The 53,725-nt window shown below is 63.5% G+C and carries 59 protein-coding genes, 1 tRNA gene and 1 other RNA gene (2 of these 61 only partly in view); 36 read left to right on the forward strand and 25 right to left on the reverse strand.

What is annotated here, in order from left to right; genetic code table 11:
• A protein-coding gene (locus tag ACGYLO_RS13160) for an MFS transporter (RefSeq protein WP_271689556.1) crosses the window boundary here: on the reverse strand, nt 1–1,089 show its 5' portion. It extends 135 nt beyond the left edge of the window; the window shows 1,089 of its 1,224 coding nt (coding positions 1–1,089); it begins with the start codon at nt 1,087–1,089; its stop codon lies beyond the left edge, outside the window.
• Nucleotides 1,090–1,244: 155 nt separating this feature from the next.
• Here ACGYLO_RS13160 and ACGYLO_RS13165 point away from each other — a divergent pair, with 155 nt between their 5' ends.
• Genes ACGYLO_RS13165 through ACGYLO_RS13175 form a run of 3 tightly spaced genes read left to right on the forward strand, consistent with a single transcriptional unit; the run spans nt 1,245 to nt 3,801 of the window.
• Nucleotides 1,245–2,288: an aldo/keto reductase gene (locus tag ACGYLO_RS13165; RefSeq protein WP_276154442.1), complete on the forward strand. Its 1,044-nt coding sequence runs from the start codon at nt 1,245–1,247 to the stop codon at nt 2,286–2,288.
• Between the two features lie 38 nt (nt 2,289–2,326).
• Complete coding sequence (locus tag ACGYLO_RS13170) at nt 2,327–2,833, forward strand: lipocalin family protein (protein WP_271689558.1); 507 nt, start codon at nt 2,327–2,329, stop codon at nt 2,831–2,833.
• A gap of 47 nt (nt 2,834–2,880) precedes the next feature.
• Nucleotides 2,881–3,801 (forward strand): DMT family transporter, encoded by a 921-nt coding sequence (locus tag ACGYLO_RS13175; RefSeq protein ID WP_271689559.1) that lies wholly within the window; start codon nt 2,881–2,883, stop codon nt 3,799–3,801.
• On the opposite strand, the gene ACGYLO_RS13180 is transcribed toward ACGYLO_RS13175, so the two are convergent.
• Nucleotides 3,798–4,493, reverse strand: coding sequence for an NUDIX hydrolase (locus tag ACGYLO_RS13180; protein WP_067264743.1), 696 nt, complete (start codon nt 4,491–4,493; stop codon nt 3,798–3,800). The genes ACGYLO_RS13175 and ACGYLO_RS13180 overlap by 4 nt on opposite strands.
• A gap of 42 nt (nt 4,494–4,535) precedes the next feature.
• Entirely contained in the window at nt 4,536–4,952 is a 417-nt protein-coding gene (locus ACGYLO_RS13185; protein ID WP_247744700.1) for a DUF983 domain-containing protein, read from the reverse strand.
• 218 nt (nt 4,953–5,170) lie between these two features.
• Here ACGYLO_RS13185 and ACGYLO_RS13190 point away from each other — a divergent pair, with 218 nt between their 5' ends.
• The 5 genes from ACGYLO_RS13190 to ACGYLO_RS13210 all read left to right on the forward strand — a co-directional run bounded on the left by ACGYLO_RS13190 (nt 5,171) and on the right by ACGYLO_RS13210 (nt 7,913).
• Nucleotides 5,171–5,782, forward strand: coding sequence for a calcium sensor EFh (locus ACGYLO_RS13190; RefSeq protein WP_271689563.1), 612 nt, complete (start codon nt 5,171–5,173; stop codon nt 5,780–5,782).
• Between the two features lie 46 nt (nt 5,783–5,828).
• Complete coding sequence (locus ACGYLO_RS13195; protein WP_271689565.1) at nt 5,829–6,425, forward strand: RNA polymerase sigma factor; 597 nt, start codon at nt 5,829–5,831, stop codon at nt 6,423–6,425.
• Entirely contained in the window at nt 6,418–6,774 is a 357-nt protein-coding gene (locus ACGYLO_RS13200; protein WP_271689566.1) for a hypothetical protein, read from the forward strand. Before ACGYLO_RS13195 ends, ACGYLO_RS13200 begins: the two co-directional genes overlap by 8 nt.
• A 1-nt stretch (nt 6,775) precedes the next feature.
• A complete protein-coding gene (locus ACGYLO_RS13205; protein ID WP_271689567.1) occupies nt 6,776–7,294 on the forward strand; it encodes a periplasmic heavy metal sensor in 519 nt (172 codons plus the stop codon).
• Between the two features lie 112 nt (nt 7,295–7,406).
• The gene (locus ACGYLO_RS13210) at nt 7,407–7,913 is read left to right on the forward strand and encodes a hypothetical protein (protein ID WP_271689568.1); all 507 of its coding nucleotides are present in this window, start codon (nt 7,407–7,409) and stop codon (nt 7,911–7,913) included.
• Here ACGYLO_RS13210 and ACGYLO_RS13215 read toward each other — a convergent pair.
• Genes ACGYLO_RS13215 through ACGYLO_RS13225 form a run of 3 tightly spaced genes read right to left on the reverse strand, consistent with a single transcriptional unit; the run spans nt 7,910 to nt 10,424 of the window.
• Nucleotides 7,910–8,458, reverse strand: a complete 549-nt coding sequence (locus ACGYLO_RS13215) for a TadE/TadG family type IV pilus assembly protein (protein ID WP_271689569.1) — start codon at nt 8,456–8,458, stop codon at nt 7,910–7,912. The genes ACGYLO_RS13210 and ACGYLO_RS13215 overlap by 4 nt on opposite strands.
• Nucleotides 8,458–8,997 carry a TadE/TadG family type IV pilus assembly protein gene (locus ACGYLO_RS13220; RefSeq protein ID WP_394376856.1) on the reverse strand — a complete coding sequence of 180 codons (540 nt, stop codon included), beginning with the start codon at nt 8,995–8,997 and terminating at the stop codon, nt 8,458–8,460. The genes ACGYLO_RS13215 and ACGYLO_RS13220 overlap by 1 nt, the downstream gene beginning before the upstream one ends.
• Nucleotides 8,994–10,424 (reverse strand): pilus assembly protein TadG-related protein, encoded by a 1,431-nt coding sequence (locus ACGYLO_RS13225; RefSeq protein ID WP_394376857.1) that lies wholly within the window; start codon nt 10,422–10,424, stop codon nt 8,994–8,996. The genes ACGYLO_RS13220 and ACGYLO_RS13225 overlap by 4 nt, the downstream gene beginning before the upstream one ends.
• A gap of 346 nt (nt 10,425–10,770) precedes the next feature.
• Here ACGYLO_RS13225 and ACGYLO_RS13230 point away from each other — a divergent pair, with 346 nt between their 5' ends.
• The 11 genes from ACGYLO_RS13230 to ACGYLO_RS13280 all read left to right on the forward strand — a co-directional run bounded on the left by ACGYLO_RS13230 (nt 10,771) and on the right by ACGYLO_RS13280 (nt 23,423).
• Nucleotides 10,771–12,201: a Glu/Leu/Phe/Val dehydrogenase gene (locus ACGYLO_RS13230; RefSeq protein WP_168612392.1), complete on the forward strand. Its 1,431-nt coding sequence runs from the start codon at nt 10,771–10,773 to the stop codon at nt 12,199–12,201.
• 151 nt (nt 12,202–12,352) lie between these two features.
• Complete coding sequence (locus ACGYLO_RS13235) at nt 12,353–13,606, forward strand: sarcosine oxidase subunit beta family protein (RefSeq protein ID WP_271689573.1); 1,254 nt, start codon at nt 12,353–12,355, stop codon at nt 13,604–13,606.
• A gap of 12 nt (nt 13,607–13,618) precedes the next feature.
• Nucleotides 13,619–13,891 carry a sarcosine oxidase subunit delta gene (locus ACGYLO_RS13240; protein ID WP_271689574.1) on the forward strand — a complete coding sequence of 91 codons (273 nt, stop codon included), beginning with the start codon at nt 13,619–13,621 and terminating at the stop codon, nt 13,889–13,891.
• Nucleotides 13,888–16,824: a sarcosine oxidase subunit alpha family protein gene (locus ACGYLO_RS13245; protein ID WP_394376858.1), complete on the forward strand. Its 2,937-nt coding sequence runs from the start codon at nt 13,888–13,890 to the stop codon at nt 16,822–16,824. The genes ACGYLO_RS13240 and ACGYLO_RS13245 overlap by 4 nt, the downstream gene beginning before the upstream one ends.
• Nucleotides 16,817–17,353, forward strand: coding sequence for a sarcosine oxidase subunit gamma (locus tag ACGYLO_RS13250; RefSeq protein ID WP_271689576.1), 537 nt, complete (start codon nt 16,817–16,819; stop codon nt 17,351–17,353). The genes ACGYLO_RS13245 and ACGYLO_RS13250 overlap by 8 nt, the downstream gene beginning before the upstream one ends.
• A gap of 51 nt (nt 17,354–17,404) precedes the next feature.
• Nucleotides 17,405–17,713 carry a hypothetical protein gene (locus ACGYLO_RS13255; protein WP_271689577.1) on the forward strand — a complete coding sequence of 103 codons (309 nt, stop codon included), beginning with the start codon at nt 17,405–17,407 and terminating at the stop codon, nt 17,711–17,713.
• A 114-nt stretch (nt 17,714–17,827) separates the two neighbouring features.
• On the forward strand, nt 17,828–19,822 hold the full coding sequence (dnaG, locus tag ACGYLO_RS13260; protein WP_271689578.1) for a DNA primase: 1,995 nt from the start codon (nt 17,828–17,830) through the stop codon (nt 19,820–19,822).
• A 135-nt stretch (nt 19,823–19,957) separates the two neighbouring features.
• Nucleotides 19,958–21,940 carry an RNA polymerase sigma factor RpoD gene (gene rpoD, locus ACGYLO_RS13265; protein WP_271689579.1) on the forward strand — a complete coding sequence of 661 codons (1,983 nt, stop codon included), beginning with the start codon at nt 19,958–19,960 and terminating at the stop codon, nt 21,938–21,940.
• 101 nt (nt 21,941–22,041) lie between these two features.
• On the forward strand, nt 22,042–22,455 hold the full coding sequence (locus tag ACGYLO_RS13270; protein WP_271689580.1) for a hypothetical protein: 414 nt from the start codon (nt 22,042–22,044) through the stop codon (nt 22,453–22,455).
• 70 nt (nt 22,456–22,525) lie between these two features.
• Nucleotides 22,526–23,005, forward strand: a complete 480-nt coding sequence (locus tag ACGYLO_RS13275) for a hypothetical protein (protein ID WP_271689581.1) — start codon at nt 22,526–22,528, stop codon at nt 23,003–23,005.
• Nucleotide 23,006: 1 nt separating this feature from the next.
• Nucleotides 23,007–23,423, forward strand: coding sequence for a secondary thiamine-phosphate synthase enzyme YjbQ (locus tag ACGYLO_RS13280; RefSeq protein WP_271689582.1), 417 nt, complete (start codon nt 23,007–23,009; stop codon nt 23,421–23,423).
• A gap of 18 nt (nt 23,424–23,441) precedes the next feature.
• Here ACGYLO_RS13280 and ACGYLO_RS13285 read toward each other — a convergent pair whose 3' ends face one another.
• A complete protein-coding gene (locus ACGYLO_RS13285) occupies nt 23,442–24,113 on the reverse strand; it encodes an SDR family oxidoreductase (protein ID WP_271689583.1) in 672 nt (223 codons plus the stop codon).
• A gap of 186 nt (nt 24,114–24,299) precedes the next feature.
• On the opposite strand from ACGYLO_RS13285, the gene nrdR reads away from it, so the two are divergent.
• Together nrdR and ribD are read left to right on the forward strand one after the other, a co-directional pair.
• The gene (gene nrdR, locus ACGYLO_RS13290; RefSeq protein WP_067264800.1) at nt 24,300–24,767 is read left to right on the forward strand and encodes a transcriptional regulator NrdR; all 468 of its coding nucleotides are present in this window, start codon (nt 24,300–24,302) and stop codon (nt 24,765–24,767) included.
• 29 nt (nt 24,768–24,796) lie between these two features.
• On the forward strand, nt 24,797–25,876 hold the full coding sequence (gene ribD, locus ACGYLO_RS13295) for a bifunctional diaminohydroxyphosphoribosylaminopyrimidine deaminase/5-amino-6-(5-phosphoribosylamino)uracil reductase RibD (protein WP_271689941.1): 1,080 nt from the start codon (nt 24,797–24,799) through the stop codon (nt 25,874–25,876).
• 3 nt (nt 25,877–25,879) lie between these two features.
• On the opposite strand, the gene ACGYLO_RS13300 is transcribed toward ribD, so the two are convergent.
• The 3 genes from ACGYLO_RS13300 to ACGYLO_RS13310 form a co-directional block, all read right to left on the reverse strand.
• The gene (locus tag ACGYLO_RS13300) at nt 25,880–27,904 is read right to left on the reverse strand and encodes a capsular polysaccharide biosynthesis protein (protein ID WP_271689584.1); all 2,025 of its coding nucleotides are present in this window, start codon (nt 27,902–27,904) and stop codon (nt 25,880–25,882) included.
• 9 nt (nt 27,905–27,913) lie between these two features.
• A complete protein-coding gene (locus ACGYLO_RS13305; RefSeq protein ID WP_197470901.1) occupies nt 27,914–29,044 on the reverse strand; it encodes a polysaccharide biosynthesis/export family protein in 1,131 nt (376 codons plus the stop codon).
• A gap of 114 nt (nt 29,045–29,158) precedes the next feature.
• The gene (locus ACGYLO_RS13310) at nt 29,159–30,451 is read right to left on the reverse strand and encodes a capsule biosynthesis protein (protein WP_271689585.1); all 1,293 of its coding nucleotides are present in this window, start codon (nt 30,449–30,451) and stop codon (nt 29,159–29,161) included.
• Between the two features lie 130 nt (nt 30,452–30,581).
• On the opposite strand from ACGYLO_RS13310, the gene ACGYLO_RS13315 reads away from it, so the two are divergent.
• From ACGYLO_RS13315 to nusB, 4 genes are all read left to right on the forward strand, one after another.
• Nucleotides 30,582–31,169 (forward strand): riboflavin synthase, encoded by a 588-nt coding sequence (locus ACGYLO_RS13315; RefSeq protein WP_271689586.1) that lies wholly within the window; start codon nt 30,582–30,584, stop codon nt 31,167–31,169.
• A gap of 81 nt (nt 31,170–31,250) precedes the next feature.
• Nucleotides 31,251–32,375: a 3,4-dihydroxy-2-butanone-4-phosphate synthase gene (ribB, locus tag ACGYLO_RS13320; protein ID WP_271689587.1), complete on the forward strand. Its 1,125-nt coding sequence runs from the start codon at nt 31,251–31,253 to the stop codon at nt 32,373–32,375.
• A gap of 5 nt (nt 32,376–32,380) precedes the next feature.
• Complete coding sequence (locus ACGYLO_RS13325) at nt 32,381–32,932, forward strand: 6,7-dimethyl-8-ribityllumazine synthase (protein WP_271689588.1); 552 nt, start codon at nt 32,381–32,383, stop codon at nt 32,930–32,932.
• Entirely contained in the window at nt 32,929–33,405 is a 477-nt protein-coding gene (nusB, locus tag ACGYLO_RS13330) for a transcription antitermination factor NusB (protein ID WP_067264814.1), read from the forward strand. Before ACGYLO_RS13325 ends, nusB begins: the two co-directional genes overlap by 4 nt.
• 58 nt (nt 33,406–33,463) lie before the next feature.
• Here the strand turns inward: nusB and ssrS are convergent.
• From ssrS to ACGYLO_RS13345, 3 genes are all read right to left on the reverse strand, one after another.
• Nucleotides 33,464–33,618: non-coding RNA, 6S RNA (gene ssrS, locus ACGYLO_RS13335), on the reverse strand.
• A gap of 76 nt (nt 33,619–33,694) precedes the next feature.
• Nucleotides 33,695–34,471: a hypothetical protein gene (locus tag ACGYLO_RS13340; RefSeq protein ID WP_271689589.1), complete on the reverse strand. Its 777-nt coding sequence runs from the start codon at nt 34,469–34,471 to the stop codon at nt 33,695–33,697.
• The gene (locus tag ACGYLO_RS13345; RefSeq protein ID WP_271689590.1) at nt 34,468–35,793 is read right to left on the reverse strand and encodes a hypothetical protein; all 1,326 of its coding nucleotides are present in this window, start codon (nt 35,791–35,793) and stop codon (nt 34,468–34,470) included. The genes ACGYLO_RS13340 and ACGYLO_RS13345 overlap by 4 nt, the downstream gene beginning before the upstream one ends.
• 89 nt (nt 35,794–35,882) lie before the next feature.
• Here ACGYLO_RS13345 and ACGYLO_RS13350 point away from each other — a divergent pair, with 89 nt between their 5' ends.
• On the forward strand, nt 35,883–36,359 hold the full coding sequence (locus ACGYLO_RS13350; RefSeq protein ID WP_271689591.1) for an MmcB family DNA repair protein: 477 nt from the start codon (nt 35,883–35,885) through the stop codon (nt 36,357–36,359).
• A gap of 62 nt (nt 36,360–36,421) precedes the next feature.
• On the opposite strand, the gene ACGYLO_RS13355 is transcribed toward ACGYLO_RS13350, so the two are convergent.
• Nucleotides 36,422–36,610, reverse strand: a complete 189-nt coding sequence (locus ACGYLO_RS13355; RefSeq protein ID WP_209219317.1) for a DUF6324 family protein — start codon at nt 36,608–36,610, stop codon at nt 36,422–36,424.
• 336 nt (nt 36,611–36,946) lie between these two features.
• Between ACGYLO_RS13355 and ACGYLO_RS13360 the strand changes: the two genes are divergently transcribed.
• Nucleotides 36,947–37,023: transfer RNA gene (locus ACGYLO_RS13360), tRNA-His, on the forward strand.
• 173 nt (nt 37,024–37,196) lie between these two features.
• Entirely contained in the window at nt 37,197–37,652 is a 456-nt protein-coding gene (locus ACGYLO_RS13365; protein ID WP_271689592.1) for a PRC-barrel domain-containing protein, read from the forward strand.
• A 79-nt stretch (nt 37,653–37,731) separates the two neighbouring features.
• Here ACGYLO_RS13365 and ACGYLO_RS13370 read toward each other — a convergent pair whose 3' ends face one another.
• Both ACGYLO_RS13370 and ACGYLO_RS13375 read right to left on the reverse strand, forming a co-directional pair.
• Entirely contained in the window at nt 37,732–38,214 is a 483-nt protein-coding gene (locus tag ACGYLO_RS13370; RefSeq protein ID WP_271689593.1) for a PaaI family thioesterase, read from the reverse strand.
• A gap of 81 nt (nt 38,215–38,295) precedes the next feature.
• Nucleotides 38,296–39,162 carry a methylenetetrahydrofolate reductase gene (locus tag ACGYLO_RS13375; RefSeq protein WP_271689594.1) on the reverse strand — a complete coding sequence of 289 codons (867 nt, stop codon included), beginning with the start codon at nt 39,160–39,162 and terminating at the stop codon, nt 38,296–38,298.
• A gap of 94 nt (nt 39,163–39,256) precedes the next feature.
• Here ACGYLO_RS13375 and ACGYLO_RS13380 point away from each other — a divergent pair, with 94 nt between their 5' ends.
• Nucleotides 39,257–40,162, forward strand: coding sequence for a LysR family transcriptional regulator (locus ACGYLO_RS13380; RefSeq protein ID WP_271689596.1), 906 nt, complete (start codon nt 39,257–39,259; stop codon nt 40,160–40,162).
• A 220-nt stretch (nt 40,163–40,382) separates the two neighbouring features.
• Here ACGYLO_RS13380 and ACGYLO_RS13385 read toward each other — a convergent pair whose 3' ends face one another.
• A complete protein-coding gene (locus ACGYLO_RS13385) occupies nt 40,383–41,423 on the reverse strand; it encodes an NADP-dependent oxidoreductase (RefSeq protein WP_271689597.1) in 1,041 nt (346 codons plus the stop codon).
• Nucleotides 41,424–41,590: 167 nt separating this feature from the next.
• On the opposite strand from ACGYLO_RS13385, the gene ACGYLO_RS13390 reads away from it, so the two are divergent.
• Nucleotides 41,591–42,376 (forward strand): inositol monophosphatase family protein, encoded by a 786-nt coding sequence (locus ACGYLO_RS13390; RefSeq protein ID WP_067264836.1) that lies wholly within the window; start codon nt 41,591–41,593, stop codon nt 42,374–42,376.
• Here the strand turns inward: ACGYLO_RS13390 and ACGYLO_RS13395 are convergent, their stop codons facing one another.
• Entirely contained in the window at nt 42,377–42,667 is a 291-nt protein-coding gene (locus ACGYLO_RS13395; protein WP_271689598.1) for a DUF6476 family protein, read from the reverse strand.
• On the opposite strand from ACGYLO_RS13395, the gene ACGYLO_RS13400 reads away from it, so the two are divergent.
• Together ACGYLO_RS13400 and rpoH are read left to right on the forward strand one after the other, a co-directional pair.
• On the forward strand, nt 42,666–43,712 hold the full coding sequence (locus ACGYLO_RS13400) for an RluA family pseudouridine synthase (RefSeq protein WP_271689942.1): 1,047 nt from the start codon (nt 42,666–42,668) through the stop codon (nt 43,710–43,712). The genes ACGYLO_RS13395 and ACGYLO_RS13400 overlap by 2 nt on opposite strands.
• A 173-nt stretch (nt 43,713–43,885) precedes the next feature.
• Entirely contained in the window at nt 43,886–44,782 is an 897-nt protein-coding gene (rpoH, locus tag ACGYLO_RS13405; RefSeq protein ID WP_209219310.1) for an RNA polymerase sigma factor RpoH, read from the forward strand.
• A gap of 56 nt (nt 44,783–44,838) precedes the next feature.
• Here the strand turns inward: rpoH and ACGYLO_RS13410 are convergent, their stop codons facing one another.
• Nucleotides 44,839–45,474: a GntR family transcriptional regulator gene (locus ACGYLO_RS13410; RefSeq protein ID WP_271689599.1), complete on the reverse strand. Its 636-nt coding sequence runs from the start codon at nt 45,472–45,474 to the stop codon at nt 44,839–44,841.
• 87 nt (nt 45,475–45,561) lie between these two features.
• Between ACGYLO_RS13410 and ACGYLO_RS13415 the strand changes: the two genes are divergently transcribed.
• From ACGYLO_RS13415 to ACGYLO_RS13425, 3 genes are all read left to right on the forward strand, one after another.
• Entirely contained in the window at nt 45,562–46,122 is a 561-nt protein-coding gene (locus ACGYLO_RS13415) for a hypothetical protein (RefSeq protein WP_276154441.1), read from the forward strand.
• A 200-nt stretch (nt 46,123–46,322) separates the two neighbouring features.
• Nucleotides 46,323–46,709, forward strand: a complete 387-nt coding sequence (locus tag ACGYLO_RS13420; RefSeq protein ID WP_271689601.1) for a hypothetical protein — start codon at nt 46,323–46,325, stop codon at nt 46,707–46,709.
• Nucleotides 46,710–46,875: 166 nt separating this feature from the next.
• Complete coding sequence (locus tag ACGYLO_RS13425) at nt 46,876–47,145, forward strand: DksA/TraR family C4-type zinc finger protein (RefSeq protein WP_067262455.1); 270 nt, start codon at nt 46,876–46,878, stop codon at nt 47,143–47,145.
• 2 nt (nt 47,146–47,147) lie between these two features.
• Here the strand turns inward: ACGYLO_RS13425 and ACGYLO_RS13430 are convergent, their stop codons facing one another.
• From ACGYLO_RS13430 to ACGYLO_RS13455, 6 genes are all read right to left on the reverse strand, one after another.
• Nucleotides 47,148–47,390, reverse strand: a complete 243-nt coding sequence (locus ACGYLO_RS13430) for a hypothetical protein (protein WP_271689602.1) — start codon at nt 47,388–47,390, stop codon at nt 47,148–47,150.
• Nucleotides 47,390–49,210, reverse strand: coding sequence for a M3 family oligoendopeptidase (locus ACGYLO_RS13435; protein ID WP_271689603.1), 1,821 nt, complete (start codon nt 49,208–49,210; stop codon nt 47,390–47,392). The genes ACGYLO_RS13430 and ACGYLO_RS13435 overlap by 1 nt, the downstream gene beginning before the upstream one ends.
• 56 nt (nt 49,211–49,266) lie before the next feature.
• A complete protein-coding gene (locus ACGYLO_RS13440; protein WP_394376859.1) occupies nt 49,267–50,865 on the reverse strand; it encodes an ATP-dependent DNA ligase in 1,599 nt (532 codons plus the stop codon).
• Nucleotides 50,862–51,866: a ligase-associated DNA damage response exonuclease gene (locus ACGYLO_RS13445; protein WP_271689605.1), complete on the reverse strand. Its 1,005-nt coding sequence runs from the start codon at nt 51,864–51,866 to the stop codon at nt 50,862–50,864. The genes ACGYLO_RS13440 and ACGYLO_RS13445 overlap by 4 nt, the downstream gene beginning before the upstream one ends.
• A gap of 70 nt (nt 51,867–51,936) precedes the next feature.
• The gene (locus tag ACGYLO_RS13450) at nt 51,937–52,884 is read right to left on the reverse strand and encodes an alpha/beta fold hydrolase (RefSeq protein ID WP_271689606.1); all 948 of its coding nucleotides are present in this window, start codon (nt 52,882–52,884) and stop codon (nt 51,937–51,939) included.
• Complete coding sequence (locus tag ACGYLO_RS13455) at nt 52,884–53,174, reverse strand: SCP2 sterol-binding domain-containing protein (RefSeq protein ID WP_067262473.1); 291 nt, start codon at nt 53,172–53,174, stop codon at nt 52,884–52,886. Before ACGYLO_RS13455 ends, ACGYLO_RS13450 begins: the two co-directional genes overlap by 1 nt.
• Nucleotides 53,175–53,248: 74 nt before the next feature.
• Between ACGYLO_RS13455 and ACGYLO_RS13460 the strand changes: the two genes are divergently transcribed.
• Nucleotides 53,249–53,725, forward strand: partial view of a hypothetical protein gene (locus ACGYLO_RS13460; RefSeq protein ID WP_067262476.1) — the 5' portion only. 81 nt of this gene lie beyond the right edge of the window; only the first 477 of its 558 coding nucleotides appear in the window; its start codon is at nt 53,249–53,251; the stop codon falls past the right edge of the window.

Below are 53,725 nucleotides of genomic sequence, written 5' to 3' on the forward strand. Positions count from 1 at the left end.
ATGCGCCGCCGCGATCATCGCGAATAGCGCCGCCGCGCCGAAATTGTCGATCAGGACCGAGGCGAGATAGGGCGCGCCGATGGCACCCAGAGCGAAAAAGAACATCAGGGCGGCGGAAAGCTCTACCCGCTCGTCGGAACTGGCAAAGTCATGGGCATGGGCGGCAGAGACCGAATAGATTGGAAAGGTCGTGGCGCCGAAGAGCCCGGCCGAGAGCATGATCCCCGCCGTGCCATAGCCCGCGCCCATCACGGTGACCGCACAGCCGCCCATCGCGGCGACCGAGAGCCAGATCAGCACCCAGCGGCGGTCGAACTTATCGGCCAGCATCCCCATGGGATATTGCGCGAGCGCGCCACCCAGCACGAAAGCGGCAAGGAACCACGCGATCTGCGGCGCGCTGAGGCCGACTTCTTGGCCGTAGATCGGCCCGACCATGCGGAAAGATGCGCTTGAGACGGCGGCCACGATGACCCCCGCCGCCGCCAGCGGCGAGCGGTCAAAGGCGAGGCGTGGGCGCAGCCGTGGCTGGCTGGGTGTTTCGGGCGGGCGGACCTTGGTCAGCGTCAGCGGCAAGAGGGCAGCACAGCAGCCGATGGCCAGCAGGTTGTAAGAGACGTAAGACGCCGGGGCGAGCACGCCCACGATCAACTGCGCGGCAAGCGAGCCGCTCATGTCGACCACCCGGTAAACGCCCATGGTGCGCCCGCGGGTCTCATTGGTAACCTTGGCCTGCATCCATGCTTCGATCACCGTGTAGCAGCCCGCCACGCACATGCCTGACGCGACACGCATCAGCCCCCATGCGTAGGGGTCCACCACCATCATATGCGCCATCAGGCCGATTGATCCGGCGGCGGTGAAGGCGGCAAAGGCGCGGCTGTGGCCGACGCTGCCCATCAACCGAGGCGCCCACCAGCAGCCGATGAAGAACCCCAGAAAATGCGCCGAGCCAAGCATACCGATTTCCTGTCGGCTGAACCCAAGCTGCACGCCCGACAACACGTCGATCGGCCCCACACCTCCGGTGGAGAGTTGCAGGAGAATGACCGAGAAGAACAGGGCGGCGAAGGATATGAGCAGACGCATGGGCGCAGATTGCGTCCATTGCTGCCCAAACGGAAGGCCGAAAACTACCGGGGCCGCGCTTTTGTCGGGGAGCTAGGATCGGCGCGGGCCAATTGCCCTTGCGAAGGCCGGGCAGGCGGCTAGGTTGCGGGCAAATCACAAGCGAGGACCAAAAGATGAAGATGAAAAAGCTCGGCTCTAGCGATATCGAGGTCTCGCATTTCTGTTTGGGCTCCATGACATGGGGCACCCAGAACACCGCCGAGGAGGGCCATGCGCAGATCGACCGCGCGCTGGAGGCCGGGATCAACTTCATCGACACTGCCGAGATGTACCCCGTGAACCCGATCAGCGCCGAGACGATTGGCCGGACGGAAGAGATCATCGGCCAGTGGTTCGCCCGCGACAAGCGGCGAGACGAGGTGGTTCTGGCCAGCAAACACTCCGGCGAGGGGATGCAGCACGCCCGCGACGGCGCGCCGATTTCCTCGGACACGATCCCCGGCGCCATCGAAGGCTCGCTGAAGCGCTTGCAGACAGATTACATCGACCTTTATCAATTCCACTGGCCCAACCGCGGCAGCTATATGTTCCGCAAGAATTGGCACTACGACCCGTCGAGCCAGAACCGGGCCGAGACCATTGCGCATATGGAAGATACGCTCGGCGCGCTGCAACTTGAGGTCGAACGCGGGACGATCCGCGCCTTTGGCCTGAGCAACGAAAGCGCTTGGGGGCTGACCCAATGGGCCGCCGTGGCCGAACGTGTGGGCGGGCCGCGCCCGATCTCGGTGCAGAACGAATATTCGCTGATGTGCCGACTGGCCGATTCCGATGTGTCCGAGACCTGCATCAATGAGCAGATTGACATGCTGGCCTTCTCTCCGCTGGCCGCGGGGTTGCTGACCGGGAAATATCAGGGCGGGAAGGTCCCCGCCGGGTCGCGTCTGTCGCTGAACGAAGATCTGGGCGGTCGGGTCACCCCCCGCGCCTTTGAGGCGGTCGCGGCCTATCTTGACGTGGCCGAGAAACATGGGCTCGACCCGGTGCAGATGGCGCTGGCATGGTGTGCGACACGGCCCTTCATGGGCTCTGTCATCTTTGGCGCGACCAGCCTTGAGCAGCTTGACGTGGCGCTTGGCGGGGCGGAGCTGACCTTGAGCGATGAGGTGATGGCCGACCTCGACGCGGCGCATAAAGCCCATCCGATGCCCTATTGATGGGCCGCCTTGGGATGCATTTGGCGCGGCGGGGGGGCATGTTGCTGCTGTTGGGCGCCCTCGCGGCGTGTAGCGGCGGCGAGGCACCGCCCGCGAAGACCGGGTTTCGCAATGCGGGGGCCTTGATCGGGGCCACCAGCCGCTATGACGCGGCGCGCTTTGGCGGCGACTGGCAGGTCCGGGCGGCATTCCCCGGTGACGCCGACCTGCAAGCCGTGACCTTCGCGCCGCAAGGGCCGACCTTGATCGAACAGCGCCAGATCTGCGACAGCGCCGGATGCCGCAACACCCGCACCCTTTGGGCACTGAGCGCGCAGGGGCCGGGCCGCTACACCATGCGCGCCGCCGTCGGCGGGGCCGAGCGGCCTTTCTGGGTGCTTTGGGTCGACGAAGGGTTCCGCACCGCGGTCATCGGCAGCCCCGATGGCGGATATGGCTGGATCCTTGACCGTCAGGCGACGGGCGGGGCGGACCGGATCGCCGCCGCGCAGGAGATCTTGGCCTTCAACGGCTATGACCTCCGCGCCCTGCAAATGAGACCCTAGGCCGCGTGGCACTGGCCCTGCCGCCCGCCTTCGGCCTATAGGCTGTTATGGACAGTGCTTTCGCCCCCGATCTGTGGATCCTCGTCACCCTTGCTGCCGCCGTCTTCCAGACCGGGCGCTTCATGCTTCAAAAGCATCTGGCGACCGATACGCTTTCGGCAGGCGGGGCGACCTTTTCGCGGTTTCTCTATTCCGCGCCCTTCGTGGCGCTGTTGCTGCCGCTCTATCTGGCGCTGAGCGGGCAGGGGGTGCCGCCGCTTGAGGCGGGGTTCTGGCTGTATGGGGCGATGGGCGGCACGGCGCAGATCATGGCGACGGTCTGCGTGGTGCTATTATTCAAGCAGCGCAATTTCGCGGTGGGCATCACTTTCAAGAAGACCGAGGTGATCCAGACCGTGCTGATGGCCTGGATCGTGCTGGGCGAGGGTGTTTCGGGCGCGGGCTTTGCGGCCATCGCCCTTGGCGTGCTGGGGCTGCTGTTGCTGTCCGGCGGGGCCGAGGCGCGGGGGCTGCGCCTTAGCGATCTGCGCAACCGTGCGGCGGGGCTGGGCATCGCCTCGGGTTTTCTCTTCGCGATCTCGGCGGTCTGTTATCGCGGCGCTTCGCTCGCCGTGGCCTCGGGCGATCCGCTGTTGCGTGCGGGCGTGACGCTGGCGGCGGTGGTGCTGATGCAGACGCTGATCATGGCCCTTTGGCTGCGCCTGCGCGAACCGGGGCAGATACGCCGGGTCTGGGCCGCGCGGCGGGTGGCGGTCTGGATCGGGCTGACTTCGATGGGCGGGTCGCTCTGTTGGTTCATCGCCTTCACCCTGCAAAACGCGGCCTATGTGAAGGCCTTGGGGCAGGTAGAACTGATGCTGAGCATCGCGGCCACGACCCTGTTCTTTCGCGAGCGGATTTCGCGCCGGGAGTGGGCGGGCATGGCGGTGCTGGCGGTCTCGATCCTGATGCTGGTTTTGGTGACCTAGCCCGTCATCGGGCGGCCATGCAAACGCAGGAACAGGCTTTCTTCGTCGTTGTTCTTGAAAAACGGGACCGAGGCAGGCGGGCTGGTGTCACGCGCGCGGGCGGCGACCTCGGCCAATACGACCTCGGTGATGAAGGGCATGTCGAAAGACCGCGCCCGGCTCAGCGGCACCCATTGCAGATGTGACAGCTCATCACAGGCGGCGTCAAAATCATCGGGGTCGCTGGCGATGTCGTCGGCATCCACCAGAAAGAAACGCGCGTCGAAACGGCGCGGGCGGCCCGGCGGTGTCAGGGCGCGAAACACGAATTGCAGGGCGGAGGCATCGGGCAAATGGCCCGTGGCTGCAAAGCTCTGCCAGTCGGGCGGCACATCCCCCTGCCATGCGCCCTTGCGGCCCAGCACCAAACCGGTCTCTTCCCAAAGCTCACGAATGGCGGCAACGGCGATGGCATGGGCGAGCGACGGTTCGGCATCATCACAAAGCCTGCCATGGCAAAGCGCGTTCACCGGGGCGGCAAGGGGCACATCGGCATCGCCCGCGTCCACCGCCCCGCCGGGAAAGACGAATTTATTCGGCATGAAGGCCGCCTTGGCCCCGCGTTGCCCCATCAGGATATGCGGGGTCTCATGGCGGTCGCGCAGCACGATCACCGTGGCGGCGTTGCGGATTTTGGTCTTGTCGATGGTCATGCGGCGATGCTCCGGCAGTCAGGGGCCGAAGGGCGGGCCGCCTTAGTTTGACCGGCCGAAGCCGCCCATCCTTTTGGCCCATTGAAAGCCGATCATGGCCCCCTTCAGTCTGGGCAGAAGGTAAAGCGACAGCGCCGTGCAGCCAACCGCAAAAATGGTGAACAGGGTCAGAGGTTCGGGCCGCCAGACCACATAGGCGATGTGCAGCCCCGGTGCCAAAAGGTGACCGACCAGCAGAATGGTCAGATAGGCCGGGCCGTCATCGGCGCGGTGGTGGTGGAACTCCTGACGGCAAACCGCGCAGTCGTCGTTCACTTTCAGATAGCCATGCAGCAGCTCTCCGCCCCCGCAGGAGGGGCATTTGCCACGCCAACCGCGCAGCATGGCAGGCAGGCGGGGCCGCTCTTCGCTGGCATCGGTCTCTGCGGTGTCGGGGGACAATTGCTGGGTCTGTGACATGGGGGCGATCCTCTGGTTGAGGGATAGATGCAGTCTGGGGCGTGAAATGAAAAGACCGGAGGTTGCCGTTGCGGCGCCATGTCGCGCAGGGGGGCTTTGCCAAATTTTTCGAAAAAAAGTTTGAAAACCTGCGACGGAAGTTTCTGGCTCCGCCGTTTGACCCTGTGATCGCGGCGCAAAAGCGTGAGACGATCTTTAAAAAAACGAGGAGTATCAAGATGACCATTCGTACCAATATGAAGATCGCAGCCCTCAGCGGATTGTTGGCCGTGGGTGCCGTGGCCGCCACCGCCCAGCAAAGCGGGCAGGACCGGTTCCAGCAGCTTGACGCAGATGGCAACGGTGCGATCACGCAGGCAGAGTTTCAGGCCCATGCCGAGGCGCGTTTTGCCAAGGTTGATGCCGATGGCGACGGTTTCGTGACCGGCGAAGAGCTGAAGGCCGCAGGCGATGCGCGCCGCGCCGATCGCGCCGCCAAGATGGTTGAGCGTTTCGACACCGACGGCAACGGCAGCCTCGACGCTTCCGAATTGGAAGCCATGGGCGATAAACACGGTGGCAAGCGCGGCGGCAAAGAGGGCGGCAAGCACGGTCATAAGGGCGGTGACAAGGGCGCCCGCATGATCGAGCGTATGGACGCCAATGACGATGGCAAACTCTCAATGGAAGAGATGACGCAGCGCCACGATCCGGCCAAGATGTTCGAGCGTCTGGACAAAGACGGCAACGGCAGCGTCAGCGCCGAAGAGTTTGAAGCGGCGAAAAAAATGCATGGCAAGCGGCACCATAAGGGTGACAAAATGGACCATGACAAACCGCAGCGCGACTAAATGAAGCCTCGGGCGCGCTTAATCATGGCGCGCCCGGACCTTAGCCATGGACGGGATGCAGGATTTGCCCAACGCGCAGCAAGATGCGGATGCCGAGTTGTTGCAACGCTATGCCAATGGCGATGCGGCGGCGGCGCGGTTGCTGACCGCGCGGCTGGTGCCGCGCCTCCACGGCCATGCGCTGCGGGTGCTCGGTGACCGGGCCGAGGCCGAGGATGTGGCCCAAGAGGCGATGCTGCGGCTCTGGCGTCAAGCGCCGAAGTGGCGCAGGGGCGAGGCCAAGGTGACCACTTGGCTTTACCGTGTCGTGGCCAACCTCTGCACCGACCGTCTGCGCCGCCGGGGGGCGGGGGTGTCCGGGCTCGATGATGTGGCGGAACCTGCCGATCCGACCCCCGGTGCCGCGCAGCAGATGCAGCAGGCCGCCCGTGTGGACGCGCTGCAACAGGCGCTGGCCACTTTGTCCGACCGCCAGCGGCAAGCGGTGGTGTTGCGCCATATCGACGGTATGGCCAATCCCGAGATCGCAGAGGTGCTGGGCATCGGGGTCGAAGCGGTGGAAAGCCTGACCGCGCGGGGCAAACGGGCATTGGCCGCGCAACTGTCGGCACAACGGGACGCATTGGGGTTTGAAAATGAGTGACGTCGACGATCTGGAAGATTTCTTTGCCGCGGCCCGGGCCAATCCGCCACAGGTCTCGGCCGATTTGCAGGCCCGCGTTCTGGCTGATGCCGAAGCGCATATGCCCAAAGCGCTGCGCCAGCCGTGGCATCAAGCGCTCTGGCAACTCTTGGGCGGTGCGGCGGGGCTGAGCGGTCTTGCGACTGCTGCGGCTGTCGGAGTTTGGGTCGGAGTGGCACCGCCCGAGGGCATGCCGGATTTGGCCGGGCAATTCGTGACCGGCACATGGGAGACCGAGACCTCGGACCTCACGGCGGCTGACACCGGCAGCGAATTCGGGGGATTTGGTTGGGACATGGAGGAAAGTTGAGATGACACAGGATCCGACACCGCGGCGCAAGCGCCTCATGCGGGTGGCCCTTGGCCTGTCGCTGGCGTTGAACGTGATGATCCTTGGCGCGCTTGGCGGGGCGATGTGGCGTCACGGCGGGCCGGGGCCGCATGGCGGGGGTGATTTGCCGGGGCTGCGCAGCTATGCCTCGCCCTATGTGCAGGCGCTGCCGCCCGAAGCGCGACGCGGGTTGCACGGCAAAATGCGCACCAGCGGTAAGGCGCATCACCTCGACCGGGAAGCGCGGCGCGCGCTTTACGACGAAATGCTTGCCGCGCTTCGGGCCGAGCCGTTTCAGGCGGACGTGGCCGCCGCGGTGCTCGCCGCGCAAGGCGAGGCCGCCGCGGGTGTTCAGCAAGTCGCCCATGACGCTTGGTTGGCCGAGGTCAGCGCGATGGATGCCGCCGCCCGCCAAGACTATGCCGACAAGCTGCAACAGCGGCTGGAAGCGGGGCCGCCCCGCAAAAAAGGCAAACGCGACGGCAGACCCGAACGGTGAGCGGGCCGGTACCCGGTCTTGCCCTTTGCCGGACGGCGGGCTAGGCCGAGGGCGAATGACCCCGGCAGGGGGCGGCGTTAACCGGCCCCTTGCCCCTTAGAAAGCCCGGCCCATGATCGACACCTCTCAGACGATGCACAGCGGCGCGGAAACCGTGCTGGCCACGGCCAAGGCGTCACTTGCGCGGCGGGCGGTGGGCCTGTTGTCACTGGCGGGGCTGGGGCTGCTGCTGATCTATTCCGCGCTGACCCGCTCGCCCGATCCGGTCTGGCAGAGCGTTCTGGTGCTGGTGGGGCTTGGTTTTATCGCGATTGCCGAGGTGATGCGCCGCGCCACCGCCAGCGCGGTGGAACTGACCGACGAGGCGCTGCGCGATGCCGATGGCCGGGTGATCGTCCGCATGGACGAGATCGCGCGCATTGATCAGGGCGCTTTCGCGGTCAAACCCTCGAACGGTTTCCTGCTCAAGACCAACCGCCGCGTGGCGCGGGGCTGGCGCTTGGGCCTGTGGTGGAGCCTTGGCCGCCGGATCGGTGTGGGCGGTATGACCCCAGCCAATGAAACCAAGCTCATCGCCGAGATCATCCGCGCCAAACTGGCCGAGCGTGAGGCCGCTTAACCGTCCGACCAGACCGTGCGCGGCGCATAGCGCGGGCGGGTGAAGACGAAGTTGTGAATGTCGCGCCGCTCCAACCCGGTTTTGAACAGCGGCTCGAAGTCGCGCCATGTCTCAACCAGCGTGACGCGTTCGTTATCGGGCATAACGGGCAGCTTGTCATGCCAATCGCGCACATCGTCGCTGGTCAAAGGCTGAACCGTTCCGCGCACTTGTGACCAATCCGCGTGGTAGCGGTCGTTCGCCTGATCATACCAGATCGAACTGACCCGAAGGGCCGTTTGTCCGGTGCCGCGGGTGAGATACTCGAAAAGCTGTTGCATCCCTTGGAGATAGTCCGCGTCAATCGCCTGCGTCTCGCGCGAGATGGCATCGCCCACGGTATAGGCCGCCGTCTGGTTGAGGTTGTACATCCGGAAGGTGTCAAAGGTCGAATACATGGCCAGATAGGCCCAGAACATCAGCGGCAACATGATCACCGTCTCGACGGCGATGGAGCCGTCCTCGCGCCCTTTGAACCGGGCCAGTAGATTGCGGAAAACGCGCATCAATTCGGCTCCTGCACGAAGGCCGCGCTCGAGACCATGGAAACACGGCCCGCGCCGTCTTTCTCAAGGGCATAGCCAAGGCCGGTGGTCGGAAAGAAGGGCTCAAACCGTGCGCAGGCGCGCAGCAGCATCAACTGATGTTCGACCCCAAGGGTCCAGCCGCGCACCGGTCTGGGGTCTTCGGAAGTGTCGACGCAATCGGGCGACTGGTCGAAGCTGGCGAAATTGCGCGGGTCCACGCGGATCATCTCAAGGCGCAGGGTCTCTTCGCAGTCATCCAAGAAGATCGCGGCCTCGCAGATTTTGTCCTTGATGGTCTGATGCGTCATCGGGGTATTGGTGTTCAGCCGGATGTAGCGCACCGTCATGTCGAGCCCCCGGTCAAGGAACATGTGGCGGATGGCGTAAAAGCTCATCTCGACGGACATGAGCAGGCAGCCGAAGAGCAGCGGCGACAGGATGGCGAACTCCATCAACATGGCCGAGCCATCCTCCTCGCCGCGAAACCGGCGCCATGCCTTGATGCAGCGCTGTATCATTGCGTCAGCCTCAACTGGTTGATCTGGCGGGCGATGGCCTCGAATGCGCTGACGATCTCGACCCCTTCGACGCGGAAGAAATGGCTGTCGGAGGAGGCACAGTTCTTCATCACCGATGCACCATGGTCGGTCACTTCAAAGCCGATCGACCAGATCACGATGCCCTTGGCCTTGGCCGCGTCGCAGATGTTGTCGAGCAGGGCGTCGGCCTGCGATGCGCTGTATTTCGTCCAGTACCAGCGGTGACGCTCGCTTGAACGGACATTGCGGTTCAGCCACCAGTAGAAGGGGTAATCGCTCCAATGGCGGTAGTGGTCCCGGTTGGCGTAGACTTGGCGGTTGATCCGGCGGGTGGTCACGTTCACCCCATCGGTCATCAGGATCACCGTTTTCAGCGTGTCGATATCGCCGTAATCAGCCGGGCGCCCTTGGAAGGCCGCATCGCCACCGATGGCTTGATTGATCGCGCGGAAGGACGGGTCGAGCAGCGCCACGCCCCATTTCATGCCCAGATGAATGGCGGTGTTCGCGCGGGGCTGGAAATTGGAAATCCGGGCTTTCAGCGCGGCGGCGTTCTGCGAATAGGGCGCGACTTCTTCGTAGTCCTGCTTCGGGCAGCCGGGGTTGTAGATGTTGTCATAATGGCCGGTGTTGTCGCGGTGATAACCGTTCCAGCTATAGCCCGCCTCGAAGTGCTGCATATGCTCATAGCTGCGGGTCTGGCTGATGGCGGTGAGGTCAAACTCGCTGTCGTCGAAATCAACGCAATGGGAGAAGGAATGCAGCTGGGTGATGTTCAACTCATCCATGATGTTCTTCCCGACGTTGACCTGCGCGGTATAGGGCACGACGGAGATTGAGATCAGGTCCGCGTTCTCGGGCTTCAGCACGGTGTCGATGAAGGCGTCGCTCGCGTCATGGAGGTTGGCCATCTTGCCGTTCTCCCGCATGGAGCCGGAGATATCGAGCACCATGGAAATCTCGACCTTGTTCACCTTTTCCTCCGCCGTGGATTTGGCAGGGACATGCAGCCGGTCTTGGCCGAATTTACTCATGAACATCGTGTTGAGCGTGCGCGAGGCATCGACGGTGACACGGCGGTAGTTCAGCCCTTCGTCGACCGTCACGCTGGATACATATTCGGCCAGCCCCGTCTTGTCGAAATAATCGCGGGCCACGGCCTCGGGGCTGAGCGTCTGGTCGAGGTCCGCCGCCGCCAGCACGGCGCGGTCGGCCACGGCTTGCACCCTTGCGCGTTCGCGTTCATGGCGCATCAGGTCCACGCCGATGCCGCCCATGAGGATCATCAACAGGATCATCATGATGGCGAACAGCGTGACCAACCCGTCTTCCTCGCGTGCGAAGCGCTGGAGAAACGCGGGCAGGGGCCGCAGGGAGCTGTCTGATCTGTGAGATGTATCGCGCATCGTCATCAACCTCTTTTCCGGTGGCGTCCTGCGGGCACCAAAGGGAATGGGCGGCATTTGCCTTGTTTCTGTTGTGCTGCGGGAAAGTGTCCAGAGTTTGGCGCGTCTGGGGCAATAGGCGGCGCTTGGGGCCGGTTTTCGGGGGCGTTTTGACCGATTTCCACCGGGCGGGGAGGGTGGCGCGGGCCGCCCCTACCCACAGTTGATAAAGTTTCGCAAATCGCGAGGAATTGGGTCGCGCCCCGCCATGAGGCGTCCTACGGTGCGACTGCAGGCCCCTAGGGCAGCCAGATGAGTCGCGCCCGCAAACAAAGGGACCGCGACCGGACAAGAAGAGGAGAGACCGATGAATCCAGCCAATGAGCCGAGTTTCCGCGACAGTGTGGATCTGATGTTCAATCGCGCGGTCGCGCTGATGGATTTGCCGCCCGGTCTCGAAGAGAAAATCCGCGTTTGCAACGCCACCTACACGGTGCGTTTCGGCGTGCGTCTGCGGGGCCGGATGCATACGTTCACCGGCTACCGTTCGGTCCATTCTGAACATATGGAGCCTGTGAAGGGCGGTATCCGCTATTCCATGGCCGTGAACCAGAACGAGGTCGAAGCGCTGGCCGCGCTGATGACCTATAAATGCGCGCTGGTGGAGGCGCCCTTTGGCGGCTCCAAGGGCGGGCTCTGCATCGATCCGCGCGACTACGATGAACATGAGCTTGAACTGATCACCCGGCGTTTCGCCTATGAGCTGATCAAGCGCGACATGATCCACCCCGCGCAGAACGTGCCCGCCCCCGATATGGGCACCGGCGAACGTGAGATGGCTTGGATCGCGGACCAGTACAAACGCATGAATACCACCGACATCAACGGTGTGGCCTGTGTCACCGGCAAGCCGATCAACGCGGGCGGCATCCAAGGCCGGACCGAGGCGACAGGCCGGGGTGTGCAATATGCGCTGCAAGCCTTCTTCCGCGATCCCGAGGGGCTGAAGAAAGCGGGCCTTTCCGGCAAGCTCGACGGCAAGCGGGTCATCATTCAGGGTCTCGGCAACGTGGGCTATCACGCCGCCAAGTTCCTCAGCGAAGAGGATGGCGCGAAGATCACCGCGATCATCGAACGCGACGGTGCGCTGCACAGCGAAGACGGGCTGAACGTTGAAGCCGTGCACAAGTGGATCGAAAAGCACGGCACGATCAAAGGCTATGCCGATGCGAAGTTCGAAGAGGATGGCGCCAAGTTTTTGGAAGCGGATTGCGATATCCTGATCCCCGCCGCACTTGAGGGGGTGATCAACCTCACCAATGCCGAACGTATCAAGGCGCCCCTGATCATCGAGGCCGCGAACGGTCCGGTGACCGCCGGGGCGGATGAGGTGCTGCGCAAGAAGGGCACGGTGATCGTGCCTGATATGTATGCCAACGCAGGCGGTGTGACGGTCTCTTACTTCGAGTGGGTCAAGAACCTCAGCCACATCCGCTTTGGCCGCATGCAGCGCCGCGCCGAGGAATCGCGTCACCAACTGGTGGTGGATGAGCTTGAGCGGCTGAGCGCGGATAAGGACCTCGGCTGGACGCTGAGCCCCGACTTCAAAGAGAAGTACCTGCGCGGTGCGGGGGAGTTGGAACTGGTCCGCTCCGGTCTCGATGACACGATGCGCACGGCCTATGAGGCGATGGCCCATGTCTGGCACAGCCGCGACGATGTCGATGACCTGCGCACGGCGGCCTATCTCGTCTCGATCGAAAAGGTCGCGGCGAGCTATCACGCCAAGGGGCTTTGAAGGGGCGTAACCCTCTCGCAAGTGATCGAAAAAGGGGCGTCCTGCGCCCCTTTTTGCCGTCTGGGGCCGGGATGGGGGCGAGAGGCATTTTCGGTCATTGATACTTGCGCCCCAAGTTGCTTGACTGCGCCAAGACCGGGGGAGGCGAATGATGCGATTTTCAGGACTGCGGGTGTTGCGCGAAGGCTTGACCGGCAATCGGGGTTGGACGGCGCAATGGCGCGATCCAGAGCCGCAGGCGGAATATGACGCGGTGATCATCGGCGGCGGCGGGCATGGGTTGAGCACGGCCTATTACCTCGCCAAGAACCACGGCATGACGAATATCGCGGTGCTTGAAAAAGGCTACCTTGGCGGGGGCAACGTCGGGCGCAACACGACCGTGGTGCGCGGCAATTACTTTCTGCCCGGCAATTCCGAGTTCTACAGCCATTCGCTGAAACTCTGGGAGGGGCTGTCGGAGGAGTTGAACTACAACGTGATGTTCAGCCAGCGCGGCGTGATCACCCTGTTCCACTCCGACGCGCAGCGCGATGCTTCGGCCCGGCGCGGCAATGCGATGATCAACCAAGGCGACGATGCGGAACTGCTTGACCGCGAGGGTCTGCGCAAACTGCTGCCCTATCTGGATTACGACAACGGGCGCTTTCCGATCCACGGCGGGTTGCTGCACCGACGCGGCGGCACCGCGCGCCATGATGCGGTGGCGTGGGGCTATGCCCGCGGCGCGGACCAGCGCGGTGTCGATCTGATCCAACAATGCGAAGTCACCGGCATCGACATCGAGAACGGCCGCGTGCGCGGCGTGCAGACCACGCGCGGTGCGATCCGGGCCAAGAAGGTGGCGATCGTCACGGCAGGGCGCTCGGGGCAGGTGGCGGCGATGGCCGGGATGCGCCTGCCGATCGAGAGCCATGTTCTGCAGGCCTTCGTCTCCGAAGGGTTAAAGCCTGCGATCCACCATGTGATCAGCTTTGGCATGGGGCATTTCTATATCAGCCAGTCCGACAAGGGCGGGTTGGTCTTTGGCGGCGATCTGGATTTCTATGCCTCCTACGCGCAGCGCGGCAATCTGCCGATGATGGAACATGTGATGGAGGCGGGGATGACCCTGATGCCGATGATCGGCAAGGCCCCCGTGCTGCGCTCTTGGGGTGGGATCATGGACATGACGCCCGATGGCAGCCCGATCATCGACAAGACCGAGACCGACGGTTTGTTCGTCGATTGCGGCTGGTGCTACGGCGGCTTCAAGGCGGTGCCTGCCTCGGGCTATGCGCTGGCGCATCTGATGGCCACCGGGCAGCCCCATGAGACGGCGGCGGGCTTCAGGCTCGACCGGTTCCGTTCGGGCGAAGGCCTGTTGGATGAAGAGGCCACCGGGTCTCAGCACAACTTGCACTGAGGGAGGGCCAATATGCGGATCGAATGCCCCATCTGCGGCAGCCGGGATCGGCGGGAGTTCTATTATCGCGGCGATGCCATCGCCTTGGCCCGGCCTGCGCCCGATGCCTCGGATGATGACTGGGACGCCTATCTGCATCTGCGCGACAACCCGGCGGGAGAGACCCGCGACCTGTGGCAGCATGAGACCGCCTGCGGCGCGTGGCTCGTCGTCACCCGCGATACGGTGACCCATGCGGTACGGGCCGTGGAATTGGCATCGGATGTGAAAAGGGCCATGGCATGAGGATTGCAGGGCGCGGATTGATCGACCGGGAGACGCCGGTCAGCTTTACCTTCGACGGGCGGCGCTATGGCGGGTTTGCGGGCGATACGGTCGCCTCGGCCATGCTGGCGAATGGGCAGCGGCTGATGGGGCGGTCGTTCAAATACCACCGCCCGCGCGGGGTGCTGAGCGCAGGCAGCGAAGAGCCGAACGCGCTGGTGACCACCGGCGTCGGCCCCGCCTCGGATCCCAACGTCCGCGCCACGACGCAGGAGATTTACGAAGGGCTGGCGGTGCGCAGCCAGAACGCTTGGCCGAGCCTTGATTTTGATCTCATGGCGGTGAACGATCTGGCGTCGCCGTTCCTCGGGGCGGGGTTCTACTACAAGACCTTCATGTGGCCGCGCAATTTTTGGAAGCGCGTCTATGAGCCGGTGATCCGCCGCGCGGCGGGTCTGGGGCGGCTGAGCGGCCAGCCCAACGCGGACGCCTATGAGAAAGCCTATGCCTTTTGCGATCTCTTGGTGATCGGTGCAGGCCCGACGGGTCTGATGGCGGCGCTGGTGGCGGCGCGGGCGGGGGCGGATGTGATCCTTGCCGACGAAGATGCGCTGATGGGCGGGCGGCTGAATGCCGAGAACGAGCGTGTCGATTGTGAGCCGGGCCATGCATGGGCGGCGGGCGTGGTCGCGGAACTCGCGGCGATGGACAATGTGCGGCTGATGCCCCGCACGACGGTGACCGGCGCCTATGACGGCGGGATGTTCGGCGCGCTCGAACGGGTCAACCAACACCGCGCGCGGCGGGGCGAGGGCGCGCCGCTTGAGTGTTTCTGGCGCATCGCAGCCAAGCAATCCATCCTCGCGGCAGGTGCTTTGGAGCGCCCGGTCGCCTTCGCCAACAACGACCGCCCGGGCATCATGACCGCAGGCGCGGTGCGCGCCTATCTCAACCGCTGGGGCGTGGCCCCGGGCAAGCAGGTCGCGGTTTTTGGCAATAACGACGACGCCCACCGCACCGCGCACGATCTGGCGGCAGCAGGTGTGCATGTGGCCGCGCTGATCGACAGTCGCGAGGGCGTCAGCCGCGAGGGCGCGGATTTTCCGGTGCTAAGCGGGGCGGTGGTCTGCAACACCTCGGGCGGCAAGGAGTTGGAGGCGGTGTCGATCCGCACCGCCGGGGGCGTGCATAAGATACAGGCCGATTGTCTGGCAATGTCGGGCGGTTGGAACCCATCGCTGCATCTTACGTGTCATATGAACGGGCGACCGACATGGTCGCCGGAGATCCATGCTTTTGTGCCCACCCCCGGCGCGGTGCCGGGGATGCATGTGGCGGGAGCCTGTAACGGCAGCTTCTCGACCCACGGCTGCCTTGCGGCGGGTGTGGCAGCGGCAGGGGACGCGTTGGCGGCTTTGGGCCGCAAGCCAGAGCCCATCGATCTGCCGCAGGCCGATGACGCGCCCTACCGCCTTGCCTCGCTTTGGGCGGTGCCGGGCAAGGGCCGGGCGTGGCTGGATTTCCAGAACGATGTCTGCGTGAAGGATGTGCAGCAGGCGGCGGCAGAGAGCTTCCGCTCGGTCGAGCATATGAAGCGCTACACGACCCAAGGCATGGCCCCCGATCAGGGCAAGAACTCCAACGTGGCGGCGCTGGCGGTGCTGGCAGATGCCACCGGGCGCGGCATTGCCGAGACGGGCACGACCACCTTCCGCCCGCCCTATACCCCGGTTGCGATTGCAGCGATGGGCGCGGGTGGGCAGGGCAAGGGCTTTGCGCCCGAACGGCTGACCACCAGCCACGCGGCCAGCCTTGCCATGAACGCCCCGATGGTGGAGGCGGGGCTATGGTATCGCCCCAGCTATTTCCCGCGCGGGCAGGAGCGCAACTGGCGTCAATCCTGCGACCGCGAGGTCGGCTTTGTCCGCAAGACGGTGGGCATCTGCGATGTCTCGACCCTAGGCAAGATCGACATTCAGGGGCCGGATGCGGCCAAGCTGCTCGATCTGGTTTATACGAACAAGTTCAACAGCTTGAAGGTCGGTAAGGTGCGCTATGGTCTGATGCTGCGCGAAGACGGTTTCGTGATGGACGATGGCACCTGCGCGCGTTTGGGTGAGACGCATTACCTGATGACCACCACCACCGGCGCTGCCGGTGAGGTGATGCGCCATTTGGAATTCATCACGCAATGCCTGCACCCCGAATGGCAGGTGCATCTGTCTTCGGTCACCGAACAATGGGCGCAATTCGCCGTGGCGGGGCCGAAGTCTCGTGAATTGCTGAACGGGCTGCTGGCGCAGCCGATCGACAATGACAGCTTCCCCTTTATGGCCTGCGGCGATGTGCGGCTCGGCGGGGTCGCGGCGCGGCTGTTCCGCATCTCCTTCTCGGGCGAACATGCCTATGAGATCGCCGTGCCCGCGCGCTATGGCGCGGCGCTGTTCGACCTGCTGGTCGCGCGGGCCGAGGCGCTGGAGGGCGGCGCCTATGGGATGGAGGCGCTGAACGTGCTGCGGTTGGAAAAGGGCCATATCACCCACGCAGAGATCGACGGCCGCGCCACGGCAGAGGATATCGGCATGGGGAGGATGCTGTCGGATGCCAAGGACTGTATCGGCAAGACCATGTCCGAACGCCCCGGCCTGCGCGACCCAAACCGTGCGCAACTGGTCGGGCTGCGGCCCGTCGGCGCGGTGAAACAACTCACGGCAGGGGCGTTTCTGTTCGAGGCCGGGGCCGAGGCCAGCCGCGAGAATGCGCAGGGGCATACAACCTCGGTCGGCTTTTCGCCGGATATCGGCACTTTTATCGGGCTGGGCTTTGTCACCCGGGGCCGCGCCCGGCATGGGGAGGTGATGCGCATGGTCGACCATCTGCGCGAAATCGAGGCGGAGGTAGAGATCTGCGCCCCGGTCTTTGTGGACCCTGAAGGAGGGCGGACCCGTGGTTGAATTGAAAGCGCAAACACCGTTCGGCGATCTGCTCCCGCTGCACATCGGTGAGATGACGATGACGGCCCGCGATCTGGGCCAGTTGACCGTGCTGGGCGTGTTTGATCGGGCTGGCCTCACCAAGGCGCTGGAGACGGCTCATGGGGTTGCCCTGCCGGATCCGCTTCAGAGCACCGCCAAGGGCGATGTCCAATGCTTGTGGTTTGGCCGGGAAGAGGCGCTGCTTGTCGGGCCCGTACCGGATGAGGCGCTCGCGAAACATGCAGCCCTTGTCGATGTCTCGGACGGATGGGCAGTGGCGGAGTTGCAGGGGCCGGGGGCCGAAGATGTACTGGCGCGACTGGCCCCGGTGGACCTGCGCGCGGCGGCCTTCAACTCCGGTCAGACCCTGCGCAGCCCCTTGCGCGACATGCCCGCCGCGATCACCCGCACCGATACCGGCTTTTTGTTGATGGTCTATCGGTCGATGGCCGCCACTTTGGTGCAGGAGTTGCGCCGCGCTATGGAAGCGGTGGCATCGCGGCGCTAGGTTGTCCCGCAGGGGCCCGAATCCCCGTTTGGCAAACAACGGAGCATAGACATGAACAAATCGATTTTCGCCGCATTGGCCGCGATCAGCATGGCGGTCTCGGGCCCGGCGCTGGCGGCCTCGAAGAAAGAGACGAGCTGCATGCATCAGGCCGCCGTGGTCGCCGCCGTGCAGCAGGCCCGCCTCGACCGGGTGAAAGAACGCCAGGTCCCCGCCGCCGTGAAGGCCAAGGCGACATGGCCCGAAAGCTTTAACACCGCGATTCCGCTGGTGACCCCTTGGGTCTACGAGATGAAGATGCGCGACGTGAAAAAGAACGATCTCGCCGCCGCGTGGAAAGAAATGTGCCTCGCCCAATAGGCTGACCAACGCCGTGCCGGGCAGGGGGCGCTGCCCGGCAAGAGGGGCGTTTTACCGCCCGCTGCCGCTCTACCTCCTCTGGACTCTGAACTGCCCCAGCCGGTATATGAAGCCATGAGCCTGCCCCCCGGATTTTTGGAAGAACTGCGTGACCGCGCCAGCCTGTCTCAGGTGGTGGGGCGCAAGGTCATTTGGGACAACCGAAAGTCCAATCAGGGCAAGGGCGACATGTGGGCGCCATGCCCCTTCCATCAGGAAAAATCCGCCAGCTTTCACGTCGATGATCGCAAAGGGTTCTACTACTGCTTTGGCTGCCACGCGAAGGGGGATGCGATCTCTTTCGTGCGCGAGACCGAGAATGTGAGCTTCATGGAAGCGGTGGAAATCATCGCCCGCGAAGTCGGCATGACGATCCCCAAGCAAGACCCCCGCGCGCAGGCAAAGGCCGACAAGCGCACGCAATTGGCCGAGGTGATGGAGCAAGCGGTGCAATGGTTCCGCCTGCAACTGCGCACCGGGGCGGCGGGGGCGGCGCGCGATTATCTGGCCAAGCGCGGGTTGTCGGAACAGGCGCAGGCGCATTGGGAGATTGGTTTCGCCCCGAACAGTTGGCAGGGGCTTTGGGATGCGCTGAAGTCCAAGGGCGTGGCGGATGAGTTGATCCTCGGCGCGGGGCTGGCGAAACCCTCCTCCAAGGGCGGCAAACCCTATGACACGTTCCGGGGGCGCATCATGTTCCCGATCCGCGATGCGCGGGGCCGGGCGATTGCCTTTGGCGGTCGCGCGATGGACCCGGAAGATAAGGCGAAATACCTCAATTCGCCCGAGACCGAACTCTTTGACAAGGGCCGCAGCCTTTACAACGTCAAACACGCCCGCGCCGCCGCAGGGCGGGGTCAGCCGCTGATCGTGGCCGAAGGCTATATGGATGTGATCGCCCTGCATGAGGCGGGGTTCGAAGGGGCCGTGGCCCCCTTGGGCACCGCGATCACCGAGAACCAATTGCAGATGTTGTGGCGGATCGCGCCTGAGCCGATCATCACTCTGGATGGCGACGCGGCGGGCCAACGCGCCGCGCTGCGCCTGATCGATCTGGCCCTACCGCTGTTGGAGGCCGGGCAGAGCCTGCGTTTCGCGGTCATGCCCGAGGGGCAGGATCCCGACGATCTGCTGCGCGCGCAGGGGGCCGGGGCCTTGCAAAAGCTCTTGGACAATGCCCTGCCCATGGTGCGCCTGCTGTGGCAGCGTGAGACCGAAGGCAAGGTTTTCGACAGCCCCGAACGCAAGGCGGCGCTGGACAAAAGCCTGCGCGAAAAGATCAAGCTGATCCGCGACCCGTCGATCCGCAGCCATTATGGGCAAGAGATCAAGGACCTGCGGTGGGAGCTGTTCCGCCCGCAAAAGAAACGGCCCGAATTCCGCCCCGTCGGGGGCAAAGCGCCGGGCAAGGGCAAAGGCGGAAAGGGCGCTGCTTGGGGCGCGCCGCTGGCCCCGCTGGCCAGCACCAAAGCCTCGGCCCTCGTGGCGATGAGCGATGAGCAGGTGGGCATGCATCTGCGCGAGGCGGTGATCCTTGTGGCCCTCGTCGATTGCCCGCAGTTGATTGAGACCTTCGAGACCGGGTTGGAGGCGATGCGCTGCGATGATCCTGATCACGCGCGGCTGCGCGATCTGCTGCTGCGCTTTGGCCATGCGGGGCAAGAGACGCTGCGCGAGGAGATTTCCTATTCCCTCGGCTGGGAGACACTTGAAAATATGAAGGGGCAACGCCACGTTGCCATCACGCCCTGCATCCGCAATCCCGGCAATGTGGACATGACCCGCCTCACCGTGGCCGAGGAACTGGCCAAACTGGATGCCGCCCGTGGGCTGAACGAAGAGATCGCCGAAGCCGTCGAAGACCTCAGCGGCCCGGCGGATGAGGGGGTCACCTGGCGTTTGAGCGAAGCGGCCCGTGCCGCCGATCTTGCCCGCCGCAGCGCACAGGAAGAAAGCAACGGGGAATTCGACGTGGGCGACAACGGCATGACGATGGACCGCGATGAGCGCAGCGCATTGGACGCGCTGTTGGGAACGATTAAATATGACAAGTCAAAGGGCCGCGGATGAGCATCGGCGTGGCCCATTTGCAGGACTTTTTGAAAATGCTGGGCAACGGGTTTAAGAATCACCGATAACCCCGCATGATTCGGAAAACCGAATCGTCTGCGGATGATTCGCGCTGACGCGCTGAAGGAGCATGAGATGGCTGCCAAAGATACGAATGACGACGCAAAGAGCAACGATTCAGAGGCCGGCCACTCGCTCGACATGAGCCAAGCCGCCGTGAAGAAGATGATCGGTGAGGCCCGCGAGAAGGGCTATATCACCTACGATCAGCTCAACACGGTGCTGCCGCCCGATCAGGTCAGCTCGGAACAGATCGAAGATGTGATGTCGATGCTCTCGGAAATGGGCATCAACATCATCGAAGACGAGGAAGCCGAAGAGGAAGAGAACAAAGGCTCGACTGAGGTTGCGACCACTGAGTCCAACCGCGATGTGGCGCTGTCCTCTGGCACCTCCGAGAAGCTCGACCGCACCGATGACCCGGTGCGCATGTACCTGCGCGAAATGGGCAGCGTGGAGCTTTTGAGCCGCGAGGGCGAGATCGCCATCGCCAAGCGGATCGAGGCTGGCCGCAACACGATGATCGCCGGGCTTTGCGAAAGCCCGCTGACCTTCCAGGCCATCACCATCTGGCGTGACGAACTTCTCTCCGAAGACATTCTGCTGCGCGATGTGATCGACCTTGAAGCCACCTTTGGCACGCAGATGGGCGATGAGGAGGAGACCTCTCCGGTCGTCGCCCCCGCCGCCGGGGCCGAGAGCAAGACCGAAGAAGCCAAGCCCGAGTATGACGCCGACGGCAATCCGATCTCGTCGGATGACGACGACGACGAGGACGAACAGGCCAACATGAGCCTTGCGGCCATGGAAGCGGCGCTGAAACCGCAGGTTCTGGAAGCGCTCGACATCATCGCGGACGACTATGAAAAGCTCAGCGCGATGCAGGACAGCCGCATCTCGGCCACGCTGAACGAAGACGGCTCTTTCACCAAGGAGCAGGAAGAGACCTATCAAAAGCTGCGGTCGGAAATCGTGCTTTTGGTGAACGACCTGCACCTGCACAACAACCGTATCGAAGCGTTGATCGACCAGCTTTACGGCATCAACCGCCGCATCATGCAGATCGACAGCGCCATGGTGAAACTCGCCGACCAAGCGCGCATCAACCGCAAGGAATTCGTCGACAACTATCGCGGCTATGAGCTTGATCCCAACTGGATGGAGCGGATGGCCGAGAAGTCCGGTCGGGGCTGGCAGATGTTCATCGAACGCTCCTCCGAAAAGGTTGAAGAACTGCGCGCCGACATGGCGCAGGTTGGCCAGTATGTCGGGCTCGACATCTCGGAATTCCGCCGCATCGTGCAGCAGGTCCAGAAGGGTGAGAAAGAAGCGCGTCAGGCCAAGAAGGAAATGGTCGAAGCGAACCTGCGCCTCGTTATCTCCATCGCCAAGAAATACACCAACCGTGGTCTGCAATTCCTTGACCTTATTCAGGAAGGCAACATCGGCCTGATGAAGGCCGTCGATAAGTTCGAGTATCGCCGCGGCTACAAGTTCTCCACCTACGCGACATGGTGGATCCGTCAGGCGATCACCCGCTCGATTGCTGACCAAGCACGCACCATCCGCATCCCGGTGCATATGATCGAGACGATCAACAAACTGGTCCGCACCGGTCGCCAGATGCTCCACGAGATTGGCCGCGAGCCGACGCCCGAGGAACTGGCCGAGAAGCTGCAAATGCCGCTCGAAAAGGTCCGCAAGGTGATGAAGATCGCCAAAGAGCCGATCAGCCTTGAGACGCCCATCGGCGACGAGGAAGACAGCCAGCTGGGTGACTTCATCGAGGACAAGAATGCCGTGCTGCCGCTCGACAGTGCCATTCAGGAGAACCTCAAGGAAACCACCACGCGGGTCCTCTCGTCGCTCACCCCGCGCGAGGAGCGAGTTCTGCGGATGCGTTTCGGCATCGGCATGAACACCGACCACACGCTCGAAGAGGTCGGCCAGCAATTCTCGGTCACGCGCGAACGTATTCGCCAGATCGAGGCCAAAGCACTGCGCAAGCTCAAACATCCGAGCCGCTCGCGCAAGCTGCGCAGCTTCCTGGACCAATAAGCCAAAACGCGGCCCCGGTGGCCGCGTTTTCTTTTGCGGGGCGGGTCTTTGATCTGCCGCCCGCGCCGCTTACATCAAGGGGGTATCCCAAGAAGGTTCCCATGATGCGCAAAACTGTCCTTACCCTTCTTTGCCTTATGCTGCCGCTGCAAGCCGCCGCACAGGCCTACCGGGCCGAGAACCGGCTGATCGTCGTGCCCCTCACCGCGCAGGAGTTCGAGGTGATCGAAGACCACGGCGCAGGCGCGCGTCACATCTGGTGCGCCGCGGCGGAGTTTGCGCAGGACGTTCTGGGCCTCCCGCGCGAGGAGCGGCTATTCATCAAAACGCCCCGCGGTCCGTCGGTCAGCGGTGTGGGCCGTACCGGCGTTGTTTTCACCACCGATCCTGAACGGGCGAGCGGCGACAGGGGGCAGTCCTATTCCGTCACGATCAACCGCGCGGGAGAGAACTTGCCCAGCCATCATGCGCGGCAGTTCTGTCTGGATCGCATAATTGAGTTGCGGGATTTCTAAACCGGGGAAGCCGTTGTTTTCACGCGGTGGCAGGCTTATTCTGCGGGTATTGTTACGACGGATTGATCTCATGCGTTTTTTGCTCGCCAGCCTGTTTTTGACCCTCGGCACCAGCCAAGCTCCTGCCCACTGCCACCAGCGCAGCGCCACGGTTCTAACCTGTACGATTGACCATGGGACGAAGCAGTTGGAGGTCTGCCTCGACAGGGAAGAGGCGATCTACCGCTTCGGCCCGCCTGACGCGCCCGGTCTGACCCTGAGCGCTCCGATCACGGAGGTGGCGCATCAGCCTTGGCCGGGCATAGGTCGCGCCATTTGGGAGAGTACGACCTTCCGGAATGGCGATTTTACCTATGAGGTCTATGGCTCTTTCGACAAACTCGATCAGATCAGCGATGGCGGGGTGACGGTGCGCGAGAATGGGCGCGAGATCGCCTCGCTTTCTTGCGACAGGGGGTCAACGGAACTGGGCCTCTTTGCCATAAGCGACGCGAAAGAGGCGGCTGGCCAATGTTGGGACGCAGAGGCGCAGCACTGGGGAGCCTGCTGAGATGCAGACAGTCTTTACCATTCAAACCCGCGGTCAGGTGCTCTACGAGTTCACGAATGACGTGGCCCGCTGGATTGCAGGGCAGGGGGACGGGCTGCTGACGCTCTTGGTGCAGCACACCTCGGCCTCTCTGCTGATCCAAGAGAACGCAGACCCGGATGTGCAGCGCGACCTTTTGGCCTATTTCGCCCGGCTGGTGCCGCCCGCCGATGCGCCAGAAATGAGCTATCTCACGCATCTGATGGAAGGGCCGGATAATATGCCTGCGCATATCAAGGCCTCGGTCTTGCCGGTGACCCTTAGCATCCCCGTCACGCGGGGGCGGATGATGTTGGGGACTTGGCAAGGCATCTACCTGTTCGAGCATCGCGACGCCCCGCATCAGCGACGCATCGCGGCGCATTTCCGGCCCGACTGACGCCGGACGGGGCAGGGGTCACCCTGTCGGCATCAGGTGAATTTCACGCACCGCGGCCCGGGCGGGCGCTTCGAGCGCATGCATCACCGCATCTGCCACATCCTTAGGCTGCAACTTGTCGGGTTTGGCCTCGTCGAAAAAGGCGGTGTCGACCATGCCGGGCGAGACCACCATGCAGCGGCCACCCCATTCGGCCATCTCATCCGCCAGATTGCCCGCGTAGCCGTGGATAAACCACTTGGTCGCCCCGTAGATCGACCCTTGGATATGACGCCGCCCGGCGGCAGAGCCAGTCACGACATATTGCCCAGTGGTCTTGCGCAGATGCGGCATGGCGGCATGGGCGGTATAGAGCGCGCCCATGATGTTCAGGTCCACCATCACTTTCCAATCCTGCGGGTCGCCATTCTCCGTCCCCGCCGAGCTGGTGCCGCGCCCGGCGTTGGCGAAGGCAGCGTCAACCTGTCCGAAGTGGTCGGCCAGTTTGTCGATCGCTTGTTTCTGCGCGTCGTAATCGGTGGCGTCGCCCACCAGCACCAACGCCTGATCGCCGATCTCATCGGCGAGGTCGTTCAGCTTGTCTTCGCTCCGGGCAAAGAGGCCGATGTTCCAGCCCGCTTTCGCGGCGGCGCGGGCGGTGGCGGCGCCGATCCCGCTGGAGGCGCCGGTTAGGAAAAGTGTCTTGGTCATGGTATGCTCCGTTTATAGCCTTCGTTGACCAACGCGGCGGCATGCCGTTGGGTCCATGACACATATTTGAACGCAAGATGTAGCTGTGGAAATCTTCTCTACCCAAAACCTCGCGGCTCCCCTATAAGTTTTGACAAGAGGGCCGCGCGCCCCACAAGTGAGGCAGGATGAAGAGGGGGACGGCCGATGCGCTGCCCGTTTTGCGGAAATATCGACACCCAAGTGAAAGACAGCCGCCCGGCCGAGGATCACGTCTCGATCCGGCGCAGACGGTTCTGCCCGGCCTGCGGGGGCCGCTTCACCACCTACGAACGGGTGCAATTGCGCGACCTTGTGGTCATCAAAACCTCCGGCAAGCGTGAGGATTTTGACCGCGACAAGCTGGAACGCTCGATCCGTATCTCCATGCAGAAACGCCCCATTGATCCCGAACGTATCGATCAGATGATCTCGGGCATCGTGCGCCGGTTGGAAAGCATGGGCGAGACCGACATCAGTTCGAAACATATCGGTGAGATCGTGATGGAGGCGCTGGCCCGGATCGACACCGTGGCCTATGTGCGTTTCGCCTCTGTTTACAAAAACTTCCAAGCCGCGGACGATTTCGATAAATTCGTTCAGGAACTGCGGCCCGACGCCCTGCCGGAAGAGTGACCGGCGAGCGGGTGAGCGACGCGCGGTATATGGCGCTGGCGCTATCCTTGGGGCGGCGCGGGCAGGGCAATGTCTGGCCCAATCCGGCGGTGGGCTGCGTCATCGTGCAAGGCACGCGGATCGTCGGGCGCGGTTGGACCCAGCCGGGCGGGCGTCCCCATGCCGAGCCGCAGGCGCTGGCGCAGGCGGGTGCGGCGGCGCGGGGGGCGACGGTCTATGTCACGCTTGAACCCTGCTCCCACCACGGCAAAACGCCGCCCTGTGCGCAGGCGCTGATCGACGCAGGCGTGGCCCGCGTGGTGATCGCGACGCAGGATGACGACGCGCGGGTCAACGGGCGCGGCATCGCGATGTTGCAAGATGCCGGGATCGAGGTCTCAGTCGGGCTGCACGAGGATGCGGCCCGCGCGGATAACGCTGGTTTCTTCTGCCGCACCGATCTGGGCCGCCCGATGCTGACGCTGAAGCTGGCCAATTCCTTTGACGGGCGCATTGCCACCGGCACGGGCGAAAGCCAATGGATCACCGACGCCCCCGCGCGGCGGCTGACCCATGCCATGCGCAGCCGCCATGACGCGGTGATGGTCGGGGCAGGCACCGCCCGCAAGGACGACCCAAGCCTGACGGTGCGCGGTCTCGGGCTTGCCCAGCAACCGGCGCGTGTTGTCGTCTCGCGCAGGCTCGACCTGCCGTTGATGGGGCAACTGGCGCGCACGGCGGCTGAGGTGCCTTTGATCCTCTGCCACGGTGCGGATGCCGATCCGGCTTTGGTCAAAGCCTGGGCGGATCTGGGGGCGACACTGCTGCCCTGTGCCGCACGCGGGGCGCAGTTGGACCCGCAGGATGTGATGCGGCAATTGGCGGCGCATGGTCTCACAAGGATCTTCTGCGAGGGCGGCAGCGCCTTGGCCGCTTCGCTTATCGAGGCGGATTTGGTCGACCGGCTGGTGGGGTTTACCGCCGGGCTGGTGATCGGGGCCGAAGGTCTGCCCGGCATCGGGGCGCTTGGTCTGTCGCGGCTGGCTGAGGCCCCGCGCTTCGCGCTGCAATCCAGCCAGCAGATCGGGCCGGACCTGTTGCACGTCTGGCGGCGCAACGCAGCCGATTGAGCGCTATCGCCGCCAGAGGTGGCTCTGGCTGGCAAAGACCCCTTGGAGCTTCGATAGCATCCGGTTGCCCAACCCGGCGCGGGGCAGGCGGCCCGTGGCCAGCCGTTCGACGACCACCTCAACGGGGCAGGGCAAGCCGCTGACCGGGTCGCGGTAGCGTGGGTAGTCGATGAGCGCGGCATGAACGAGCCCTTCGAGCGTCGGTGTCGCGCGGCGGCGGGGGGGCACATCGCCCCGGTCTTCGGTCAGCCCCCAGCCCGCGTAGAAGGGCGCGCCCAAGGTCACCACGGGCACCCGGCGGAGGAGCGCTTCGAACCCCAAGAGGGAAGTCATGGTCCAAACCGCGTCGACTTGGCTGAGAAGCGCCACCGGGTCGGCGTGATGCAGGATCAGATCGGCGTCGCCCGCCTCGGTTGCGCCTTTGCGCAGGCCCGCTTCGACATCAGGGTGGGGTTTGTAGAGGATCACAGCATCCGGGTTTGCGGCGCGTGCGGCGGCCAGCAGGGCCGCGTTGCTGTACACATCGCCCGTGCCGGTGAGGATGGAGGCGTCGTCTTCGACCTGTCCGGGGACGAGGATGCGCCGCCCCGGCGGCAGGTCGGGCGCGGCACCGCCGAGGTTGTATTTGCTGAGGCCCGCCCCAGTCAGCGCCGCGATCAGCGCGCGGGCGCGGGCCAGTTGATCGGGGCGCAGGTCGGCGCGTTTCGCGATCCATTGCTCTAACCGGCTGGGTCCTTGGGGATCGTAGTAAATGCCCAGATCGTCACAGACCAGCGACAGGGGCGGGACCAGTTCGGCCCCCAGCCCGCGCGAGCGCAGAAACCCGTCCTCGACCCGCAGCGCATCTTGGGGCCCGTCATCGGCCTTGCTGGCCCAGACCATGGCGCGGCGGGGCGGCTTGGGGGCTTCTGCCGGGCCTTTGCGAAAGCGAAGGGGCGTGGCCGTTCCGAAGAACTGTTGCAGCGGGCGGCGCTTCCACAGGCGCATGCCCCATGCGTCCCAGCCGCGATGATCCTCTCGCCACGCGCGGGCCTGCGCGGCGAGGGCGGTGAGGGCCGTCTCGAAACTGCCGAGTTCGTCGCGATAGGGGTCGTACCAGGTCGGATAGAGGATCATCGCGGCGGCGAAGAGTTGCGCGCGGCTAAGGCGGCGCTGGCGGCGTTGAACGGGGAATTCATCCTCCGTTAGCCCCCAACCGGCATAGAAGGGCTGGCCGAAGACGCGCGGCCTGTGGCCTGCAAAAATCGCCTCGAACCCCATTTGCGAAGAGACCGTGTAGACACCCACCGCCCCTTCGAACAGTGCCCAAGGGCTGATGGGATCGGTCAGCAGGGTGATCCGGTCGTTGGTATCCTCGGGGCCGTAATGCCCGGCGCGGTAGCCCCGTGCCGTCTCGGGATGGCTCTTGATGATGACCCGTGCGCCGGGGTGTTCCTCTTGCGCGAAGACGAGCATTTCCAGAAACCGCGCACGATCCGCGCCCGAGGCGGTGACCGAGGCGTCGCCGCGGGTCTGGTCGATCACCAACACATAGCCCGGCTCCGGCGCGGGCATGTCGGGGTCAAAGCCCGCATATTTTGTCAGATGCGCCTCGGCCATCTGCGCCATGCCGCCCCGGGCGCGGTCCAGAAGGGCGGTATCGTCCAGCGGGTGATGGGCGAGCAGCTCTTCGAGGTCTGAGGGCTGGGAGGGATCGAAATGCGCGCTTCGGCTGTCGATCAGCAGGCCCAAGGGCGGCTCGCCCGCGCGACCGGGGTGGAGCGAGCGCAGCCATGCGTCCTCCACCCGGATCACTGGCACGCCGCGCTTGGCCGCCACGGCCAGCCCGCGATGCGCGGTGGGGGAGTTGCCCCAGACCGCCACCGCATCATCCGGCCCGGGCAGACCGATGCGCAGTTCATGCCCCGCCAGATGCAAGATACGCCGCAGGCGGCGCTGCGTCAGAAAGCCGCCGTTATATACGAAAAGCCGCCGGCTCCTTTCGGGACCGGCGGCGGGGTATTGGTATGGGTCAGCTTCGAATGCCACCGGGGTGGCTCATTCGGTCAGCGAGGTGATGCTATCCGCCGAACCCGCCGTGCCGGTGATGGCCGAGATTACCTTGCTCCACTGGGTGAAGGGCGCTTCGGTCACATAGATCGTGTCGCCGTCGCGGATCACGAAATCGCGGGCCATAAACATGCCGTTAGGTTTGGTCAGGTCGGTGACATAGACCATGCGCTGCGCGCCAGTCAGATCGCTGCGCCCCAGCACCTGTTCGGCGACTTCCTCAGGCTCATTGCGGAACACGAAAACGCCGGTGGGGTCGGCCGAGAGGGGGCTGAGCCCGCCCACCTGCGCGATGCCCTCCAAAAGCGAGAGGTTTTGCGATTCAAAGGGCACGCGGGCCTGTCCACCGGTGGCGCCAAGCGCGGTGAAAGAGCGGGTGTCTTCCTCGACCAAAATCCGGTCGCCCGGGCGCAGGGCGATGTCGAGTTCGGGGTGGTCATAGAGGTCTTGGAACCAAATCTTACCGCGCTGCCCGCCGCGGATCACGGTGACCTGTGCGATTTCGGGGATGATGGTCACACCACCCGCGCGCGCCAGCATGGCGGCGAGCGTGCGGGTCGGCCGTTCGATCGGGTAGACGCCCTGCGCCCCGATGGAACCGATGAGCGAGACGGTCGAGCCGTCACCGGCGGCGCGGCGCACTTCGACCTGCGGGTCGGGGGTCTGTTCGCCCAGCTTGTTGGTGATGATGCGGCGGATCGCTTCGGGGGTGTTGCCCGCGGCGCGGATGCGGCCCGCGTAGGGGATAAAGATAAAGCCCGCGCCGTCGACCTGCACCTCTTCCAGCATGGTGGCTGGGGCGCCTTCGACGCCGAGAAGCGGATCGTCCACGTTCTCATAAACCGTGATGCCAAGGATATCGCCCGGCTGGATCGTGTCGGAACCGACCCGGCCCGCATTCTTGAAGCTTTCCGAAAAGCCAAGCGCCGGGGCTACGGCGGTGGCGCGGGTCACACGGTCATTCACACTGACGACAAAGGCATCGCCTTCGCGCTGAACGGAGCCTGCGTAGATTTGCCGTTTGTTCGGTCCGACCTGTGGCAAACCACATGATGAGACGACGGCCACCGCCGCCAGCGCTGCGATGGGGCGCGCCCACCGGAAAGATACGGATTTCACTGCCCGGTCTCCTCGACCTGAAATATCTGCCTCGAAATCGCCAATTGTCTTGACGTATTACTTTACAACTTAGCGCAGCCTAGCGAAAAAATCTACAGGGCGGAATGGGTTAACTCAGGTGACGACCCGCAACTGTTGCCGAGGGGCCGCGGTGCCCTGTTCCAGTGCGTCATAGGGATCCTCGGCGGCGAGCATCATATCGACCACTTGGCGCAGCAATTGCCGCCGCCCGCGTGCGGCATAGAAACCGCCGGGAACCTGAGAGGTTTCAAGCAGATAGCGGCGGTAATCCTTATAGGCGCGGTTGTCGGGGCGGTTGGCGGTGGCAAAGAATTCCGGCAGCGGCTGGTCCGAGACAAACTCAGGCTGGGAATAGACCGCGCGGCCAAAGACCTTGAGGGGGATGCCGCGCCAAAGCACCTGTTGCCCGGCGGTGGAATTCACCGTCACCGCGCTGCGGGTGTCGTTCAAAAGCTGCGCCAACTTGCCGCCGCGCACGAAATGCACGCGGTCTAAGACGCCATGCAGGCGGGCCAGCCGTTTGACATCGCGCCGCACCGGCACGCGGCCATCCTCCAAAGGATGCGCCTTGATCACGAGGTGGTGGTGCTGCGGCGCGCCCTTGGCGAAACCTTCGATCACCAGTTCAAGGAAATCGGCCATCGTGTTGAAGGGCGAATGTTTCTGGAATGAGGAATCATGCTCCAGTTGCAGCAGCGCCAGATGGTAGGGAAAGCCGCCCAGCCGGATCTTCAGCGTGGCCAGCAGGCGGTCGACGGCCAGCACCGGCATCAGCAAGAGCCGCTTGAGGTAGAGGCGGAATTCCTTGGTGACCGGCAGGCTGCGGTGTGGTTTGAAATTGCGGTAATCGCCGTTTCGGAACATCACGAACCAATGGTAAAGCGCGCCGTAAAAGATATGGTGGCGCATGTCGCCCCAATGGCCCGGGGGCAGGGGGGCTTCCATGTCCGAGCGGGCGAGGGCGGCCTGCATTTGGGGAATGGTCATCTCCATCAGCCGCGAATTGCCGTTCGAGCCGCCGCGCTCATAGGTGACCCAATAGGGCCGCATATAGCCTTCCTCAAAGACATGGACGGTGATGCCACGGCGCTTGGCCTCGGCCACCGCTTCGGCGTGGATGGGGCGGGTGTCGCCGTAAAGCACAATGTCGGTGACCTGGTTGTCGTCCAGCAGACTGGCAAAGACGCCCGGCCAATCCTCGACCCTGCCGCGATAGGGGATGTAGGTCGACGGGTGAAACCAAAAGGCCCGGTCGCCCGCGTTGAAGCCCACGCGCCAGACCTCGGCCCCCGCGCGGCGTAGCATCTTGCCCAGACTGTTAAAGAAAGGGCCGTGTGGTCCTTGCAGGAACAGGAAGGTTCTGGTCGGGGCGGCGGTCACGGTCATTCTAGTCCTTCGGTGGGTCTTTGCCCTCTTAACCACCATATAATAGGGGCGACAATGTGGCGTCACCCGCTCTTGCCTGTGGCGGTGACCGGGTTTACCACTGCGCGGAACCAGCAAAGGAGCCTACCCCATGTTCACCGGCATTATCACAGACGTTGGCACCGTCACCAAGCTGGAGCAGGAAGGCGACCTGCGCGCGCGCATCCAGACCAGCTATGATACCGGCAGCATCGACATGGGCGCCTCCATCGCCAGCGACGGCGTCTGCCTGACCGTCGTGGGGCTGGGCGAGGATTGGTATGAGGTGCAGATCAGCGCCGAGACCGTGGCCAAGACCAACCTCGGCCAGCACTGGCGCGAGGGCAAACGCGTGAATCTTGAACGTGCTTTGAAGGTGGGCGATGAGCTGGGCGGGCATATCGTCTCGGGCCATGTCGATGGCGTGGCCGAGATCATCGAGATGAAAGACGAGGGCGACAGTACCCGCGTGACCCTGCGCGCGCCCGAGGATCTGGCGCGGTTCATCGCGCCCAAAGGTTCCGTGGCGCTGAATGGCACCTCGCTGACGGTGAATGATGTCGATGGCTGTGATTTCGGCATCAACTTCATCCCGCATACCAAGGAGGTGACGACTTGGGGCGATGCAGGCGTCGGCGATCTGGTGAACCTCGAAATCGACACGCTGGCCCGTTACGTGGCACGCCTGAACGAGATGTGACGCCGCGCCCTTCGGGGCGCGCTCTGGCCAAGCGGCGCGGGTCAGGCTAAGAGCCGGGCAACAGATAGATGGAAGCAGCCGATGCAATTTGACAAACCCGGACCGGTCGAGACAGGGCTGAGCGATGCGATCTCGCCCATCGAAGAGATCATCGAAGACGCGCGCCAAGGCCGCATGTTCATTCTGGTGGATCATGAGGACCGCGAGAACGAAGGCGATCTGGTGATCCCGGCTGAGTTTGCCGATGCCGCGGCGATCAACTTCATGGCGACCCATGGGCGCGGGCTGATATGTCTGCCGATGACGGCGGAGCGGGTCGATCACCTTGGCTTGCCGATGATGGCGGTGAACAACTCCTCCCGGCATGAAACGGCCTTTACCGTCAGCATTGAGGCGCGTGAGGGTGTCAGCACCGGCATCTCTGCCGCCGACCGTGCGCTGACCGTGGCTGTGGCGATCTCGGAACAATCCGGTTCGGCAGATATTGCCACCCCCGGTCACGTCTTCCCCCTGCGCGCCCGCGATGGTGGCGTGCTGGTGCGGGCGGGCCATACCGAAGCGGCAGTCGATATTTCGCGCCTCGCGGGGCTGCATCCTTCGGGCGTGATCTGCGAGATCATGAAGGACGACGGCGAGATGGCGCGTCTGCCCGATCTGGTGGAATTCGCCGCCGAACACGGGCTGAAAATCGGGACGATCAGCGATCTAATCACCTACCGCCACAAGCATGACAATCTGTTGGTGGAGCGCGACAGCCGCACCGTGACCTCCGCCTATGGCGGCGACTGGCAGATGCGGGTATTCTCCGACCAGATCACCGGCACCGACCATGTGGTGCTGACCAAGGGCGACATCTCAACCCCCGAGCCGGTGCTGATCCGCACCCATGCGATCAACGCGCTGGAAGATATTCTGGGCCTTGGCCCCAGCCCGGCGGATGAGTTGCCCCGTGCCATGCAGATCATCGCCGAAGAGGGGCGGGGGGCCGTGGTGCTGTTCCGCGATCCTTACCCGCGCCTCAAGCTCGATCCAGAGGATGACGACCGCCCGCGCACGATCAAACGCACTGGGCTTGGCGCGCAGATCCTCTCGACAATGGGGCTGCATGAACTGGTCCTGCTGACCGACAATCCCGACACGCGCTATCTGGGCCTCGACGCCTATGCGCTGGAAATCGTGGGCACCCGGCCCATCACTACGGAGTAATCGCCATGGCATCCGCCGAAGAGCATACCATCCTGCCGCGCCCCAGCTTCGACGAACCGGTGAAGCTGCTGATCGTCGTCTCGCCCTATTACTCGGACATCGCGAATGGCCTTCTAACCGGTGCCAAGGCCGAGTTGGAGGCCGCGGATGCCAGTTATGAGGTGATCGAAATGCCCGGCGCGTTGGAGATTCCCACCGCCATCGGCATTTCCGACCGGGGCAGCAATTTCGACGGCTATGTCGCGCTTGGCTGCGTGATCCGTGGCGAGACCACGCATTACGAGACCGTCTGCAACGACAGCAGCCGCGCCTTGCAACTGCTTGGGCTGCAAGGGCTTTGCATCGGCAATGGCATCCTGACGGTCGAGAATAAACAGCAGGCCGAGGTGCGCGCCGACCCTCAGGGGCAAAACAAAGGCGGCGGCGCGGCCGCTGCGGCCTTGCATCTTATCGCGCTCGCTCGTAAATGGGGCCGCCAGAGCAAGGGCATCGGGTTCAAGCCATTCGGGCAGGACACTATGATGGCCGGCGACACGGATGGATCAAACATCGCATGACCAGCAACGGGCCTTCGGGCAATCAGAAACGTAAGATGAAGTCGGCCTCGCGGCTCTATGCCGTGCAGGCGCTGTTCCAGATGGAGCATTCCGCGCAGACGGTCGATGTCGTGCGTCACGAATTCATCGACCACCGTTTCGGTGCCGTCTATGAGGGCGACGAGATGCAGGAGGGGGATGTCGATCACTTCTCTCGCGTGCTCGAAGATGCGGTGAACTATCAAGCGCCGATCGACCAGATGGCCAACCGCGCCATCGTCGCCAAATGGGCCATTGCGCGGATCGACCCGACCCTGCGCGCACTGTTCCGCGCCGCCGGGGCCGAGTTCCGCCATGACGACACGCCGCCGCGCGTGGTGATCAAGGAATATGTCGACGTGGCCCATGCCTTCTTCCCCGATGGGCGCGAGCCGAGCTTTGTCAACGCCGTGCTTGACCATATGGCCCGCGAGGCGCGCCCCGAAGCGTTTTAAACGCGCGGGAAAGTGGCCCCGAGGGGGCCATCTACCACATTGATGTCTTGGGAAAGTGACGGGAACCGCGCCTGCCGCTGCTGTTTTATATTCCCGAGGACCTGTATGTACAGGTGGGCGCCAGGTAACCGAACCAGGGCTCGGACAGAGCCAGCTCCCTCGGATTTGCTTAAGGCCACTGGAATGTAACGTTCACGAACAGGGCAGAACCCGTCGACCCCCGATGTAGGGGCCAAGTGGGGCTGCGGCAAGGGGGCGGAAGTGGATTTGCAGAACTTCTCTGCCGCGCTCAATCTTCGGCGGGGATAAAGCCATAGCGGCGCAATTCTTCGGGCAGCAGCACATAGATTTCATCGGGTGGCGTGACCAGCGCGTGCTGCATCACCATCGGATCAATGCCCATATCATCTAGGTATCGCATCACCTCACCTTGGCCGCGCTGGATGTCCTCCACAGCGACAAAGGCGGGCAGGATCGTGCTTTCGCCAAAGTAATGCTGATGCACCCCGACCGAGGCGCTCTCGGGCACGGTCCGTGTCGCGCCGGCGGCCAGCAGATAGGGGCAGGCGGAATAGCAGATGTCCCCCTCCCGCAGCGCGGTGTTCAGCCCTTTGCGCCGAAGATAGCGGCCCAGTTCCAAAGCGTCGCGGACCGATCCGCCGGGGGAATTGAGATAGATTTCCTCGGGCGCGGGGGTCAGTTCGCTCAACTGTTTGACGATCCGCTCCGCATCGCCCGCTTCGATGGCCCCTTCCAGCAGCGCCGCCCGCCCGCCGGAGACGGGGGTGAGCACTAGCCTGTCGGGCAGGGCGGTCTCGGGCATCGGCTGGCCGGGGGTCGGCGCGCGTTCGGGGCGGAACCGACGGGTCTGGTCGCCGGGGCGGATCGGCTCGGTCAGTTCCGGGGCGCGCGGGCCAAAGCCCGGCAGGCGCAGCCCTTCCCCTAAGTCCCCCCAGAACAGCAGCACCGCAAGGCCAAGTTGAAAGATCAGTACGCCGATCAGCACCCGCCCGACAATCGGCTTCCGGTGGGGGGCTTCGGCTTCTGGTGGGGTCCCCTCGCTCATGTGCTTTTGATCGATGTGACGGGGCCGGGGGCCGGTTCTTCGGGCGCATCCGCAGCGGGCGGCGCTTCGGCGGCGGGGCGTTTGTGGGCGGGGCTTTCCTGCATCGCCACATCGACATCGCGCACGGCGGCCAGCGCGGCGCGCAGTTCTGCAAGGGTCAGCGTGTCTTCGACCGCGGCCCCCTCCCGGCCCGAGCGGATCGCGCCTTGGGTGATGGCGAGGATCAACACCAGCACGGCGGGCAACAGATCAATCGCGATGGCCCCGGCCCAAGAGGGCACGAAATTGCGCGCATAGAGGATCACCGCATCGGCGCTGGAGATCGGCGTATAGGTCGTTTCAGCAGCGGGCGGCATGGCCTGCACATCCTGCGCCGCGCGCTCCAATGTCGCTGCACGCTGGGCGAGCACCTCCAGAACCGAAGTGATGGTCGCCCCTTGCGCGCCGCGTTGCTCTTCGTTGCTGCCGTCAAGCTCAGGCAGCACGACGGAGGCCGCCAAATCCTGCGCCGCGCGCTCCACCAGCGGGGCCACGGAAAGCTGCCGCAGCCGGGTGATCAGACCTGCAAGCCGCACGGCCTGTTCGGAAAACTCGACCGAGCGCGCCTGAACTGGGCCGGGCTCTACCGTAAGGGCGCGCATGCGGCTGAGGATCTGGTTCCCTTCTGCAAAGGCGTCATTCACCAGCGGGGTCTGGGTGGCGATCTGCGCCTCCAGCGCGCCCAGTTCTGCCGACTTCTGCCGCAGCACCCGGAACACCGCGCCGCGTCCGGCAAGACCCGACAGGCTGCCAGCGGCCTCTTGCTCGCTCAGGTCTTCAAAGCTTTGTCTGACCCGCGCCACGTCCCGCTCAAGCCCCTGAGCAGACAGGGCAATCTCATGGGTGCGCTCCAACGCGCCTTGGTAGTCCTGCACCGTCTCGGCCAGATGCTGTTCCACCGCCGCCGATCCGGCGAGCGCGGCGGCGTTCAGCCAGCTCGACATCGCGATGATCGCGACGGAGCCGAGGCCCATCGCCCCCAGAAGCCCCATCCGCGCACGGGTCGTGCGCACAGCGGGGAAGAGCCGCAGCAGATAGGACCAGAAGACAAAGATGCCCACCGAGACCGCCACCGAATAGGCGATCGCGGCAAAGGCCGACATGGCGCCATTGTCGTCCAGCAGCGACGACACGCCAAGGTAGGTGTAAATGCCCGAGGCCACGGCCAAAACGCCAAGCGCCGTGCCGGAGAATGTATCGAGCCATGTCAGGTGGCCCTCCAATTCACGGGCGTAACGCACCCCGCGCGCCTGCGTCTCACTCATCGGTTCGCGTTGTGCCATGGGCCTCCCTCGCTTTGCTGGGGTGAAGATAGGGGGTCGCGGGGGAATTACCAAACTTTCCGGTGCTGCCCCTTGTGGATGTTCATCAAATGTTCATATTTGTCGCCATGATGGAGAATGACATACGACAACTCCAACCCGGCCAATTATTGGCGCGGGGGGTGATGCGGCATCTGGCCGATCTTGGGTTTGCCTCGGTCGAGGAGCTTGTGCCGACGCGCGGTTTGCGGGTCGACGTGATGGCGCTTGGCCCGAAGGGGGAGATTTGGATCGTCGAATGCAAATCCAGCCGCGCCGATTTCATGGGCGACGCAAAATGGGAGGGCTATCTGGAATGGGCGGACCGGTTTTTCTGGGCCGTCGACAGTGATTTCCCGGTGGAACTGCTGCCCGAGGAAAGCGGCCTCATCATCGGTGACGCCTATGGGGCTGAGATTGTGAGGATGTGCGATGAGACCAAGCTTGCGCCCGCCCGGCGCAAGGTAATGGTGCAAAAAATCGCGATCCATGCCGCCCGGCGCCTGCATCGCCTACGCGATCCCGACATGGCGCCGAACTGGTCTTGAAAGGGGGGGGCGTGATCTGAGGTCGCCCGTCTATATCGTGGGCGAACCCGCGTTTAGGCGGCTTAGCGACCTTTTTTGCCTGCGCGGTTCGCGGCGGCCATGATCTCTTCCGCGATTTCGCGGGCTTCCTCCGGGGTAAAATCCATCGGAATCTCAACGCCGCCGCCTTCGACGAAAAGGCGGACCATGCCCTTGTCTGTCGGGCCGATTTGCAGGTTTGCTTCGATGTCGCGTTCGGTGTCGATGCCCATGGGAGCCTCCGGTTTGGTGGGGCTTATCGCTAGCGCGGCATGGGCGGAAAGGCAAGATATCTTGGCGGGTTGCGGCGCAGGGCAGGGGGCTCGTTGGCCTTAGGTGACGCTGCATCATCACCGTTCTGGAAGAGGGTTGGGTGCCGTTCTGGCAGATCGGGAGATTGCCGCGACGCGCAGCTCGAAGACCGAGGGCGGAATCGCCGCGTCATCCACCCGCGTTTCCCGCATGAGTGCCGATGACACAGGGCGCGCGAAAAATCTGACGGAAACCGGCATTTCTTCTGACTTTGAGGTCTTGCATTCCTCCGCCACGGGCGCTAAATCCGCCCCAGTGCCGCCTTAGCTCAGTTGGTTAGAGCGCTTGATTGTGGATCAAGAGGTCCCTGGTTCGAGACCAGGAGGTGGTACCACCCCCCCCCCCAATTCATTCTATCTGCGCTTTGGGGCGAACGGCCTTTTCGCGGCGCGCGGCATGATGCTGCCAACGCGCTGGCACCCTAACCCATGGTAAATTTTAGATTTTCTGGAACGTTCTGTCCGAGCTTTCGTTGTGACCATAGCAAATAACGAAGAGGAGAGAGACATGAAAACGCTTACAGCCAGCACCCTTGCCCTGACACTCGCAGGCACCGCCGCTTTCGCTGAAACGCATATGACCGACTATTCCAACGTCGACAGCATGCAGATGAACGAAATGCGCGGCGATCTGATCCGCTCGCGCGATATCACCGGCGGTGAGATCTACACCCTCAACGAAGCCGGCGACGAATGGAGCCCCAACACGGCCTATAACGAAATCGGCGCCGACTGGAACGAAATTGGTGAGATCGAAGACATCGTTCTGTCCAAGAACGGCCAGATGGTCGGCATCGTGGCCGAGGTCGGTGGTTTCCTCGATATCGGTGACAAGCACGTCATGATCTCGACACCCGATGTGAACCTGGTGGCCGTCGATGACCAGACCTACGCCTATGTGACGCGCCTGAGCGAAGAAGAGCTCGAAGCGCTGCCCGGCGTTGACGAAGGCTTCTGGGACTAATTTGAGCGGTTGATGCTTAAGTTAAATTCTTGGACCCCGGCGTGGAGCTTTCCGCGCCGGGGGTTATTCGTGAATGGGCTTAGCTTAGCTTCATTACGATGCAAGTGGTGGAGCCTGTGGCATAAAGCTTGCCATCTTCGACGCCGCGAATCTCTCCATGCGCGACACCGGTCGAACGGCCCACATGATCGGTCACCCCGATACAGTCGATCTCCATCCCCAAGGGCAGGCCGCGCAGGATATTAATCTTGTATTCCAAAGTGGTATAGACCGAGCCGCGGGGGATTTTCGTCATCACCGCGCAGGCCATCGCTGAATCGAGCAGCGTGCCGTACCAACCGCCGTGCACCGTGCCCATCGGGTTGGTCATGGCAAAGCTCGGCGCGCCGCGAAAGACGATGCGGCCCTCTTCGACCGAATGCAGCGCATAGCCCATGGTCTGGCCGATGGGCGGGCCGGGGTTGGTGCCATCGAGAATGGCCTGCATGAACTCCAGCCCCGAAAGCTTGAGCGCTTCGGATTGGGACAAAAGGTCGGCAGGGCTTTGGGCGATGCGGGGCATGGTCTTCTCCGGCAAGTGAATTTTGCCGGAGGATACGCCCGCGCGGGGCAGGGGCAAGCCCCCCTGCTGGAGGGGCAGCGCTTACGCGACGTCCGAGAGATCGACCTGCGGGGTCACACCGATGGCACGGCAGACATCGCGGGTGAGTTCCGCGCGGTTGAGCGTGTAGAAATGCAGTGCGTCCACGCCTTCATCGATCAACTCGCTGCACAGTTCGGTGCACATGGCTTGGGCCAGCAGGTCGTGCCGGTCATCGCGGATCGCGGCCTCATAGGCTTGGTCGACCCATTCCGGGACCGGCGTGCCGCATTTGACGGCAAATTTACGGGCCGAGGTCCAGTTCACCACCGGCAGGATGCCCGGCGTGATCGGCTTGTCGATGCCTGCTTTCACACAGGCATCGCGGAAACGCAGGAAGGTCTCCGCCTCAAAGAAGAACTGGGTCAGGGCCTCATCCGCGCCCGCGTCGAACTTGCGTTTCAGCCAGTCGATATTGGCCTGCTCGTCCGCCGCCTCGGGGTGCGGATCGGGGTAGGCGCCGACGCGGATTGTGAATTTGCCGGTTTTCGCCAGCGCCTCGATCAGCTCGCAGCTGTCGGCGAAGCCTTCGGGGTGGGGCACGAACCTGTCGGTGCCTGCTTGCGGGTCGCCGCGCAGGGCGACGATGTCTTTGATGCCCGCTTCGGCGAATTTATCGGCCACGTCGAGCGTCTCCGCCCGGCTGGCGCCAACGCAGGTCAGATGGCCTGCGACGGGCAAGCCCGAGGTGCGGTGTAGCACATGTGCCGAATCATGGGTCAGATCGCGTGTGGTGCCGCCTGCACCATAGGTGACCGAGAAGAAGCGCGGCGCCAGCGGGGCCAATGCCTGCGCCGCATCCCACAGTTTGAACGCCGCGCCGACGGTGCGGGGCGGGAAGACTTCGAAGGAAACGGCAGGGCTGGTCATTGAAAGATCCTTTTGGCGGTTTCACGTCTTGTCTCACATCTAGGCTTGTGAGACAAACTCATAACATTCATCTTGAACATGAGTAATGCCTCAAATGCATATTGAGTTCCGTCACCTGCGCACAATCAAGGCCATCCACGAGGCGGGCGGCTTGGCCCGCGCGGCGGATCAGATGAATATCACGCAATCGGCGTTAAGTCATCAGGTGAAGGGGTTGGAGGATCAGGCGGGGGTCGAACTCTTTGTGCGGCGCTCGAAACCGTTGAAGCTGTCGCCCGCCGGGCAGCGGCTGTTGAAGCTTGCGCAGCAGGTCCTGCCGCAGGTCGAAGCCTTGCAGGACGAGTTTTCGGGCCTGCGGGCGGGCAGCACGGGGCGGATGCATATAGCGATCGAATGTCACGCCTGTTTCGAGTGGCTCTTCCCGGTGTTGGAGCAGTTCCGCCGCCATTGGCCGGATGTGGATGTCGATATCCGCCCCGGTCTCGCCTTCGACGCTCTGCCTGCGCTTTTGCGGGAAGAAGTTGATCTGGTGGTCTCCTCGGACCCTGAGGAACTGCCGGGCGTCGAATTTGTCGAACTCTTTGATTATAATCCGGTTTTCGTGGCCTCTCAGAACCACCCTTTGGCCGAAAAGCCCTTTGTCGAGGCGGCCGATTTTCGTGGGGAGACGTTGATTACCTATCCAGTGGAGCGGACCCGGCTGGACGTGTTCAGCCAGTTGTTGATCCCCGCCAAGGTCGAGCCTGCGACGATCCGGCAGGTAGAGCTGACGGCGGTAATCCTGTTGCTGGTGGCGTCCAACCGCGGGGTCTCGGTCCTGCCGGATTGGGTGGTGCGGGAGGTGAAGTATTCGTCTGATTACGTCACGCGGCCCCTGACGGCCGAGGGGATCACACGGCGGCTTTATGCGGCGGTGCGGCGGGATGATCTGGGCAAACCGTATATGGATGAGTTGCTAAAGCTGGCCGGGCAGGAGGCGCGGAAGTTGCAGCGGGCCTGAGCGGGGTGCCGAGGGCCAGCGCCTGCCCGTGGGTGGGCGATCTGACCGTGGTTCATGCCGCTTTATGGTTCAGCCATGACGCACGGACGCGAAGTTGCACCAAGCCTTTCTAAATCGCTTACCCGGGGACGGGCAAGCGATGGCCCGGCGCCTGCGGCTTGACGCCGGGCCGGGTGGGTGAACGCGCCGTTCTACAAGGCGGAACGACGCACTCCAACGTTTACTTCACCTTAACGATGGCCTTGCCGGTGTTCCCGCCATTCAGCATGTCGATGAAGGCCTGCGGTGCATTCTCCAGCCCTTCGGTGATGTCCTCTTTCACCTTCACGCGGCCATCGGCGACCATCGGCGCCACTTCGCGCTGGAACTTCGGCATCTGGTCCCAGTGGTTCGAGATGATGAAGCCGCGCACGGTGAGGAAGTTCACCAAAATCGTCCGCCACAGCCGCGGCGCGGTGAGGCCAGCGCCCTCGGCATCGGCACCCAGCCCGCCCGCGTTATACCACGCGATCATGCCGCAAAGCGGGATGCGGCCATGGGGGTTCATCAGCGGCAGCACCGCGTCCAGCACCTTGCCGCCGACGTTTTCGTAATAGATATCAATGCCATCCGGCGCAGCCTCTTTCAGGGCGGCGCGCAGGGATTTGGCATCGTCATAGGCGCGGTGATCAAGGCAGACGTCAAAGCCGAAATCGCGGGTGGCGATCTCGCATTTCTCGGCGCCGCCTGCGATGCCCACAGTGCGCAGCCCTTTGGCCTTGGCCAATTGCCCCACGATCGAGCCGACGGGGCCGGTGGCTGCGGCCACGACGAGGGTCTCGCCCTCTTTCGGTTGGCCGATGTCGTTCAAACCGTACCAGCCGGTCAGGCCGGGCATGCCCAGCACGCCGAGCGAGGCGGTGATCGGCACGCCTTCGGCATCGACCTTCTGACATTGTTTCGCCGGGGCGACACCATGGGTGGCCCAGCCGAAGGCGCCAAAGGCAAAATCGCCTTCGGCGAAGCTCGGGTCATTCGAGGCGATCACTTTGCCCACACTGCCGCCTTCCATCAGCCCGCCGATGGGCACAGGTTCGGCATAGGACTTCGCATCGTCCATCCGGCCCCGCATGTATGGGTCGAGCGACATGTAATGCACTTCGACCAGAATTTCGCCGTCGCCCGGCTGTGGGATATCCGCGCTTTCAAGGCGGAAGTTCTCGGGCGTGGGTGCGCCATCGGGGCGGGAGGCGAGGACGATTCTCTGCATCTGGTCGGACATGGGGTTTCCTTCGTGCTGGTTGCTACAGCGTCCAAGGTGTTCCCTCGCGCTCTGAATGCAACCCGTGAGGTGCGCAAGAATCAATAAGCGGTGCAGGTTTCTGCCCCCTTGGCAATTGCGCTCTTGCGCCCTATACGTCCCGCCTTATCCATCAAAGGGCGCGAACAATGATCGGCAGTGCGAATCTCAACATCATGATCAAGGCGGCACGCAAAGCGGGGCGTGCATTGGTCAAGGATTTCCGCGAGGTCGAGAACCTTCAGGTCTCGGTCAAAGGTGCGGGCGATTTCGTGACCAAGGCCGACATTGGCGCCGAGAAGATCATCAAAGACGACCTGATGGGCGCGCGCCCGACCTATGGCTGGCTGGCCGAAGAGGGGGGCGAGGAAGAGGGCCAAGACCCGACTCGTCGCTGGATCGTCGACCCGCTGGATGGCACGACCAACTTTCTGCACGGTCTGCCGCATTGGGCCATCTCCATCGCGTTGGAGCATAAGGGCGAGATTGTCGCCGGTGTGGTCTTTGACCCCGCCAAGGACGAGATGTTCTTTGCCGAGAAGGGCACCGGCGCTTGGATGAACGAAGGCCGTCTGCGGGTTTCTGGCCGTCACCGCATGATTGAGTCGATCTTTGCCACAGGTCTGCCTTTCGGGGGCCGTGCCGATCTGCCTGAAACGCTCAAGGATTTGGGCCGCCTGCTGCCCGTCTGCGCCGGTGTGCGCCGCTGGGGCGCGGCATCGCTCGATCTCGCCTATGTCGCCTCGGGCCGTTACGATGGCTTCTGGGAGCGTCGTCTGAAGCCGTGGGATGTGGCCGCGGGCATGTTGATCGTCAAAGAGGCCGGTGGCCTTGTCGAGCCGATCCGCCCTGAGCGCAACATCCTGCAACATGGTGAGATCATCTGCGCGAACGAGCCGATCTATTCGACCTTCGCCAAGACGATCCGCGGCTGATCACTCGATCGCGACCGTCTGGCGCAATGCGCCGGTCAGCTGGTCAAAGATCAGGATCTCATCCGCATCCGTCACCACCGCATACCAGCCGCGCCCCTGCGTAAACGCTTGGGCGCTGCTGCCATCGGGCAGGGTGATGCTGCGCGGCATGGTTGGGCCTTGATCGCTCAGGCGGGTGACAAGCACGAAGATCAGCACTAGAACCCCGCCAATCATCACGACGGTCAAGACCGTCACCATCCGCCGCAGAAACCGCAGGTTCGCCGGTTCATCAGGGTTGTCCGTGTCCATGTCTCACCGCCGCATTGATTTCATTCTGGGCGATAGCCCGCCCGCCCGTCTTGATAAGGCGCTGGCCCGCGATGTGCCAGAGGAAGCGAACCTGTCGCGCACCCGTTTGGGCCGTTTGATCACCGAAGGCGCCGTCACGCTGGACGGTGTCGTGGTCCAAGACCCCCGCGCCAAGGTGGCCGAAGGGCAGGCGGTGCAGATTACGGTCGAAGAGGCGGCGGAAAGCCATATCCTGCCCGAAGACATCCCCCTTTCGGTGGTCTTTGAGGATGACGACCTGATCGTGATCGACAAGCCCGCGGGCATGGTGGTGCACCCCGCGCCGGGATCGCCTTCCGGCACCCTCGTTAATGCATTGCTGGCGCATTGCGGTGATGACCTCTCTGGCGTGGGCGGAATGAAACGGCCCGGCATCGTGCACCGGATTGATAAGGATACCACCGGCCTGCTCGTCGTCGCGAAATCTGATGCGGCGCATCACGGGCTGGCGGCGCAGTTCGAGAAACATACCGTAGAGCGTTATTACCAGACCCTCGTCTATGGGGTGCCGGATGCCAATGACCCGCGCCTGCGGGGCGTCAAAGGCGCGTCCTTCGAGGCGGGGAATATCCTGCGGATGACCACCCAACTGGCGCGGCACAAGACCGACCGCCAGCGGCAGGCGGTGCTGTTTCAAGGCGGGCGGCACGCGGTGACCCGCGCCCGCACGGTCGAGCGTTTTGGCACCCCGCCCGTACTGGCGCTGCTGGAATGCTGGCTTGAGACGGGGCGCACGCACCAAATCCGCGTGCACATGTCTCACGCGGGCCATGGTCTCGTGGGGGATGCGACCTATGGCGGGCGGCGCAAGCTGGCCAAGACGGCCTTGCCTGAGGCCACCGCCGAAGCAATCCGCGCCTTCCCCCGCCAAGCGCTGCACGCCGCCGTTCTGGGGTTCGAACATCCAGTAACCGGTGAAAACCTGCGTTTCGAAGCACCCCTGCCGCCCGATATGGCGGCCCTGCTGGACCTGCTACGCGACAGCCCCACCGCCCCATCGGCGTGACCCCGCCACCCCGCGGAACCGCTTAAGGATCGGTTACGTTTTGTTCACAGAAACTGTGCAGTCATGAACAAAAGCGTGAATGCTTCTGTCTTGAAAGCACGAAGGGGGCCGCCCATATTGCATGTTAAGCGAAATAACATAGGCCCCGATTAAACTGGGGAAAGGGACAAGACATGGCAAATTATGCAAATCTGCCCGCACCAACGCCCGAAGGCGGGCTGAACCGCTATATGCAAGAGATCCGCAAGTTCCCGCTGCTGGAGCCTGAGGAAGAATACATGCTGGCCAAACGCTGGGTCGAAGAGCAAGACACCGAAGCCGCGCATAAGATGGTCACCTCTCACCTGCGTCTCGCGGCGAAGATCGCGATGGGCTACCGCGGCTATGGATTGCCACAGTCCGAGGTGATCTCGGAAGCGAACGTCGGCCTGATGCAGGCGGTGAAACGTTTCGACCCTGAGAAGGGCTTCCGCCTTGCCACCTATGCGATGTGGTGGATTCGCGCCTCGATTCAGGAATATATCCTGCGGTCGTGGTCGCTGGTTAAGCTCGGCACGACCTCGGGTCAGAAAAAGCTGTTCTTCAACCTGCGTAAGGCCAAGAACAAGATTGGCGCGCTGGAAGAGGGCGATTTACGCCCTGAAAACGTGAAAGAGATCGCGACTCAGCTCGGCGTGACCGAGGATGAGGTCGTCTCCATGAACCGGCGGATGTCGGGCGGGGATGCCTCGCTCAACGCGACTGTCGGGTCCGAAGGCGAAGGCACGATGCAGTGGCAAGATTGGTTGGAGGATGAAGACGCCGACCAAGCGGGCGACTATGCCGAGCGTGACGAGCTGGAGACCCGGCGTGAGATGCTGGCCGAGGCTTTGGACGTGCTGAACGACCGCGAGAAGGACATTCTGACCCAGCGTCGCCTGTCGGATGAGACGGTCACGCTCGAAGACCTCTCGGCGCAATACGATGTCAGCCGCGAGCGGATCCGCCAGATCGAAGTGCGCGCCTTCGAGAAGCTGCAAAAGCGGATGCGCGACTTGGCGAAGGAAAAGGGCATGTTGGCGGCCAGCTAACGGCTGAACCAGATGATGCAGAGGGCCCCGCTTCTTTGAAGCGGGGCTTTTCTTTATTAAATTCGGGGTTCGATGAGCTGGCTTTCGAGCCTTGCGACTTCTCCGAAACAGGCGCCGATCGTGCCCGACTGCATCGCCCGGGCAGCGGCTTGCAGCACCGCCTGCAGATGCACGATCTGAGGTTCCGGCGCGGTGCCGAAATCCCGCAAGGACCATCTGATCAGCCGCCAATAGGCCGCGCGAAAGGCGTCGCTGAGGATCGGGTTCTCGATCATCTCCGATAGGGCGTTCAAAAGCCGGGCACGGATGTCGAAAAACGCCTCGGCACTATTTAGCGGGGCGAGGTCCATCATTCCCAGTATCCCGGCGAGCGACATGAGATGCGCGGATGGGGCGGGGGAGGGCGCTGCACATTTGCCGGCCGCTTCGATAATCGCCACAGCCGCGCGGATGTCATCCGCGCGCATGGGCGCGTCCAAAGGGGTCACGACAGACCCCACGCCGGATTTCACGGCGATCATGCGTTCATAGGCCAAGCGTTGCAACGCTTGCCGGATGGGCGTGCGGGACACGCCGAAACGCTGGGCGAGGGCCACCTCATGCAGCATGCCGGCGGCGATGTTCCGGTTCAGGCAGATGTCCGTCCGAAGCGCTTCTGCAATCGCGGCGCTGGATTTGACTTGGGTAGACATTGCCCGGCATCCTTCGTCTGTTCGATTTTACCTATTTAACATGTATACAGGTGCTCCTGCCGTTACTCAAATTCTATGGATGTTTTTATGTCTCATGATGTGCCTTTTTTCGATCCTGAAGCGACCTCGATACGCGCCGTTATCCCCACCCCCCGCGGCGGGCATCTGGCGATGACGGGTTTTCCGGGGCTGTTGACCCATGTGGATGGCAGCGCTTACCTCGATCCTCAACAGATGCGGGAAACCTTGGGAGGCCTGCGCGCGGCTGGGGCGCGTGAGTTGCTGGTTCTTACCGAGGAGGTCGAGCTCCCTGACGGAGCTTTTCCCTTGATTTTAAAGACTTCACAGTCTCTTGGCTTAAGGCTCTCTTTCGCGCCGATCGAAGATTTCAAAGTCCCTTGCGATAGATTCTTACCCGAATGGCCTGCACACCGGGTGCGTTTCGAGGCGGCGCTAGAGGCGGGAGAGACGGTTGCCCTTTCCTGCCAATACGGCGCGGGGCGCAGTGGGCTGATCGCGGCGTGGTTGCTGATCGGGGCCGGAATGCCCGCCGCGGAAGCCATCGCCTTGGTGCGCAGTCATTTCCCCGAAGCGATCGAAAACCGGCTTCAAGAAAACTGGCTGCTAGAGGTCGAAAAGGAGAGGTAGACCTCCCTTTCGCATAGGAAATGTGAAAAAAGTTTGGCGAATTATACGATTGCCCCATTGCCGGCAATTTGTTGCCACATTTACGCCACAATTGGGCCCGACAACATGTATACAGGTTGGGCAGGAGCGTCACCTCAGGGAACGCAAAGGCCCATAGAAAGGGAAGATAAGCGACCAGACGATTAGGAAGAGGATCAGACATGCCAAGCCGCTCTACCGCGCCAGAAACACTCGGCCCCATCACGTCCCTCAATGCAGGTGACATTCTCCGCCGCAAACGCAGCTATGATCCCGTCACCGTTGGTCACCCGTCCGATGAATGCCCCGTCACACTTACCATCTGCGACGCCCGATTTCACAGTGTACAGTATGCCCGCGACTTTGGCCGGGTCGAGGCGATGGTTGAAGTGACCTATACCTGCCATCCCGCCGCCATGCCGCAAAGGGTCCACCTGCGCACCAACGTTCCGCTGCGCCCTGCCGGCCAGCGACAAGAGCTTCGCCGACGGCTTATTCAAAGCGCCGTCACCCTGTCCACCCTGCTAAACCGCTTGAATGGAGGAGATACGACCCTGCGTGCTGCTTGACTCACAGCCCAATGCCTAGCAACTGCACCCCCTTTTGGGGGTGTTTTTTTGTCTGCGCGCCCCCATTTAATAAACCTTGGGGCGGGGGACATATCCCGGGTGAGGCCGTGACAAGCCGCCACTGCGCCCCATATCTAGGAAGTGAACCGCATGAGGAGGGCGCAACATGGCAGGTGGATGGACACGCGATGGCGCGGTGAGCGAGCAGATCGAAGCCTCCATTTCCGACGAATTGGCGCGGCTAAAAGCGCGCCGCGCGCCAGTGGGCGAGAGCCGCACCCATTGCGCGGAATGCGAAGAGCCGATTCCAGAGGCGCGGCGCATGGCGCTGCCGGGGGTAAAGCTTTGTATCGACTGCGTGCGGGAACGAGACGGGCAGGCGCAGATGCGCGGCGGAATTAATCGGCGAGGCTCGAAAGACAGCCAGTTGAAGTGACCTCAAGGCCGTTCTGCCCGCCGTCTGCGGCGAAGGGAGCGCCAGCGCCGAAATAGCCGCACATCCATCGCCGCCACCATGAGGCCAAGCGGCAGCATCCAGAATCCGAGGATCGGCAAGAACCCGAGGATGCCGCCACAGATGAGCAGCAGGCCGAGCGCAAATCTAAATCCGGGCGGCACCCGCCGCTGAATCCAGACAAAGAAGGGGGCGAACCTTTCTTTCAAGCGCTCGGCGCGGGACATCAGTCCTCCATCGCTTCCAATTCGTCGATCATGTCAGAGATCATCGACAGGCCCTTGTCCCAGAAAGCCGGGTCGCTGGCATCAAGGCCAAAGGGGGCGAGCAGTTCTTTGTGGTGCTTCGATCCGCCCGCTTTCAGCATGTCGAAATACTTCTCTTCAAAGCCCTCTTCACCTTCCGCGTAGACGGCGTAGAGCGCGTTCACGAGGCCGTCGCCAAAGGCATAGGCATAGACGTAGAAGGGCGAATGCACGAAATGCGGGATATAGGCCCAGAAGGTCTCGTAGCCCTCCATGTACTCGAAGGCCGGCCCGAGGCTTTCGGCCTGAACGCTCATCCACAGCGCATTGATGTCGTCGGGTGTCAGCTCCCCGCCGCGGCGCGCCTCGTGCAGTTTGCACTCGAAGTCATAAAAGGCGATCTGGCGCACGACCGTGTTGATCATATCCTCGACCTTGCCCGCCAGCAGCACCTTACGCTCGGCTTGGGTCTGAGCCTTGTCGAGCATCTTGCGGAACGTCAGCATCTCGCCGAAGACTGAGGCGGTCTCGGCCAATGTCAGCGGGGTGGAGGAGAGCATTTCGCCCTGATCGGCGGCCAGCACCTGGTGCACACCGTGGCCCAGCTCATGCGCCAGCGTCATCACGTCGCGCGGTTTGCCGAGGTAGTTCAGCATGACGTAAGGGTGCACGTCCGTCACCGTGGGATGCGCGAAGGCCCCGGGCGCCTTGCCCGGTTTCACGCCCGCGTCGATCCAGCCCTTGGTGAAGAAGGGCTTGGCCAATTCGCCCATGCGCGGATCGAAGGCGTTGTAGGCTTCCATCACGGTCGCTTCGGCCTGCGCCCAGTCGACCACCTTGGGGTCTTCCATCGGCAGCGGCGCGTTGCGGTCCCAGACCTGCATCACATCAAGGCCCAGCCATTTGCGCTTGAGCTCATAATAGCGGTGGCTCAGCTTCGGATAGGCTTCGACCACGGCGTTGCGCAGGGCCTCGACGACCTCCGGCTCTACGTGATTGCTGAGGTGACGGCCCGTCTGCGGCGTCTCCATGCCGCGCCAGCGGTCGAGCACTTCTTTCTCTTTCACCTGCGTGTTGTGCACGCGGGCGAAGGTGCGGATGTTGCGGCCCAGCACATTGGCCAACTCCCGCGCACCCGCCTCGCGCTTGGCGCGGTCGGGGTCGGTCAGCAGGTTCAGCGTGCCTTCGATGTTCAGCGTCTCGCCCTCGACCTCGAACTCCAGCCCGGCGATGGTTTCGTCGAACATGCGTTCCCATGCGTCGCCGACGACGCCGAGGTCGTGCAGGAACTTTTCCATCTCGTCCGACAGCTGGTAGGGCTTCATCGCGCGGATCCGGTCGAAGACGGGCTTGTAGCGCGCAAGATCGGGGTTCTCGTCCAGCAGTTTGGAGAGGTGATCGTCAGGCAGCTTGTTGAGCTCCAGCGTGAAGAACACCAGCGGCGTGGTGTAGTCTGTGATTTTCTCCTGCATGTCGGACATGAACTTGGCCCGGCCCGCGTCGGTGGTCTGCTGGTAGTAGCGTAGGCCCGCGAAGGACATGATGCGCCCGGCGACCTGATTGATTTTCTCGTTGCGCAGCACGCAGTCGAGCAGACCCTTGGCATCCAGCGCGGCCAGATTGCCTTCGTAATCGGCGGCGAAGCTGGCGCAGGCTTCCTCCAGCCAGTCGAGGTCGCGTTTCAATTCGGGCGCGTCCTCACTGGTGTAGAGATCGCTCAGATCCCATTCCGGCAGATCGCCAAGGTCTTTGCCCCCGGCGCTGGCGTTGGCATCGTGAAGCGGGAAGGGAAGCTGAAACATCGGTGTACCTCATTTGCGTTTCGTCACATCTATGCCTCCGGGCGGGCCGGAACAACCTATCCGTAGATGCGCAGCATTTCTTTCAGATCGTCGAGTGTGTTGGCCTCTTGCAGCGGCTTGTCCTTGCGCCAGCGCAGCATCCGCGGGAAGCGCAGGGCGACGCCGGATTTGTGGCGCGGGCTGGGCTGGATGCCCTCAAAGGCGATCTCGAAAACATGGTGCGGCGTAACCTGCCGCACGGGGCCGAAGCGCTGCTGCGTGTTCTTGCGCACCCATGCGGTGATCTGGCGGAACTCGGCGTCGGTGAGGCCCGAGTAGGCCTTGGTGAAGGGCACCAGATCGTTGCCGTTCCAGACCGCGAAGGTGAAATCGGTGAACAGGTTCGCGCGGCGGCCCGAGCCCGATTGCGCGTAGATCATCACCGCGTCGATGGTCAGCGGGTCGAGCTTCCATTTCCACCAGTCGCCCTTCTTGCGGCCCGAAAGATAGGGGCTGTCGGCGCGTTTCAGCATCAGCCCCTCGGCCTGCGCCTCGCGCGCCGTTTCGCGCAGGGTGGCCAATTCGGCCCAGTCGGTGAACTGGTGCTGGGGCGACAGGCGCACGGGTGCGTCCTCGGGCAAATCGGCGGCGGCCTCTTCCAGCAGGGCGCGGCGCTCGGCGAAGGGGCGGTGGCGGATGTCTTCGCCCTGCCATTCCAGAAGGTCATAGGCGTGCAGCACGACAGGGGCCTCCTTGAGCAGCTTCTTCGGTACGGTCTTGCGTCCGATGCGGGCTTGCAAAGCATTGAAAGAGGAGGGGAATTCCGCCCCCGGCTGCCAGACCAGCAATTCGCCGTCGAGCACGGTGCCCGGCGGCAGGTGATCGGCGGCGCGGGCCAGTTCGGGGAAACGGTCCGTCATCAACTCCTCGCCGCGCGACCAGACGAAATAGTCGCCGTCGCGCAGGATGAGCTGGCCGCGGATACCGTCCCATTTCCATTCCGCCCGCCAATCGCTCGGGTCACCCAAGCCTTCCGGCCCGTCCTCCAGCGCATAGGCGAGGTAGAAGGGGTAGGGGCGCGAGGCGTCGGCGCTGGCGTCCTCGGCCTCGATCAGGCTGTGCCATGTGACGTCGTCGGGGTGCCAATTGCCCATCAGGCGGTGCGCCATCTCCGCTTCGGGCCGGCCAGTGGCGCGCGAGAGCGCCCGGGTCATCAGCTTCTGGCTGATGCCGATGCGAAAGCCGCCGGTGATGAGCTTGTTGAAGAGAAACCGCTCGGTGCCGCCGAGTTGCTGCCACGCCGAAAGCACGAATTCCTTGCGCGCCGTGTCGTCGACATCCTTCAACCCGCGCAGGGCGTTGATCCAAGAGGTGAGCGTGCCGCTGTCGTCGCTTTCGACCGGTGGCAGGACCAGCGCGATGGTCTCGGCCAGATCGCCGACGATGGCATAGCTGTCCTCGAAGAGCCAGAGCGGCACGCCGGAAGCCTCGGAAGCCCATTCGCGCAGGCGGGTCGTAGTCACGGCGCGTTTCGGGCGGCGGCCTGAGAAGAGCGCCACGGTCCAGAGCCGGTCATCCTCGGAGGACGTGGTGAAATACTCGGCCAGCGCGGCCACTTTCACCGTGGTCTTGGTGGTCTGGTCGACGGCGTTAAAAAGCGCGGCAAAATCCTTCATTCGCTGTCGCCCCCGTCGCCTTCGAACTGGGTGGGCACGACTTCGGCGTTCCATCCCTGATCGTTCAGGTATCGCGTGAAGATATCCGTGTAACCATGCGTTACATATATATTTTCTGCGCCTGTTTCACGGATCGCCCAAAGCAGCCCATGCCAATCCGCATGGTCCGAGATGACAAAGCCTCGGTCCCCCGCGCGCCGCCTCCGCACCCCGCGCAGCGCCATCCAGCCCGAGGCGAAGGCGCTTTCCTGCGCGCCAAAACGCCGCGCCCATTGGCTGCCGAGCGCGGAGGGCGGGGCCAGCACCAGCGCGCCGGGGTGTTCTTTAGGCGCCAGTTCGGGCGCGACCAGCGTGGTCTCGGGCAGCGCGATGCCTTGGCCGCGCAGCACCTCGTTGGTGTTCTCCACCGCCGTATGGGTCAGGATCGGCCCGATCTCGGGGTCGAGCATCGACAGAAGCCTCTGTGCCTTGCCCAGTGAATAGGCGCCAAGGAAAGCGGTCTTGCCTGCCGCCTTGCAGCCCGCCCACCAGTCGTTGATCTGTGCGGCCACCTCGGCCTGTGGCGCCCAACGGAAGACCGGCAGGCCAAAGGTGCTCTCAGTAATGAAATGGTGGCAGCGGACGGGCTCGAAAGCCTCGGACATGCCATCGTCGATCACCTTGTAGTCACCCGAGGCAACCCAAACCTCGCCACCGACCTCAACCCGGATCTGCGCGCTGCCGGGCACATGGCCCGCGGGGTGGAAAGAGACCGTGGCCCCGCCGATCTGGCGCGTCTCGCCGTAAGCGATGCCCTCGATGGCGATCTCGCCCAACCGGTGGCGCATCACGGGCAGGGCGGCATGGGTGGCCAGATAGCTGCCCATCCCGTCGCGGGCGTGGTCGGCGTGGCCATGGGTGATCAGCGCCCGGGCGACGGGGCGCCAGGGGTCGATGTAGAAATCACCGGCGGCGCAGTAGATGCCGTTTTCGGTGAAGCTGAGGACGGGTTCGCGTGTCATCCAAAGCAATCTAGGCGGCGCGGGCGGATTGCACAGGAAAATGACGCGGGCGCGGGGTTAAGGCGCGGGGTTAACCGGTGATATTGCCCAGATAGAGCTTTTCCAGCCCGTCGAAGATCGGCTTGCGCAACTCGGGCCTCTCCAACAGCACCTCATGCTCGCCACCCGGTACGATCTCAAGCCGCCCGCCTTTCCACTGCGCCATGCGCTTGTGGACGCGGTCGGTCGCGACGATACGCTCGTTGTTGCCAAGGTAGGTGACGCAGGGAATGTTAGGTGCGGAGCGTCCGGCGAGGTGTTTGGTCTCGGCCAGCGCCTCGCGCAGCCAGACGAAGCTGGGGCCGCCGAGGCTTAGCTCCGGATGGGCGGCCAGTTGATCGCGCATCATCGCGTACATCTGCGGATCGGTGGTCAGCAGGTTGTCCTCGAAAGGGGCGATGGCGGGATAGGCTTCGATCTTGGTGCCCGGGGGCAGGCGGTGGCCCTGTCCAACCCGGGGCATGAACTGCGCCAAGGACCACGCCAGCGCGCGCAGATGCGGGACGACATAGATGCCCCACATCGGGCCGGTGAAGGCGACGGCCTGCACCGGCAGCCCTTCCATCACGGCACGCAGGCCGATGCAGCCGCCCATGGAGTGGGCCAGCAGGAAATAGGGGCGCGGCAGGTTCAGGCTGCGCGCGGCGCGCAGCATGGCGGCGACGTCTTTCTGATAGTCGCTGAAAACATCCACATGGCCGACGCGCGCATCAGGCAAAAGCCGGTCCGACAGTCCCTGACCGCGCCAGTCGATCGCCATGGTGGCAAGGCCGCGCCGCGCGAAATCGGCGGCGCAAAGCCCGTATTTTTCGATATATTCGGTCCGCCCGGGAAAGAGCAGCACCGTGCCCCGCGCGCCTGCGCAGGGCCAATGACCCAGCCTGATCCGCTTGCCATCCGATGTCTCCGCCCAATGGGCTTGGCCCCCATCGGGGCCGGGGGCGATATCGGTGTAAAGCCGGGCCGGGTCCAGATGCATCAGCCGAGAACAGCGGCGAGCTTCATCGCCATGCCCATGTCGCCGTCGATCTTGAGCTTGCCGGTCATGAATGCGGATGTAGGGTTGGTGTCGCCTTCGAGGATGGACTGGAATGTCTCGGCATCCGCGCTCAGCGTCACGTCCGCCTCTTCGTCCGCCGCGCGGGCGCCGTTTTCGTCCATCATCACGGTGCCTTCACCTTCGATGTCGAACTTGGCCGTGCCGTCAAAATCGCTGCCGGCCAGCTTTTCGTTCAGCACCACTACCGCTTCGTTCACAATATCGCTCATCGCTCGCCCTTTTTTGGCATTTGGCCCCGCTACGTCTGGAATTGCGGCGGCAGCCTGTTACATTCAGTTTTGTTATGCGCATCATACCCGTCAACCTCAAACATACCGTTGCGGCAGTTGGTAGCTTTGTGTTGCTTGCGGGCATGGCCGTGGCCGAGAAGGCCCCGCCCGAGCTGATGCAAAAGCTGCGCGAGGCCCCAGCGGAGGAGGCCCCCAGAATCGCCCATGAGATCGAGGCGCATTGGCAGCGCTCTGGTTCGGCTGCGATGGATTTGCTGCTGACGCGGGGACGGGAGGCGATGGCGGATGGCGATGCACGTCTGGCGATCGAGCATTTGACCGCGCTGACCGATCACGCCCCCGGATTCGCCGAAGGATTCCATGCCCGGGCGCAGGCCTATTACGGGGCCGACCTCTATGGCCCCGCGCTGGATGATCTGGAGCGGACGCTGGCGCTGAACCCCGACAATTACAACGCGATCTTCGGCCTTGCCGTGATGATCCAGGAGTTCGGAGATCTGGGCCGTGCGGCCGCACTTTACCGCAAGACG

The organism is Sulfitobacter sp. 1A13353 (assembly GCF_043557255.1).
Classification (GTDB): Bacteria; Pseudomonadota; Alphaproteobacteria; order Rhodobacterales; family Rhodobacteraceae; genus Sulfitobacter; species Sulfitobacter faviae.

Excerpts from the sequence above, each read along its gene's own strand:
- rpoH (WP_209219310.1), top strand. The coding sequence starts at position 43,886 with ATGGCAAATTATGCAAATCTGCCCGCACCAACGCCCGAAGGCGGGCTG.
- ACGYLO_RS13275 (WP_271689581.1), top strand. The coding sequence starts at position 22,526 with ATGCGTTTTTTGCTCGCCAGCCTGTTTTTGACCCTCGGCACCAGCCAA.
- ribB (WP_271689587.1), top strand. The coding sequence starts at position 31,251 with ATGCAATTTGACAAACCCGGACCGGTCGAGACAGGGCTGAGCGATGCG.
- ACGYLO_RS13450 (WP_271689606.1), bottom strand. The coding sequence starts at position 52,884 with ATGCATCTGGACCCGGCCCGGCTTTACACCGATATCGCCCCCGGCCCC.
- ACGYLO_RS13380 (WP_271689596.1), top strand. The coding sequence starts at position 39,257 with ATGCATATTGAGTTCCGTCACCTGCGCACAATCAAGGCCATCCACGAG.
- ACGYLO_RS13390 (WP_067264836.1), top strand. The coding sequence starts at position 41,591 with ATGATCGGCAGTGCGAATCTCAACATCATGATCAAGGCGGCACGCAAA.
- ACGYLO_RS13245 (WP_394376858.1), top strand. The coding sequence starts at position 13,888 with ATGAGGATTGCAGGGCGCGGATTGATCGACCGGGAGACGCCGGTCAGC.
- ACGYLO_RS13190 (WP_271689563.1), top strand. The coding sequence starts at position 5,171 with ATGACCATTCGTACCAATATGAAGATCGCAGCCCTCAGCGGATTGTTG.
- ACGYLO_RS13310 (WP_271689585.1), bottom strand. The coding sequence starts at position 30,451 with ATGACCGTGACCGCCGCCCCGACCAGAACCTTCCTGTTCCTGCAAGGA.
- ACGYLO_RS13455 (WP_067262473.1), bottom strand. The coding sequence starts at position 53,174 with ATGAGCGATATTGTGAACGAAGCGGTAGTGGTGCTGAACGAAAAGCTG.
- ACGYLO_RS13350 (WP_271689591.1), top strand. The coding sequence starts at position 35,883 with ATGTTCATATTTGTCGCCATGATGGAGAATGACATACGACAACTCCAA.
- ACGYLO_RS13200 (WP_271689566.1), top strand. The coding sequence starts at position 6,418 with ATGAGTGACGTCGACGATCTGGAAGATTTCTTTGCCGCGGCCCGGGCC.
- ACGYLO_RS13215 (WP_271689569.1), bottom strand. The coding sequence starts at position 8,458 with ATGCGCGTTTTCCGCAATCTACTGGCCCGGTTCAAAGGGCGCGAGGAC.
- ACGYLO_RS13170 (WP_271689558.1), top strand. The coding sequence starts at position 2,327 with ATGTTGCTGCTGTTGGGCGCCCTCGCGGCGTGTAGCGGCGGCGAGGCA.
- ACGYLO_RS13230 (WP_168612392.1), top strand. The coding sequence starts at position 10,771 with ATGAATCCAGCCAATGAGCCGAGTTTCCGCGACAGTGTGGATCTGATG.
- ACGYLO_RS13385 (WP_271689597.1), bottom strand. The coding sequence starts at position 41,423 with ATGTCCGACCAGATGCAGAGAATCGTCCTCGCCTCCCGCCCCGATGGC.
- ACGYLO_RS13220 (WP_394376856.1), bottom strand. The coding sequence starts at position 8,997 with ATGATACAGCGCTGCATCAAGGCATGGCGCCGGTTTCGCGGCGAGGAG.
- ACGYLO_RS13355 (WP_209219317.1), bottom strand. The coding sequence starts at position 36,610 with ATGGGCATCGACACCGAACGCGACATCGAAGCAAACCTGCAAATCGGC.
- ACGYLO_RS13210 (WP_271689568.1), top strand. The coding sequence starts at position 7,407 with ATGATCGACACCTCTCAGACGATGCACAGCGGCGCGGAAACCGTGCTG.
- ACGYLO_RS13400 (WP_271689942.1), top strand. The coding sequence starts at position 42,666 with ATGTCTCACCGCCGCATTGATTTCATTCTGGGCGATAGCCCGCCCGCC.
- ACGYLO_RS13365 (WP_271689592.1), top strand. The coding sequence starts at position 37,197 with ATGAAAACGCTTACAGCCAGCACCCTTGCCCTGACACTCGCAGGCACC.
- ACGYLO_RS13185 (WP_247744700.1), bottom strand. The coding sequence starts at position 4,952 with ATGTCACAGACCCAGCAATTGTCCCCCGACACCGCAGAGACCGATGCC.
- ACGYLO_RS13430 (WP_271689602.1), bottom strand. The coding sequence starts at position 47,390 with ATGTCCCGCGCCGAGCGCTTGAAAGAAAGGTTCGCCCCCTTCTTTGTC.
- ACGYLO_RS13315 (WP_271689586.1), top strand. The coding sequence starts at position 30,582 with ATGTTCACCGGCATTATCACAGACGTTGGCACCGTCACCAAGCTGGAG.
- ACGYLO_RS13435 (WP_271689603.1), bottom strand. The coding sequence starts at position 49,210 with ATGTTTCAGCTTCCCTTCCCGCTTCACGATGCCAACGCCAGCGCCGGG.
- ACGYLO_RS13175 (WP_271689559.1), top strand. The coding sequence starts at position 2,881 with ATGGACAGTGCTTTCGCCCCCGATCTGTGGATCCTCGTCACCCTTGCT.
- ACGYLO_RS13410 (WP_271689599.1), bottom strand. The coding sequence starts at position 45,474 with ATGTCTACCCAAGTCAAATCCAGCGCCGCGATTGCAGAAGCGCTTCGG.
- ACGYLO_RS13240 (WP_271689574.1), top strand. The coding sequence starts at position 13,619 with ATGCGGATCGAATGCCCCATCTGCGGCAGCCGGGATCGGCGGGAGTTC.
- ACGYLO_RS13195 (WP_271689565.1), top strand. The coding sequence starts at position 5,829 with ATGGACGGGATGCAGGATTTGCCCAACGCGCAGCAAGATGCGGATGCC.
- ACGYLO_RS13345 (WP_271689590.1), bottom strand. The coding sequence starts at position 35,793 with ATGGCACAACGCGAACCGATGAGTGAGACGCAGGCGCGCGGGGTGCGT.
- ACGYLO_RS13445 (WP_271689605.1), bottom strand. The coding sequence starts at position 51,866 with ATGACACGCGAACCCGTCCTCAGCTTCACCGAAAACGGCATCTACTGC.
- ACGYLO_RS13375 (WP_271689594.1), bottom strand. The coding sequence starts at position 39,162 with ATGACCAGCCCTGCCGTTTCCTTCGAAGTCTTCCCGCCCCGCACCGTC.
- nrdR (WP_067264800.1), top strand. The coding sequence starts at position 24,300 with ATGCGCTGCCCGTTTTGCGGAAATATCGACACCCAAGTGAAAGACAGC.
- nusB (WP_067264814.1), top strand. The coding sequence starts at position 32,929 with ATGACCAGCAACGGGCCTTCGGGCAATCAGAAACGTAAGATGAAGTCG.
- ACGYLO_RS13325 (WP_271689588.1), top strand. The coding sequence starts at position 32,381 with ATGGCATCCGCCGAAGAGCATACCATCCTGCCGCGCCCCAGCTTCGAC.
- ACGYLO_RS13370 (WP_271689593.1), bottom strand. The coding sequence starts at position 38,214 with ATGCCCCGCATCGCCCAAAGCCCTGCCGACCTTTTGTCCCAATCCGAA.
- ACGYLO_RS13395 (WP_271689598.1), bottom strand. The coding sequence starts at position 42,667 with ATGGACACGGACAACCCTGATGAACCGGCGAACCTGCGGTTTCTGCGG.
- ACGYLO_RS13440 (WP_394376859.1), bottom strand. The coding sequence starts at position 50,865 with ATGAAGGATTTTGCCGCGCTTTTTAACGCCGTCGACCAGACCACCAAG.
- ACGYLO_RS13280 (WP_271689582.1), top strand. The coding sequence starts at position 23,007 with ATGCAGACAGTCTTTACCATTCAAACCCGCGGTCAGGTGCTCTACGAG.
- ACGYLO_RS13415 (WP_276154441.1), top strand. The coding sequence starts at position 45,562 with ATGTCTCATGATGTGCCTTTTTTCGATCCTGAAGCGACCTCGATACGC.
- ribD (WP_271689941.1), top strand. The coding sequence starts at position 24,797 with ATGGCGCTGGCGCTATCCTTGGGGCGGCGCGGGCAGGGCAATGTCTGG.
- ACGYLO_RS13425 (WP_067262455.1), top strand. The coding sequence starts at position 46,876 with ATGGCAGGTGGATGGACACGCGATGGCGCGGTGAGCGAGCAGATCGAA.
- ACGYLO_RS13235 (WP_271689573.1), top strand. The coding sequence starts at position 12,353 with ATGCGATTTTCAGGACTGCGGGTGTTGCGCGAAGGCTTGACCGGCAAT.
- ACGYLO_RS13225 (WP_394376857.1), bottom strand. The coding sequence starts at position 10,424 with ATGCGCGATACATCTCACAGATCAGACAGCTCCCTGCGGCCCCTGCCC.
- ACGYLO_RS13420 (WP_271689601.1), top strand. The coding sequence starts at position 46,323 with ATGCCAAGCCGCTCTACCGCGCCAGAAACACTCGGCCCCATCACGTCC.
- ACGYLO_RS13180 (WP_067264743.1), bottom strand. The coding sequence starts at position 4,493 with ATGACCATCGACAAGACCAAAATCCGCAACGCCGCCACGGTGATCGTG.
- ACGYLO_RS13255 (WP_271689577.1), top strand. The coding sequence starts at position 17,405 with ATGAACAAATCGATTTTCGCCGCATTGGCCGCGATCAGCATGGCGGTC.
- dnaG (WP_271689578.1), top strand. The coding sequence starts at position 17,828 with ATGAGCCTGCCCCCCGGATTTTTGGAAGAACTGCGTGACCGCGCCAGC.
- ACGYLO_RS13285 (WP_271689583.1), bottom strand. The coding sequence starts at position 24,113 with ATGACCAAGACACTTTTCCTAACCGGCGCCTCCAGCGGGATCGGCGCC.
- rpoD (WP_271689579.1), top strand. The coding sequence starts at position 19,958 with ATGGCTGCCAAAGATACGAATGACGACGCAAAGAGCAACGATTCAGAG.
- ACGYLO_RS13165 (WP_276154442.1), top strand. The coding sequence starts at position 1,245 with ATGAAGATGAAAAAGCTCGGCTCTAGCGATATCGAGGTCTCGCATTTC.
- ACGYLO_RS13270 (WP_271689580.1), top strand. The coding sequence starts at position 22,042 with ATGATGCGCAAAACTGTCCTTACCCTTCTTTGCCTTATGCTGCCGCTG.
- ACGYLO_RS13340 (WP_271689589.1), bottom strand. The coding sequence starts at position 34,471 with ATGAGCGAGGGGACCCCACCAGAAGCCGAAGCCCCCCACCGGAAGCCG.
- ACGYLO_RS13205 (WP_271689567.1), top strand. The coding sequence starts at position 6,776 with ATGACACAGGATCCGACACCGCGGCGCAAGCGCCTCATGCGGGTGGCC.